Annotated in this window: 52 protein-coding genes and 3 pseudogenes (1 of these 55 cut by a window edge); 22 read left to right on the forward strand and 33 right to left on the reverse strand. The window is 73.2% G+C overall.

Translation table 11 applies throughout. The features are described from left to right. The 5 genes and pseudogenes from ACFPIH_RS46140 to ACFPIH_RS46160 form a co-directional block, all read left to right on the forward strand. A pseudogene (locus tag ACFPIH_RS46140) lies at positions 1-464 on the forward strand (2-oxoacid:ferredoxin oxidoreductase subunit beta); the annotation flags it as partial. Between the two features lie 31 nt (positions 465-495). After that, a complete protein-coding gene (fdxA, locus tag ACFPIH_RS46145) occupies positions 496-816 on the forward strand; it encodes a ferredoxin (protein ID WP_381170690.1) in 321 nt (106 codons plus the stop codon). Between the two features lie 159 nt (positions 817-975). Next, the gene (locus ACFPIH_RS46150; RefSeq protein WP_381170688.1) at positions 976-1,923 is read left to right on the forward strand and encodes an AfsA-related hotdog domain-containing protein; all 948 of its coding nucleotides are present in this window, start codon (positions 976-978) and stop codon (positions 1,921-1,923) included. Positions 1,924-1,971: 48 nt separating this feature from the next. Then, on the forward strand, positions 1,972-4,662 hold the full coding sequence (locus ACFPIH_RS46155; RefSeq protein ID WP_381170686.1) for an AfsR/SARP family transcriptional regulator: 2,691 nt from the start codon (positions 1,972-1,974) through the stop codon (positions 4,660-4,662). 33 nt (positions 4,663-4,695) lie between these two features. Then, positions 4,696-4,941: pseudogene (locus tag ACFPIH_RS46160) on the forward strand (DNA glycosylase AlkZ-like family protein); the annotation flags it as partial. Here ACFPIH_RS46160 and ACFPIH_RS46165 read toward each other — a convergent pair. From ACFPIH_RS46165 to ACFPIH_RS46240, 16 genes and pseudogenes are all read right to left on the reverse strand, one after another. Then, a pseudogene (locus ACFPIH_RS46165) lies at positions 4,920-5,276 on the reverse strand (alpha/beta fold hydrolase); the annotation flags it as partial. The pseudogenes ACFPIH_RS46160 and ACFPIH_RS46165 sit on opposite strands and share 22 nt — an antisense overlap. 2 nt (positions 5,277-5,278) lie before the next feature. Further along, complete coding sequence (locus ACFPIH_RS46170) at positions 5,279-5,542, reverse strand: hypothetical protein (RefSeq protein WP_381170684.1); 264 nt, start codon at positions 5,540-5,542, stop codon at positions 5,279-5,281. 98 nt (positions 5,543-5,640) lie between these two features. Then, on the reverse strand, positions 5,641-6,720 hold the full coding sequence (locus ACFPIH_RS46175) for an alpha/beta fold hydrolase (RefSeq protein WP_381170682.1): 1,080 nt from the start codon (positions 6,718-6,720) through the stop codon (positions 5,641-5,643). Between the two features lie 362 nt (positions 6,721-7,082). Continuing rightward, entirely contained in the window at positions 7,083-7,964 is an 882-nt protein-coding gene (locus tag ACFPIH_RS46180) for a 4'-phosphopantetheinyl transferase family protein (protein ID WP_381170680.1), read from the reverse strand. Continuing rightward, positions 7,897-8,733, reverse strand: a complete 837-nt coding sequence (locus ACFPIH_RS46185) for a 2-oxo acid dehydrogenase subunit E2 (protein ID WP_381170678.1) — start codon at positions 8,731-8,733, stop codon at positions 7,897-7,899. The genes ACFPIH_RS46180 and ACFPIH_RS46185 overlap by 68 nt, the downstream gene beginning before the upstream one ends. Beyond that, positions 8,730-8,957, reverse strand: coding sequence for an acyl carrier protein (locus ACFPIH_RS46190; protein WP_381170676.1), 228 nt, complete (start codon positions 8,955-8,957; stop codon positions 8,730-8,732). Before ACFPIH_RS46190 ends, ACFPIH_RS46185 begins: the two co-directional genes overlap by 4 nt. A 15-nt stretch (positions 8,958-8,972) precedes the next feature. Beyond that, positions 8,973-9,995, reverse strand: a complete 1,023-nt coding sequence (locus tag ACFPIH_RS46195) for a 3-oxoacyl-ACP synthase III family protein (protein WP_381170674.1) — start codon at positions 9,993-9,995, stop codon at positions 8,973-8,975. Positions 9,996-10,007: 12 nt separating this feature from the next. Next, positions 10,008-13,007, reverse strand: a complete 3,000-nt coding sequence (locus ACFPIH_RS46200; protein ID WP_381170672.1) for a type I polyketide synthase — start codon at positions 13,005-13,007, stop codon at positions 10,008-10,010. Beyond that, positions 13,004-13,312 carry an acyl carrier protein gene (locus ACFPIH_RS46205; RefSeq protein WP_381170670.1) on the reverse strand — a complete coding sequence of 103 codons (309 nt, stop codon included), beginning with the start codon at positions 13,310-13,312 and terminating at the stop codon, positions 13,004-13,006. The genes ACFPIH_RS46200 and ACFPIH_RS46205 overlap by 4 nt, the downstream gene beginning before the upstream one ends. Before the next feature lie 25 nt (positions 13,313-13,337). Then, positions 13,338-15,104: an acyl-CoA dehydrogenase gene (locus ACFPIH_RS46210; RefSeq protein ID WP_381170668.1), complete on the reverse strand. Its 1,767-nt coding sequence runs from the start codon at positions 15,102-15,104 to the stop codon at positions 13,338-13,340. After that, positions 15,098-16,861 (reverse strand): acyl-CoA dehydrogenase family protein, encoded by a 1,764-nt coding sequence (locus tag ACFPIH_RS46215; RefSeq protein WP_381170666.1) that lies wholly within the window; start codon positions 16,859-16,861, stop codon positions 15,098-15,100. The genes ACFPIH_RS46210 and ACFPIH_RS46215 overlap by 7 nt, the downstream gene beginning before the upstream one ends. A gap of 3 nt (positions 16,862-16,864) precedes the next feature. Next, positions 16,865-18,634: a fatty acyl-AMP ligase gene (locus tag ACFPIH_RS46220; protein WP_381170664.1), complete on the reverse strand. Its 1,770-nt coding sequence runs from the start codon at positions 18,632-18,634 to the stop codon at positions 16,865-16,867. Positions 18,635-18,714: 80 nt separating this feature from the next. Then, positions 18,715-19,017, reverse strand: coding sequence for a DUF6059 family protein (locus ACFPIH_RS46225; protein WP_381170662.1), 303 nt, complete (start codon positions 19,015-19,017; stop codon positions 18,715-18,717). Then, positions 19,014-20,945 carry an HAD-IIIC family phosphatase gene (locus ACFPIH_RS46230; protein ID WP_381170745.1) on the reverse strand — a complete coding sequence of 644 codons (1,932 nt, stop codon included), beginning with the start codon at positions 20,943-20,945 and terminating at the stop codon, positions 19,014-19,016. Before ACFPIH_RS46230 ends, ACFPIH_RS46225 begins: the two co-directional genes overlap by 4 nt. A gap of 81 nt (positions 20,946-21,026) precedes the next feature. Continuing rightward, positions 21,027-22,100, reverse strand: coding sequence for a 4'-phosphopantetheinyl transferase superfamily protein (locus ACFPIH_RS46235; RefSeq protein WP_381170660.1), 1,074 nt, complete (start codon positions 22,098-22,100; stop codon positions 21,027-21,029). A gap of 29 nt (positions 22,101-22,129) precedes the next feature. Beyond that, positions 22,130-22,510 carry an S-adenosylmethionine decarboxylase family protein gene (locus ACFPIH_RS46240; RefSeq protein WP_352343553.1) on the reverse strand — a complete coding sequence of 127 codons (381 nt, stop codon included), beginning with the start codon at positions 22,508-22,510 and terminating at the stop codon, positions 22,130-22,132. 387 nt (positions 22,511-22,897) lie between these two features. Between ACFPIH_RS46240 and ACFPIH_RS46245 the strand changes: the two genes are divergently transcribed. From ACFPIH_RS46245 to ACFPIH_RS46260, 4 genes are all read left to right on the forward strand, one after another. Next, a complete protein-coding gene (locus tag ACFPIH_RS46245; RefSeq protein ID WP_381170657.1) occupies positions 22,898-24,736 on the forward strand; it encodes a GNAT family N-acetyltransferase in 1,839 nt (612 codons plus the stop codon). Next, positions 24,733-25,794, forward strand: a complete 1,062-nt coding sequence (locus ACFPIH_RS46250) for an HAD-IIIC family phosphatase (RefSeq protein ID WP_381170655.1) — start codon at positions 24,733-24,735, stop codon at positions 25,792-25,794. Before ACFPIH_RS46245 ends, ACFPIH_RS46250 begins: the two co-directional genes overlap by 4 nt. Continuing rightward, positions 25,791-26,069 (forward strand): acyl carrier protein, encoded by a 279-nt coding sequence (locus ACFPIH_RS46255; protein ID WP_381170653.1) that lies wholly within the window; start codon positions 25,791-25,793, stop codon positions 26,067-26,069. The genes ACFPIH_RS46250 and ACFPIH_RS46255 overlap by 4 nt, the downstream gene beginning before the upstream one ends. Before the next feature lie 116 nt (positions 26,070-26,185). Then, positions 26,186-26,506, forward strand: a complete 321-nt coding sequence (locus ACFPIH_RS46260; protein ID WP_381170651.1) for a chaplin — start codon at positions 26,186-26,188, stop codon at positions 26,504-26,506. 149 nt (positions 26,507-26,655) lie between these two features. Here the strand turns inward: ACFPIH_RS46260 and ACFPIH_RS46265 are convergent, their stop codons facing one another. The 8 genes from ACFPIH_RS46265 to ACFPIH_RS46300 all read right to left on the reverse strand — a co-directional run bounded on the left by ACFPIH_RS46265 (position 26,656) and on the right by ACFPIH_RS46300 (position 31,234). Then, complete coding sequence (locus ACFPIH_RS46265) at positions 26,656-27,522, reverse strand: tyrosinase family protein (RefSeq protein ID WP_381170649.1); 867 nt, start codon at positions 27,520-27,522, stop codon at positions 26,656-26,658. Then, a complete protein-coding gene (locus ACFPIH_RS46270; RefSeq protein ID WP_381170647.1) occupies positions 27,506-28,000 on the reverse strand; it encodes a tyrosinase family oxidase copper chaperone in 495 nt (164 codons plus the stop codon). The genes ACFPIH_RS46265 and ACFPIH_RS46270 overlap by 17 nt, the downstream gene beginning before the upstream one ends. 126 nt (positions 28,001-28,126) lie before the next feature. After that, positions 28,127-28,645 carry a hypothetical protein gene (locus ACFPIH_RS46275; RefSeq protein ID WP_381170645.1) on the reverse strand — a complete coding sequence of 173 codons (519 nt, stop codon included), beginning with the start codon at positions 28,643-28,645 and terminating at the stop codon, positions 28,127-28,129. A 119-nt stretch (positions 28,646-28,764) separates the two neighbouring features. Further along, positions 28,765-29,349: a vitamin K epoxide reductase family protein gene (locus tag ACFPIH_RS46280; RefSeq protein ID WP_381170643.1), complete on the reverse strand. Its 585-nt coding sequence runs from the start codon at positions 29,347-29,349 to the stop codon at positions 28,765-28,767. Between the two features lie 5 nt (positions 29,350-29,354). Beyond that, positions 29,355-29,858: a DUF5949 family protein gene (locus tag ACFPIH_RS46285; protein ID WP_381170641.1), complete on the reverse strand. Its 504-nt coding sequence runs from the start codon at positions 29,856-29,858 to the stop codon at positions 29,355-29,357. A gap of 154 nt (positions 29,859-30,012) precedes the next feature. Then, positions 30,013-30,303, reverse strand: a complete 291-nt coding sequence (locus ACFPIH_RS46290) for a hypothetical protein (protein WP_381170639.1) — start codon at positions 30,301-30,303, stop codon at positions 30,013-30,015. 75 nt (positions 30,304-30,378) lie between these two features. Then, positions 30,379-30,846 carry a hypothetical protein gene (locus ACFPIH_RS46295; RefSeq protein WP_381170637.1) on the reverse strand — a complete coding sequence of 156 codons (468 nt, stop codon included), beginning with the start codon at positions 30,844-30,846 and terminating at the stop codon, positions 30,379-30,381. Positions 30,847-30,994: 148 nt separating this feature from the next. Next, positions 30,995-31,234 (reverse strand): chaplin, encoded by a 240-nt coding sequence (locus tag ACFPIH_RS46300; RefSeq protein ID WP_381170635.1) that lies wholly within the window; start codon positions 31,232-31,234, stop codon positions 30,995-30,997. 258 nt (positions 31,235-31,492) lie between these two features. Between ACFPIH_RS46300 and ACFPIH_RS46305 the strand changes: the two genes are divergently transcribed. From ACFPIH_RS46305 to ACFPIH_RS46345, 9 genes are all read left to right on the forward strand, one after another. Next, entirely contained in the window at positions 31,493-32,638 is a 1,146-nt protein-coding gene (locus tag ACFPIH_RS46305; RefSeq protein WP_381170633.1) for a DUF3344 domain-containing protein, read from the forward strand. A gap of 52 nt (positions 32,639-32,690) precedes the next feature. After that, positions 32,691-33,860, forward strand: coding sequence for a glycosyltransferase (locus ACFPIH_RS46310; RefSeq protein WP_381170631.1), 1,170 nt, complete (start codon positions 32,691-32,693; stop codon positions 33,858-33,860). Continuing rightward, the gene (locus ACFPIH_RS46315) at positions 33,857-35,272 is read left to right on the forward strand and encodes an exopolysaccharide biosynthesis polyprenyl glycosylphosphotransferase (protein WP_381170629.1); all 1,416 of its coding nucleotides are present in this window, start codon (positions 33,857-33,859) and stop codon (positions 35,270-35,272) included. The genes ACFPIH_RS46310 and ACFPIH_RS46315 overlap by 4 nt, the downstream gene beginning before the upstream one ends. An 8-nt stretch (positions 35,273-35,280) precedes the next feature. Further along, entirely contained in the window at positions 35,281-36,597 is a 1,317-nt protein-coding gene (locus ACFPIH_RS46320; protein ID WP_381170627.1) for an O-antigen ligase family protein, read from the forward strand. A 122-nt stretch (positions 36,598-36,719) separates the two neighbouring features. Next, the gene (gene murJ / locus ACFPIH_RS46325) at positions 36,720-38,357 is read left to right on the forward strand and encodes a murein biosynthesis integral membrane protein MurJ (RefSeq protein ID WP_381170625.1); all 1,638 of its coding nucleotides are present in this window, start codon (positions 36,720-36,722) and stop codon (positions 38,355-38,357) included. Further along, a complete protein-coding gene (locus ACFPIH_RS46330) occupies positions 38,344-39,084 on the forward strand; it encodes a polysaccharide deacetylase family protein (RefSeq protein WP_381170623.1) in 741 nt (246 codons plus the stop codon). The genes murJ and ACFPIH_RS46330 overlap by 14 nt, the downstream gene beginning before the upstream one ends. Then, entirely contained in the window at positions 39,081-40,226 is a 1,146-nt protein-coding gene (locus ACFPIH_RS46335; RefSeq protein ID WP_381170621.1) for a glycosyltransferase, read from the forward strand. Before ACFPIH_RS46330 ends, ACFPIH_RS46335 begins: the two co-directional genes overlap by 4 nt. Beyond that, a complete protein-coding gene (locus ACFPIH_RS46340) occupies positions 40,223-40,876 on the forward strand; it encodes a YveK family protein (protein ID WP_381170619.1) in 654 nt (217 codons plus the stop codon). Before ACFPIH_RS46335 ends, ACFPIH_RS46340 begins: the two co-directional genes overlap by 4 nt. Next, positions 40,873-41,988 carry a GNAT family N-acetyltransferase gene (locus tag ACFPIH_RS46345; RefSeq protein ID WP_381170617.1) on the forward strand — a complete coding sequence of 372 codons (1,116 nt, stop codon included), beginning with the start codon at positions 40,873-40,875 and terminating at the stop codon, positions 41,986-41,988. The genes ACFPIH_RS46340 and ACFPIH_RS46345 overlap by 4 nt, the downstream gene beginning before the upstream one ends. Before the next feature lie 28 nt (positions 41,989-42,016). Here ACFPIH_RS46345 and ACFPIH_RS46350 read toward each other — a convergent pair whose 3' ends face one another. Continuing rightward, the gene (locus ACFPIH_RS46350; protein WP_381170615.1) at positions 42,017-43,147 is read right to left on the reverse strand and encodes a glycoside hydrolase family 26 protein; all 1,131 of its coding nucleotides are present in this window, start codon (positions 43,145-43,147) and stop codon (positions 42,017-42,019) included. A 133-nt stretch (positions 43,148-43,280) separates the two neighbouring features. Between ACFPIH_RS46350 and ACFPIH_RS46355 the strand changes: the two genes are divergently transcribed. Together ACFPIH_RS46355 and ACFPIH_RS46360 are read left to right on the forward strand one after the other, a co-directional pair. After that, positions 43,281-44,543, forward strand: a complete 1,263-nt coding sequence (locus ACFPIH_RS46355) for a carboxylate--amine ligase (RefSeq protein ID WP_381170613.1) — start codon at positions 43,281-43,283, stop codon at positions 44,541-44,543. Beyond that, the gene (locus ACFPIH_RS46360; protein ID WP_381170611.1) at positions 44,543-45,790 is read left to right on the forward strand and encodes an NAD(P)-binding domain-containing protein; all 1,248 of its coding nucleotides are present in this window, start codon (positions 44,543-44,545) and stop codon (positions 45,788-45,790) included. Before ACFPIH_RS46355 ends, ACFPIH_RS46360 begins: the two co-directional genes overlap by 1 nt. Before the next feature lie 100 nt (positions 45,791-45,890). Here the strand turns inward: ACFPIH_RS46360 and ACFPIH_RS46365 are convergent, their stop codons facing one another. The 3 genes from ACFPIH_RS46365 to ACFPIH_RS46375 form a co-directional block, all read right to left on the reverse strand. Next, complete coding sequence (locus tag ACFPIH_RS46365; protein WP_381170743.1) at positions 45,891-46,880, reverse strand: chaplin; 990 nt, start codon at positions 46,878-46,880, stop codon at positions 45,891-45,893. A 138-nt stretch (positions 46,881-47,018) separates the two neighbouring features. Then, the gene (locus ACFPIH_RS46370; RefSeq protein ID WP_381170609.1) at positions 47,019-47,246 is read right to left on the reverse strand and encodes a chaplin; all 228 of its coding nucleotides are present in this window, start codon (positions 47,244-47,246) and stop codon (positions 47,019-47,021) included. Positions 47,247-47,497: 251 nt separating this feature from the next. Continuing rightward, positions 47,498-47,911, reverse strand: a complete 414-nt coding sequence (locus tag ACFPIH_RS46375) for a rodlin (protein WP_381170607.1) — start codon at positions 47,909-47,911, stop codon at positions 47,498-47,500. Between the two features lie 230 nt (positions 47,912-48,141). Between ACFPIH_RS46375 and ACFPIH_RS46380 the strand changes: the two genes are divergently transcribed. Next, entirely contained in the window at positions 48,142-48,552 is a 411-nt protein-coding gene (locus tag ACFPIH_RS46380; protein ID WP_381170605.1) for a rodlin, read from the forward strand. Positions 48,553-48,731: 179 nt separating this feature from the next. After that, positions 48,732-49,139, forward strand: coding sequence for a rodlin (locus tag ACFPIH_RS46385; protein WP_381170603.1), 408 nt, complete (start codon positions 48,732-48,734; stop codon positions 49,137-49,139). A gap of 27 nt (positions 49,140-49,166) precedes the next feature. Here the strand turns inward: ACFPIH_RS46385 and ACFPIH_RS46390 are convergent, their stop codons facing one another. The 5 genes from ACFPIH_RS46390 to iolD form a co-directional block, all read right to left on the reverse strand. Further along, positions 49,167-49,334: a hypothetical protein gene (locus tag ACFPIH_RS46390; protein WP_381170747.1), complete on the reverse strand. Its 168-nt coding sequence runs from the start codon at positions 49,332-49,334 to the stop codon at positions 49,167-49,169. Positions 49,335-49,382: 48 nt separating this feature from the next. Continuing rightward, positions 49,383-50,237, reverse strand: coding sequence for an ABC transporter permease (locus ACFPIH_RS46395; RefSeq protein WP_381170601.1), 855 nt, complete (start codon positions 50,235-50,237; stop codon positions 49,383-49,385). After that, positions 50,234-52,891, reverse strand: coding sequence for an alpha/beta fold hydrolase (locus ACFPIH_RS46400; protein ID WP_381170599.1), 2,658 nt, complete (start codon positions 52,889-52,891; stop codon positions 50,234-50,236). Before ACFPIH_RS46400 ends, ACFPIH_RS46395 begins: the two co-directional genes overlap by 4 nt. A 297-nt stretch (positions 52,892-53,188) precedes the next feature. Continuing rightward, a complete protein-coding gene (gene mmsA, locus ACFPIH_RS46405) occupies positions 53,189-54,691 on the reverse strand; it encodes a CoA-acylating methylmalonate-semialdehyde dehydrogenase (protein ID WP_381170597.1) in 1,503 nt (500 codons plus the stop codon). A 14-nt stretch (positions 54,692-54,705) separates the two neighbouring features. Further along, positions 54,706-55,366, reverse strand: partial view of a 3D-(3,5/4)-trihydroxycyclohexane-1,2-dione acylhydrolase (decyclizing) gene (iolD, locus tag ACFPIH_RS46410; RefSeq protein ID WP_381170595.1) — the end only. 1,211 nt of this gene lie beyond the right edge of the window; the window shows 661 of its 1,872 coding nt (coding positions 1,212-1,872); its start codon lies off the right edge, out of view — the gene reads right to left on this strand; it ends in the stop codon at positions 54,706-54,708.

The following is a 55,366-nucleotide window of genomic DNA, read 5'->3' on the forward strand; positions in this document are numbered from 1 at the left end:
TCCTCCGCCAGGCCGCCGCCCACCCCGGCACCGCACTCGTCGAGATCTACCAGAACTGCAACATCTTCAACGACGGCGCCTTCGACACCCTCAAAAACCGCGAAACCGCCGAAGAAGCAGTCATCCGGCTGGAGCACGGGCAGCCCATCCGCTTCGGCGCCGACAGCGCGAAAGGCGTCGCACGCGATCCCGCCACCGGCGACCTACGGATCGTCCCCGGCGACGACCCCGACATCCTGGTCCACGACGCGCACACCCCCTCCCCCACCACCGCCTTCGCACTCTCCCGGCTCGCCGACCCCGGCACCCTCACCCACACGCCCATCGGCGTCTTCCGCGACGTACGACGGCCCGTCTACGACGCGCAGATGGCCGAGCAGCTCGACACGGCCGTGGAACAGCACGGCAAGGGGGACCTGGCCGCGCTGCTCGCCGGCGGGGACACCTGGACCGTCGTCGGCTGACCCGCCGCTCCCTACCTCCGGAAGGAACGCCATGGCGTACGTGATCGCTCAGCCCTGTGTGGACGTCAAGGACCGGGCGTGTCTCGACGAGTGCCCGGTCGACTGCATCTACGAGGGCCCGCGCAAGCTCTACATCCAGCCCGACGAATGCGTCGACTGCGGTGCCTGCGAACCCGTCTGCCCGACGGAGGCGATCTTCTTCGAGGACGACCTCCCGGCCGAGTGGGGCGACTACCGGAAGGCGGACACCGAGGTGTTCGCGGAGCTCGGTTCGCCGGGCGGGGCGAGCGCGACGGGGCCGCTCGCGGCCGACCACCCCGTGGTCTCGGCGCAGACCGCCCAACTCGCGTAGAGCGTCGCGCGCGGCCGAATGCCGTCGTGGTCCTGCCGTGGTCCAGTCCCGTTCCAGGGCAAGTACAGAGCGGATTCAGGCCGATACCAGTGGTAAGGGACACCGTGGAGGCGGTGGCGGAATCCTTTCGCCGCCGCCCTGTGGCGTTAAGGAGTTCTGATGGACATCGCACCGCTCCACCTGCTGCACAGACCCGCCACCCCGGAGGGTTTTCTGCTGGACGCCACCGCGCCGGTGGAGCAGCACTTCGCGCTCTCGGCCGAACTGCCCGCCGGTCACGGCACGTTCAACGACGGGCCGGGCACCTTCCACGATCTGCTCTTCGTGGCGGAGACCCTGCGCCAGGCCACGCACTTCGTCGCCCACCAGTACTTCCGGGTGCCCGTCGAGCGCCCCGCGGTCTTCGTCTCCAGCGGGCTCGAGGTGCTCGACCCCGCCCCGTGGCGGCGCGGCGCCCGTACCGCGCACATCACGCTGGACGTCACGCTGACACCGCTGGACGTGGTCGCCGGGATCCCCCGTGGCCTCGACTGCCGGGGCGGGGTGGCGATCGACGGTGTGAGCTGCGGGAGCGCCGCCGCGCGGCTGCAGTTCCTGATGCCGGGGGTGTACCGGTCGCACCGCGAACGCGGCCGTCAGGAGAGCCTGCGCGGCACCGTGCCGGCCGGGGAGCCGGAGCTGCGGAGTGCGGTGGCGCCCGAGTCGGTCGGGCGCGGCAGTGCCCGCAACGTCGTCGTGGGGGCCCCGTTGCGGGCGCCGCACGGGGAGTTCGTGCTGCCCGTGGAGTGCGCGCCCGGCCATGAGGTGTTCGCGGCGGGTCCCGCCGACCATGTGCCGGGCCCGGTGTTCGTGGAGGCGTCCCGGCAGGCTTCGCTGCTCGTCGCGGCGGAGCTGCACGGGCTGCGGCCCTCGCACGCCGTGCTGACCCGGTGGTGGGGCTCCTTCCGTGGCTTCGGGGACGCCGACCTTCCGCTGACCTGCACGGTCACCGCGCAGGACCCGGTCCGTGACGGCGCGGGCCGCCCCAGTGTCCGCACCCGGCTCGCCTTCAGCCAGGGCAGCCGGGTGCTGTGCACCGCCTCGGCGACCCTGCTCCAGGACTGCTGAATCCCGCCTCACTCCGCACTCCGCACTGCCGTCATTAGGGAGCCTGTCATGCGTTTCCGGGTACTGGGGCCGGTCGGTCTGTCGCCCCTCACGCCGTCCGCGGCGAAGCCGCGCGCGCTGCTCGCCACCCTGCTGGTGCAGGCGGGCGAGGTGGTCCCGGTGCACAGCCTGATCGACGAGCTGTGGGGGACGCAGCCGCCGCGCACCGCCACCACCACGCTCCAGGTGTACGTGTCCCAGCTGCGCAAGATACTCGCGGGGCCCTCCGGTGAGCTGCTGACCCGGGCGCCGGGGTATCTCATCCAGGTGCCGGAACGGGAGTTCGACCTGCCGTGCTTCGAGCGGCTGCGGGCCGAGGGCCGGACGGCGTTCCAGGAGAAGGACTTCACCGGCGCGTCGGCGCTGCTGCACGAGGCGCTCGCGCTGTGGAGCGGGCCGGCCCTGGCGGGCATCCCGCACGGCGTACGGCTGGAGTCGGCCGCGATCCGGCTCGACGAGCTGCGGATGGAGGTCCTGGAGCAGCGGATCGTCGCCGACCTGCGGCTCGGCCGGCACCAGGAACTCGCCGGTGAACTGCTGGCCCTGGCCAACGAGCACCCGCTGCGGGAGACCCTGCACGGGCATCTCATGGTGGCCCTGTACCGGACGGGCCGCGGCTCCGACGCCCTGCGCGCGTACGGCAGGCTGCGCCACTCCCTGGTGGAGGAACTCGGCGTCGAGCCGGGCCCTGGCCTGGCCCGGCTGCACGAACGCGTTCTGCGCCGGGATCCGGCCCTGGACTGGCGTGACTCGCGGGCCGCGGCCGGTACGCCGACGACGGCTGCGGCGCGGATCGCCCGGGAGCCGGCCCCCGCCACCGCCGGCGCACGGCCGCCGGCGCTGCCCGCGGCGCCCCCCGCCTTCGTCGGCCGGCACGAGGAACTGGCGTACGGGGAACGGGTGTTGCGCACGACATCCGGTGGGCGGTCGATGCGGGTGCTGGCCGTGTCCGGCCCCGCCGGGGTCGGGAAGACGGCGCTGGCCCTGCACCTCGCGCACCGGACGGCCGGGTCGTTCCCGGACGGGCAGCTGCTCATCTCCCTGCGCGGGCCGCACGGCCGTCCGCTGGCCGCCGCCCAGGCCGGGGCGGTGCTGCTCCAGCGGCTCACCGACGATCCGCCCGGCGGCTCCCCGCTCACCGACCCGGCCGAGCTGACGGACCGGCTGCGGCGGGCCCTGCACGGGCGCCGGCTGCTGCTGGTGCTGGACGACGCGGCCTCGGAGGAACAGATACGGCCGCTGCTGCAGTGCGGCGCGGAGGGCGCGGTGATCCTGACCTCCCGGCGCAGCCCGGCCGCCCTGGAGGGCGCGGAGCATCTGAAGCTGGAGGCGGTACGGCCGGAGGAGGCCGTGGAGCTGCTGTTCGCGGCGGGTGGCGAGCGTATGGCCGAGGACCCGGTGGCGGCGGCCGAGATCGCCCGGCTGTGCGGCTGCTTCCCGCTGGCCCTGCGGGTGGCCGCGGCGGCGCTGACGGCTCGGCCGCACACCACTCCGGCCGCGCTCGCGGGGCGGCTGCGCGACGAACGCACCCGGCTGGGCGTCCTGCGCGAGGGCGACCTCGACCTCCGCGCCACCCTCCTGACCGGCTACCAGGAGGCCGCACCGTCGTTGCGACAAGCCTTCCGGGCGCTGTCGCTGGTCCAGGCGCCCGACTTCGCGGGGTGGACCGCGGCGGCCCTGCTGGACACCGGGGCCTCGGCGGCGGAGGAGACGGCCGAGGAACTGGTCCGCGCGCAGCTGCTGGAGGCCCGCTCCGGCAACGGGCACACGGTCCGCTACGGCTTCCACTCCCTCCTGCGGGTACTGGCCACGGAACTGCGGTCCTCCGACGAGGTGGACGGGGTACCGGACAGCGCGCGCACGCAGCGCGCGGCCGTCGAGCGGCTGGGCCGGGCCTACGCGGCCCTGGCCCGGTACGCCGACCGCCGGCTCGCCCCGGGCCGTGACTGGACCCCGGACGACTCCCCCGCCGGGCCGCTCGTGCCGGATGCCGCCGCGATCGTGGGGACGAGCCCGCTGCGCTGGTTCCGCGAGGAGGCGACGGGCCTGGTGGAGACCGTGCGCCAGACGCACGCGGCGGGACTGTGGCCGCTGGTGTGGCGGCTCGCGAGAAGCGCGGCCGGTTACTTCCAGGCCTGTGCGGCCTGGGACGACTGGCAGGAAACCCACGACCTGGCGCTGGACGCCGCCCGCCGGGCCGGGAACACCGAGGCGGAGGCGGCGGTCCTCTCCTCCCTGGGCGACCTGGCCTGGCAGCGCCGCGAGGCCGACCGGGCGGTACGGCACCACACGGCGGCGATGCACGCGTTCGACGCGGCCGGCGACCGGGTGGGGGCGGCACGCTGCCGGATCGGGGTGGCCGACATCCTCCTCGGCCAGAACCACCTGGGCGCCGCGGCCCGCCGCTACGGCCGCGCCCTGGCGGTCTGCACCCCCGAGGGCGACGTACGGGGCGAGGTGGCCGCCCTCAACGGCCTCGCCCTCGTCAGCCTGAGACGCGGCCGGCCCCAGGCGGCCCTGCGTCACCTCACCCAGTGCCACCGCGCCGCCGAACGCCTCGGCGACCGCCGCTGGACGGAATACGTCCGCCGCACCACGGCCCGCCTCACCCCGGACACCCCCACCACCAACGCGGTCGAGATCCGCCCCGGCATGTGGCTCATCGGCACACCGGCCCCGACCCCGACTCGGGCGGCGTAACGCCCCGGGCCGGGTGCGGCAGAATCCCGTGCCGTGAAGATCACCGAGCGCGAACTCAACCGGGCCACCCTCAGCCGGCAACTGCTTTTGGCGCGGGAGCCGTTGACCGTCGTGGACGGAGTGCGGCGGGTGGTGGCCCTTCAGGCGCAGCACCCGGCCTCACCGTATCTCGCGCTGTGGAACAGGCTCGCCGGCTTCGATCCGGCCGGGCTGGACGCCGCGTTCGCCGAGCGGTCCGTGGTGAAGGCGACCCTGATGCGGATGATGCCGAGGGCGCTGAGCAGGTCCCGCAGGCCGTTGGCGTAGGCGCCGGGCGAGTAGTCGCCGCGGGGCTTCGCCGACGCGCCGTGGCCGAGCAGGTCGGGGGCGACGACCCGGTACCGGGCGGCCAGGCCGGGGATGACGTCGGCCCAGGTCGCGGAGGAGTCCCCGATGCCGTGGATCAGTACGACGGCGGCCTCGCCCTTGCCCGCCATCCGGTAGGCGAAGCGGTAGCCGTGCAGCTCACGGGTGCGGACGCGGACCTCGCTCCGGCCCACCGCGCGGGGCCGGGGGCGGCCGGGCTGCCAGCTGGGGGTGAAGGGCGAGCGGGCGGTGAAGGGCGTGTCGGCCACGGTCAGGCCTCCTGCGGCGTGGGGCGGGGGTCGGAGAGGGGGCGGTGCGGCACCGGGGCGGACTCGACGACGCCGTACGGGACCGGCGGGGCGGGCGGGGCCTCCACGGGGGCGGGGTCCGGCTCCGGGTCGAGGCCCAGCGACATGTGCGAGCGCCATGCCGGCACCCGCGCGGAGGTCCTGGCGCGCCACGGGGCGAACACCTGGACCGGGGAAGGGGCGGGGGAAGGGGAGGGCGAAGGGGTGAGGGTGTTCGCGGAGGGCATGGCAGCCACCTCTGGGTCGGCGTGCGGGGATACGCGCGGTGCGCGGCCCGGGCGCGGCGGGGCGAAGGGGGGTCCCACGACCGCGCCCGGGCCGGTTCTCATTCGGCGGTGGTCACATACGGCCGGTGCGGAGCGCTGTCGGCACCGCCCCGCACCCGGTTCGTCAGCCGCGCCCGCAGCAGCGAGCCGATCAGCCACTTGCGCATCGCGCCCAGGTGGGCCGGGGAGCCGTGGACGTCGTCGAACTCCTTGAACCGCACCCGGGGCAGCAGGCACCCGAGGAGCTGCCGCTCGGTGGGCGGGATGATCTCGTCCCGGGAGCTGACGACGTATCCGACCGGGATGTCGACGGCGCGCAGGAGCTCCGGGCCGAGCGCGAAGTCCGCCAGCAGGGAGCGGAGTTCATGAACATCCCGTGTACCCGTGAGCCGGCCGAGCGTGTCGGCCGTGATGCCGGGGACCCGCGGCCACCACACGGGGTCGGTGAAGAACCCCGCGACCGGCGCGCCGACGGTGTGGACGGACCGGATCCGCCGGTCCTCGGCCGCCGCGCGCAGCGCCAGGTGGCCGCTGAAGCTGAGGCCGAGGACCGAGGTGTCGGCCACCCGGGCGCGGTCGGCCAGTTCGTCCATCAGGAAGGGCAGCAGGCGCCAGGAGTCGGCCCGGTAGCGCAGCGTGTTCTCGCCGACGCCCGGCATCTCCGTGGCCACCGCCGCCCAGCCCAGCCGGGCGAGCTTCGGCAGCAGCGGTGCCCACTGCTCCTTGACGCTGACGATGCCGCCCATGATCAGCAGCAGCGGGCGCCGGCGGCGGGGGTCGAGTCCGCTCGCCCAGGCGGCGACCGTGCCGCCGGCGGGGTGGTCGAGGACCAGCCGTTCGACGCCCCGCCTGCGACGCCAGTCGTCGAAGGTCCGTACGCAGTTGGCCTGGGCGCGCCGGCGGTCGTCGTCGCCGTGGTACGGGAAGCGGGCGAGGGCGTAGCGGCGGCAGGCCTCGAGCGGGCGGCCCGCGACGGCCTGCCGCTGGGCCTCGGCGGTCCACACCCGGGCCCAGGAGGCGGGGTGGCCCGGCTCGTCGTTGGTGATCCGGGGCAGTACGGCGGCGACCTGGCGTTCGCTGATGCCCTGGCCGCGGGCGTGCAGCCGCGCGAACTCCTTGAGCTCTGCTAGGTGGTCCATGGCTGTTCGGCGTCTCCTCCGGGAGGGCTGCACTGCGATGGCGGGCGGGCCCCCGGGCCGGGGAGCGGGGGACGATGTCCCCGCCCGGGCGGCCCGCCCTGCGGACGATGCTGACCGCCCCTCCTTAAGCCCCGCTGTACACCCACCGGACCCACCCGCACACCGACGGCACCGGCCCGCACACCGACGGACCCCGCCCTCGGGCACGGCGGGATCCGCCCGCACAACGGCGGACCCCCCACGCACGCCGACACGCCTCGCCCGCACACCGACAGGCCCCGGCCGCGGGCACGGCGGTGCGCCGGTCCGAGCCGGGTCTCCCCGCTCGGGCCGGCGCACCGCCGCACGGCTCCCTCAGTCCCTCACCAGTCCAGCGCCGCCGCTTCCTCCCCCAGGTCCTCGTCCTCGCCCAGCGCCTCCGCCACCGCCGCGACCAGGTGCGGGTCGAGCATCGTGCCGGCCGCCGTGTCCCGGGTGTCGCCGAAGCCGGCGTCGCTGACCGCGACGCTGACGACGTAGCCGCCGCCCACGGAGAAGGTGCGGAACTGCCACTCGACGCCCGTGCCCGGGGCGCCGTCGGGGGCGAGGACCCGGGCCGGACGGCCGTCGCCGCTGAAGCCGAAGTCGGTGAAGCGGAACCGCAGTCCCTGCCCGATCGCCTTGCTGTAGGCCTCCTTCAGGGTCCACATGCGCACCAGAGCGGCGCCCCGCCGCTGTGGCGGGAGCCGCTCCAGGACGGTCAGTTCGTGCGGGGTGCAGACATGGCGGTGCAGCCCGCGCGTGTAGAGGGGGCGGTCGGCGCGTTCGGCGTCCACGCCGATCAGGCCCTTGGTGGTGAGCCCGATGAGCAGCAGGTCCTCGGTGTGGCTGAGGCTGATGTCGACGGCGTCGTAGCCGCGCAGGTAGGGGCGGCCGGTGGGGCCGTACCCGAGTTCGACGGCCTGCGGGGGCACCCGCAGCGCCACCGCGGCGGCGAACTTCAGCAGCACCCGGGACGCGGCGAACCGGGTCCGCACGTCCGGGTGGGTCATCTCCAGATAGCGGTCCCAGTCCCGGCCGAGGAGGGCGCGCAGCCGGGGGCCGCCCGCCCGGTCAGGGCGCCAGTCGGCGAGCCGGGCGTGCAGGACCGCGACCGCGTGCTCCTCCAGGTCCGCGCGCACCCGGTCCCAGGCTCCGTCACGGCCGGAGATCCGGACCGGCTCCCCGATGGAGGAGCTGGTTGCCGTCCTCCTTCGCACCGTCATCGAAGCCCTCCAATTCGTGCTTGAGATCACCGAGTACGTCGGCGGCGGTCGCGCCGTCGACGACCCGGTGGTCGAAGGTGAGTCCCAGCCGCATGACCGGGGCGACGGCGACCTGCCCGTCCCGGACGACCGGCCGGTCCACGACGCGCCCCGCGCACAGGGTGACGGCGGTGCCGCCGTGGGAGTGGAAGCCGTCGACCGGGCGGTGGCCCAGCGAGCTGACGGCCACGGTGCCGAACACGCCCGGGCGGGCGGCCGGGTCCCGCAGGGCGGCGGCGAAGGCCAGCCGCCCGAGCGGAACCGGCAGCCGGCCCAGGAGACGGACCCCCCGGAACTCGGGCAGCCGCTCCGTGTCCGGCCCCCGGTAGCGCTCGATCCGCTGCTGGATGTCTTCCAGCGACGCCCGCTCCAGGCCGGGCAGCAGCGCGGAGAGCACGGTCCGCTCCCCCTCCACCGTCCGGTCCAGCGCCAGCTTGGCGGTGACCTCGGGGAAGCGGAGGGTGCGGGGGCCGCGCAGGCCGAAGGGCCATCCGGGGGCCAGTACCGCGTTGGCCTCCGGATGGCGGTGCAGCACCCGGCCGGTGGCGTGCAGGAGGTAGCTGACCACCGAGTAGCGCCGGCCGGCCTCCCGGGCGGCGCCCCGGTGCGCCTCGATCCTGGTCATGTCGATGTCGGTGTCGAGGTGCACGGGGCGCTGCCGGGTGGCGTGCTCCAGGAAGTAGAGGGTGTGCCGGCGCCGCCGCTCCGGGTGGACGCGGACAGCGGTCACGTTCCCGCCGCCAGCCGGTAGATCTCGTCGAGACTGCGCGCCTCAAGGAGTCTGCCCACCGGCAGCGGGCGGCCCGTCGCCCCCTCCAGGGCGGTGACCAGTTTCAGCAGGTACAGCGAGTCCCATTCGGGGAGCTGGTCCAGGTCGGAGGTGACCTGGTACTCCTCCAGGGGCATGCCCAGCTCGTCCCTGACGAGCCGGACGAAGTCGTCGATGGTGTCCATTGATCCTCAGACCTCTCAGACCTTTTCGAGCGCGAAACCGGACTTGATCCACTTGCTGGACTCGACGGCGACCGCGAGCGCCCGCTGGCCGTGTCCGATCTTGCCCAGCAGCGCCTCCAGCTGGAGGAAGGGCAGGGCGTTGCCGTTGTTGCCGGTGTCGGCGACCACGGAGACCTCGACGGCGTCGGGCAGTCCGAGACCGTCGGCGATCTTCCGGGTCATCCGGCCGGACAGCTGCGGCGGCAGCAGGAAGTCGACCTGCTCCGGCGCCCAGTCGAGGTCCTCCAGGAGTTCCCAGAGGATCTCCACGGCCATGACCGGCACGGACTCCTCGATCGCCTTGTAGTCCTCGCGGACCGCCTGCCGGTCCTCGTGCCGGTCGGCGAGCCCGAACCAGTCGATGACCTGGCCGGGTTCGCGGCCCAGGCCGGTGAAGCGGTTGAGCACCCCGCGCAGCGCGAGCCGTTCGCCGCGCGGCTCGGCGGTCACCACGGCGGCCCCCGCCCCGTCGCCGAACAGCACGTAGTTGACGAGGTCGCTGGGTGCGGCGGAGGACAGGTCCCGGGCGAGGTCGAGGTGCTTGCTGCACACGTCCCCGCCGATGACGAGACCGGCCCGGTGCCCGGCACCGGTCACCAGCGTCTGGCCCATCTGGAGGGCCTGTACGGCGCCCGCGCAGCCGGACTGGAGCTGGTAGGTCGGGATCTGGTCCAGGCCGAGCCGGTCGGCGACGTGGTTGACGGTGGCCGGCATCAGATGGTCCGGGGTGGCGGTGCCCATGACCACGAAGTCGATCTCGTCCGGGGCGAGTCCGGACGCGGTGAGCGCCTGCTCGGCGGCCCGGGCGCACAGGTCGGCGAGCGAGAAACGCACCTCACCGGTCTCCAGGTCCCGGGCGAAGTGCCGGGTCCTGGTGCCGATGAACACGTCGATCCACTCTTCGTTGACGCCGAGCGTGCGGGCCAGTGCCGCGTTGTCGACGGGGTCGCCGGGCAGCGCGGTGCCGATCCCGGCGAGATGGGCGACGGATGTCTGCATGTCGTGTCCTTCCTAGGCGACGGCGGTGCCCACTCGGTCCTGGAGGTAGTCGGCGAGGTCGCCGACGGAGGAGAGACGGGGCAGGAGGTCCTGGACGCTCATCGCCTCCAGGCCGTCCAGGCGCTCCTGGAGACGGTCCTTCAACTCCATGATCATCACGGAGTCGAAGCCGAGGTCCTCGTAGAGCAGGGACTGCCGGGAGACCTCGTCCGGCGCGTATCCGCCGACCTCCGCGACGGCCTCGATCACCGCGCGGGCCACCGGGTCGCCCGCCGGATCCTCGGCAACGGAGGGCAGTACGGCCGTGAGCACCACGTGCGGCTCCGCGGCCTCCGGGTGGTGATCCGGTACGACGCCCAGACCGGCCGCCCCCTGCGCCCGCGCCGGAGTCTCGCGGGCCCAGAAGCGGTGGGCGGCGGAGAAGGCGTACGGCGCGAGCCGCTGGGGCACGCGCTCCTCCTCCGGGTAGACGGCGTCCCAGCGCGGGTCGAGCCCGCTGCGGAACAGCTCGGCGACGGCCTCGGCGAACTCCCGCCCGCCGGCCTCCTCCCCCGGCACCGGTGCCACCGAGTGCACCCCGGGCCCGGCGGCGGAGCGCAGGGCGCGTGCCATGCCGGTGAGCACGGGACGCGGGCCGATCTCGACGAGGTGGGTCGGTCCGGCCTCCAGGAGGCGGGCCGTCGCGTCGCCGAACAGCACGGGCGCGGCGATGTGCTCGGTCCAGTACTTGGCGTCCATCGGCTCGGCCTCGAGCAGCCGCCCGCGCACGGTGGAGTACACCGGCACCTTGGGGACGCCGCCGCCGATCTCGTCGGCGAGCGCCGCGAACCGGTCAAGGATCGGCTCCATCAGGGGTGAGTGGAACGCGTGCGAGACCTCCAGGCGCCGGGTCCTGACGCCCCATCGGCCGAGCTTGTCCTCGATCCGGCCGAGGGCGGTCGAGTCACCGGACAGCACGGTCGCCTTGGGTCCGTTGACCGCGCCGATCCCGACCAGGGGTTCGGCGTCGACGAGTTCGACGAGGTCCGTGACCGGGGCCCGTACGGCGAGCATCCCGCCGCCCTCCGGCAGTCGCTGCATCAGCGCGCCCCGGGCGGCGATCAGCCGGGCCGCCTGTTCCAGCGGCAGGACCTCCGCGAGGACCGCCGCCGCGTACTCGCCGACGCTGTGCCCGAGCAACAGGGCGGGCGGGACGCCGAGTTCGGACAGCGAGGCGGCGAGGGCGTAGCCGACGGCGAACAGGGCGGGCTGGGTCCAGCCGGTGCGGTGCACGGCCGGGTCGCCGGTGAGCAGCAGTTCGCGCACCGAGCCCCCGGTGTGCGGGGCGAGGGCCGCGTCCGCCTCGTTCAGGTACCGCCGGTAGAGGGGCGACTCCTGGTAGAGCCGGGCGGTCATGCCCGGGTACTGCGAGCCCTGCCCGGTGAACAGCAGCGCCACCTGCGGCTTGCCCGCGGGGTGGGCGGCGAGCCGGGCCAGCAGGTCGTCGTCGGCCGCGGCCGACCTCAGCCCCGCGACAAGCTCGTCGGTGTCCTGGGCGGGCAGCGCGAACCGGTAGCGGTGGCCCGTCTTGGCGCGGTTGCTGCTCCAGGACAACGGCCCGACGGGCACCCTGCGCCGCTGTACGGCGTCGGCCTGGACAAGGAGGTTGCGGCGCAAAGCATCCAGCGAGGGGGCGGTGAGGGTGAAGACGCCGGTACCGAGGCCGGTGGCTCCGCCCGCTGACCGTTCCGGGCGTACGGCGTGCGGGGGCGCGGACTCCAGGACTGCGTGGGCGTTGGTGCCGCCCATGCCGAAGCTGCTCAGACCGCCGATCGCCGGCCCCGACCGCAGCCGCAGCGGGGCCTTCAGCAACCGCAGCCCCTGCCGGGCGAGTTTCAGGGCGGGGTTCTCCCGGGCGGCGAACCGGCTCGCGGGGACCACCCGGTGGTGCAGGGACAGGGCGACCTTGATGAGCCCGGCGATACCGGCCGCGCCCTCGGTGTGCCCGATGTTGCCCTTGACCGAGCCGACCGCCAGCGGGCGCCCGGAGCGGCCGGCGTGCAGATGGCCGAGGGCCTTGGCCTCGATCATGTCGCCGAGGACGGTGCCGGTGCCGTGCGCCTCCATGAAGGTGACGTCGGACGGCTCGACGCCGGCCCGGCGGTAGGCGGCGGCCAGCACGTCCTGCTGGGACCAGCGGTTGGGCGCGGTGATGCCGTTGCTGCGGCCGTCCTGGTTGACGGCCGTGCCCCGGATCACCGCGTAGACGGGCTGCCCGTCGGCGACCGCGTCCTCGAGGCGGCGCAGCACCACGGCCCCGACTCCCTCCCCCCGTCCGATGCCGTCGGCGTCGGCGCTGAAGGGCTTGCAGCGGCCGTCGGGGGCGGACAGCCCGGCCTGGGTGTAGAAGATGCCGAGGGCCGGGGTGAGCGCCACGTTGACGCCGGCGGCGATGGCGGTGTCGCACTCCCCCGCCAGCAGGGCGTTGCAGGCGAGGTGGACCGCGACCAGCGACGACGAGCAGGCGGTGTCCACCGCGAGGCTCGGGCCCTTGAGGTCGAGGTGGTAGGAGACCCGGTTGGCGGTCATGCAGTAGCCGTTGCCGGAGCCGACCTGGGCGGTGACCCGCGCGTAGTCGGTCATGTGCAGCTGCGCCCACTCGTTGCCCATGATGCCGACGAACACCCCGGTGGAGGTGCCCGCCAGGCGCTGCGGGGCGATCCCGGCGTCCTCGAAGGCCCGCCAGGCGCACTGGAGCAGCAGCCGCTGCTGCGGGTCCATGGCCGCCGCCTCGCGCGGGGAGACGGTGAAGAACTCGTTGTCGAAGGCGTCCGGGTCGGAGATGAAGCCGCCCTCGGTGGTGTTGGAGTGTCCTTCGGCCCCGGCGGGCGAGTGGAACTCACGGGCGTCCCAGCGCTGGCCGGGCACCTTGTCCACCCCGTCGCCGGAGCGCATCAGCATGTCCCAGTAGGCGGCGCTGTCGGGCGCCCCCGGGAACCGGCAGTCGATGCCGACTATGGCGACGGGCCTCATCGATTGTCGCCCTCCATGGCGCGCAGTTCCTCCACGAGGTGCTCGGCCAGCGCCTCGATCGTCGGGTAGTCCCAGGCCACGGTGGGTTCGAGGACGAGGTCGAAGTCCTCCTCGATGTCACCGCACAGGCTCAGCGCGGCCACCGAGTCCAGTCCGTACTCGGCCAGCGGCACGGTGGGCACGATCTCGGTGGGGGTCCGCTTGAGGTACAGGGCGATCCGGTCGGCGAGCCAGCTGCTCAGCGACTCGACGGTGTGGCGTGCGTTCAGGGTGTCGGCGGTGCGGTCGGTCGCGGGAACAGACACGGGAGACTCCTAGGTGAGACGGCCGTCAGCCGGCCAGCGGGGTGTCGTAGAGGTCGTAGCTGCGGCGTTCGTGGAAGCGCCGGAGCACTTCCTCGTGCACCCGGCCCTCGCAGCCGGGCGGCAGGTCCGCCGGGCGCTGTCCGAGGCGCAGGGCGAGCCGGTGCAGTGCGGCGGCCACCCAGGCCGGGTCCGCGAGGAAGGGGTCGTCGCCTCCCTGCGCGCCGCGCCAGACGCCGAGGACGGAGGCCGCCGCGAGGAACACGGCGTAGCGGTCGGCAAGCGCGAAGCTGGCGGGGCTGGCGAGGGCGGTGCGGTCCTGCGGGGAGAGGTGCAGGCTGTCCTCCTGGAGCTGCCTGAGCTGGTCGATCATCCGCATCACCAGGGCCTGTACGGCGAGTTCCTCGGGGGAGCCGCTGGGCAGGGAGTCGGCGGCGGCGACCAGCGACGCGCTGAGGCTGTCCCGTCCGCTGGCCAGGGCGAGGTCCCCGAAGGGCAGACCGGGCAGCCCCTCACGGGGGCGGAACAGGCTCGCCGGGGCCTCGTCGCCGGAGAACCAGGCGCGCCGGGCGAGCCGGGACAGCTGCGGGATGATCGTGGCCTGGCAGGCCGCCGATCCTGCGTGCCCGAGGCTGAGCACGGGCAGGTCGCGCACATGCTTCTGGAAGAGGCCGAACTCGCCCTCACGGACGTAGAACCGCGCCCCGAGCACGATCGACAGGTCGTACATGGTGTCGGTGAGCATCTTGGGCACCAGGTACTTCACGGCCGCCGCGTACACGCTGGTCTCGTCGGGCAGCAGATGCACCGCGCGGGTGCCGACGGTGGCGAGGCTGTCGCAGATCAGCAGGTCGAGGAAGGCGCCGGAGAGGGTGGCGGAGGCGTGCGGGATCTCCATCACCGAGCCGCGGTACAGCTTGCGTCCCAGTGCGAACCGCACCACCGTACGGAGGCTGGTGTCCAGCGCGCCCACCGCCATGCCCGGCACCGCGCTGCGGGTGATCTGGAAGGAGCGCAGGGCGAGTTCGACGCCCTGTCCGCGCGCGCCGACGAGGGTGGACTCCGGTACCGGGCAGTCGGTGAAGTCGAGCCCGGAGAGCCGGCAGCCGCGTACCCCCACGGCCGGGTAGCGGGGCAGTACGGCGAACCGCTCCCGGTCGAGCTGGTCGCGCTCGACGAACAGCACGGAGTGGCTGCGGCTGCCGGGGCTGTCGTCGGTGCGGCTGAACAGGGCGTAGGCGGCGGCCCGGTCGGCGTTGTTGATGACCTCCTTGCGGCCGTTGAGGCGGAACCCGCCGTCGGCCGGGTCGGCCCGGAACTCGTTGCGCACGAAGTCGTTGCCGTGCGCCAGCTCGTGGTAGGCGACGGACACCTTGGAGCCGGACAGCAGCAGGCCGGCGAGCCTGCGCCGCTGCTCCTCGCTGCCGGCCGTCCACACGTTGGCGGCGGCCATGAAGGACGTGATGCCGTAGCCGAGGCCGAGCGCCACATCGCGCCGGAACACCTGCCGCATCACGCGGACGAGGGTGTCCAGGCGGTCGAGCCGTCCGCCGAACTCCTCCGGCACGAACTCGGCGTTGAGCACCAGGTCGTCCAGCAGCCGTTCCCCGGCGGCGGGCAGCTCCCCTGCCTCGTCGGCGGCGAGCAGTGCGGTGGAGCCGAGCGGGTTGGCGGGGTCGTCCGGATCACCGAACCGCCTCTCCAGTTCGGCGATCCGCGCCTGGACGGCGGTCTCGGTGCGGTGGGCGGGGTCTGCCGTGCCGTGCGGCCCCCGGACCTCGGGATCACTCAGCATGACGTCCCCTCGGGTGTGGCTCCGCCCAGTCGCAGCGGGAGCAGTGAGAACAGTTCTCCGGTCTCCCGGGCGGCCCGCAGCCGCTCCAGGAGGGCCGGATAGGCGTCGGGATCCCCGGCGGCCGGTTCCCCGAGCCGTACGAGGAGCCGGTCGAGGACGGGCCACAGCCAGACCCCTTCGCGCCACAGGGCCCCGGTCCGCCCCTCGCCCGCGGCCCGCTGGTTGTGGGCCCACAGGCCGAGGCAGGCGGCGCCGGCCAGGCAGAGGCTGTAGCGGCGGGCGACGTCGAACGCGGCGGGCGGGACGTCGGAGACGACGGTGCGGTAGGCGTCCATCGCCTCGTGGACCCGGCCGGTGACCGCGAGCAGCCGCTCGGCCGGGCCCAGCGCGGACTTGAGCTCCGGGCGCCGGGTGGCCTCGGCGCGCAGGGCGGCCACCGAGGCGGGCAGCGTGGCCATGATGCCGCTGCCGCGCCGGGCGACCAGGGACAGCCGGGCCGGGTCCAGCGGCGGCAGCGGGGCGGCCAGGTCGAAGGCGCGGGTGGCGCCGTCGGTGTCGCCGGTGCCGCGCTGCCAGCCCCGGGCCAGCGAACGGAACTGGTTGACCAGGGAGTTGAGGTTGACCAGGGTGTTGCCGTCGAACAGGCCGACGATGCGGTGGTCGCGGTCGACCTTCTGGAACATGCCCCGCGCGTGTACGTCCTTGAGGAAGGCGCGTGCCCCGAGCAGCCGGGTCAGTTCGGCGATGACCGTCTCCGTCCCGGTCGGCACCAGGTACTTGGTGACCGCCGCCGCGATGCTCAGCTCCTCGGTGACGGTGTGCACCGACCGGGCGGCGACCGTGGCGAGCGCCTCCCCGGCCAGCACGTCCGCCGCCGCGCAGGCCAGCGTGTGCCGGGCCTGCGGCAGGTCCACCAGATGCCGTCCGAACAGCTCGCGCCGCTCGGCGAAGTCCAGGGCGAGGGACAGCGCGTGGTCGGCGGCGCCCAGGGACAGCGAGGCGCACATGGTGCGGGTGAGCTGGAGTGCCTTGAGGACGGTCTCCACGCCACCGCCCTCGCCGCCGACCGCCGCGTCCGCGGGCACCGGGGCGCCGTCGAAGGCGATGCCGCTGATGTCGGCGCCCCGGATGCCATGGGTGCGGATCTTGTCCAGGTGACGGTAGTGGTCGCCGGCGGCGAGCCGCCGCTTGTCGACCAGGAGCACGGTGAAGCCGCGCGGCCCGCCGTCCTCGCCGGTCCGGGCCAGGACGGACAGCAGACTGCCCCGGGTGGCGTTGTTGATCAGCCACTTCTCCCCGGTGATCCGCCAGCCGCCCGACCCGTCCGGCTCCCCGCTCACCTCCCCGGCGAGCAGGTCGCTGCCGTGGGCGCGCTCGGTGAGCGCCAGCGAGACGGGGAGACCCGCCCGGATGTCGTCGGCGAGGCCGCGGGCCTGCTCGGGGGTGCCGGCGATCCAGACGCACACCCCGCCCAGGTAGGTCTTGCCGTGCCCCACGGCGACGGTCAGATCGCGCCGGGCCACCACCCGCATGACCTGCATGATCGTCTCGTAGTCGGTGAGCCGGCCGCCGTGCTCGACGGGGACGTAGTACTCCTGGAGCCCCCATCGCTCCAGCACCCGGCAGAGGTCGGCCGGGAACTCCTCGCCCTCGTCCAGCTCCAGGCAGCGGGCGCGGGAGAAGGCGGTACCGGGGTCCTCGGGGTCGCCGAGCAGCAGCTCCAGCTCCTGCGCGGCGAGATACGGAGGATGTTCCATGGCTCAGCCCACCGGAACCGGAGCGGGCTCGACCATCGAGCGCACCGACGGGTCCAGCACCGAGTGCAGCGCGGTGACGGCACCCTCCAGGAACAGTTTGCGCATCAGCGTCCGCTGGATCTTGCCGCTGGTGGTGCGCCGCACGGTGCCCGGCCGCACCAGCAGCACATTGCCGGCCGGCACGGCGAACTCGAGACCGATGTGCCGCTGGATCTCCGTCGCGATGCTCTTCAGGTCCGCGCCCGCCGCGGCGGCCCGGATCTCGTGGATCACCACCAGGTGCTCCTGGCCGCCGGAGTCGACCGCGAACACGGCGCCCGCCCCGATCGCGGGGTTCAGCGCGCGTACGGCGCTCTCCACGTCGTAGGGGTAGATGTTGCGGCCGTTGATCAGGACCATCTCCTTGAGGCGGCCGGTGACGAACAGTTCGCCGTCGCCGTCCAGGACGCCCATGTCGCCGGTGCGCAGCCAGTCGCCGAGCTGCTCCTGGCCCTCGATGCGGGCGCCGAAGATCTCCGCGTTCACCTCGGGGCGCTCCCAGTAGCCGGAGGCCACGCTGGCGCCGCGCACCCAGATCTCGCCGACCCGGCCCGCGGGCCGCTCGACGCGGGTGTCCGGGTCGACGACCCGCACCTCGAAGTCCTCGGCGAGGGCCACCCCGCTGCTGACCAGGGACCGGCGCGAGGCCCCCAGGTACGGTCCCTCCAGCGAGCCCTGCTCGAGGCCCGCCGCGTCCACCTCGCGCAGCAGCGCGCCGCGGGTCTTGGGGGTGCCGGTGACCAGGAGCGTCGTCTCGGCCATGCCGTAGCAGGGGAACATCGTCTCCGCCCGGAAGCCGTAAGGACCGAAGCGCTCGGTGAACGCCTTCAGGGTCTCGGCCCGCACCGGCTCGGCGCCGTTGCAGGCGGTACGCCAGGTCGACAGGTCGATGCCCTCCAGCTGGGCGTCGGTGATCCGGCGGACGCACAGCTCGTAGGCGAAGTTGGGGCCGCCGCTGGCGTTGACGCCGTACTCGCTGACCAGCTCCATCCAGCGGACCGGCTTGCGCAGGAAGGACACCGGCGGGATCAGCACACTGGTGGTGCCCAGCCACAGCGGCTGGAGGATGTGCCCGATCAGACCCATGTCGTGGTAGAAGGGCAGCCAGCCGCCGATCACCGTGTCGGGGGTGTTGCCGGTGGAGCGGGCGATGGCCGCCTCGTTGGCGAGCAGGTTGCCGTGCGAGACCATCACGCCCTTGGGCGCGCTGGTGGAGCCGGAGGTGTACTGGAGGAACGCCAGGTGCTCGGGCCCGAGTTGCGGCTCCCGCCAAGCCCCCACATCACCCACCGGTCCCTGGTCCGTCGGCAGACAGGCCACGTCCGAGAAGCCCTCCGCCGCCAGCCACGCCTCGACCTCCGGGGCGTGCTCGCCGAGCGTCAGCACCGCGCCGACCCGGGCGTCGCGGACGATCCCGGAGACCCGCCGGAAGTGCTGGCCCTGCTCGGAGGGCAGCGGCGCCGGCACCGCGACGGCGCCCGCGTAGAGGCAGCCCACGAACGCCTTCACGAAGTCGAGCCCGGACGGGTACAGCAGCAGCACCTGGTGTCCCGCCAGGCCGCGTTCCTGGAGCCAGGACGCGATGTCCTTGGCCGCGCGGTCCAGGTCCAGGTACGGCAGCCGCTCGGCCTCCTTGCCCCGCACCCCGTCCGCGAGGAACACGAACGCGTCCGCGTCGCCCCGCTGGTCCGACCGCGCAAGCACGAGCTCCGCGAATGAACCGAATTCCGCCACCGTCTCTCTCCCTCGCCTCGCCTGTTGTCGTCCGGTCTGTTCGTCCGGTCCGTGGTCCGTGCCGATCGTCGGAGCAGCCTCTAAAGGCCGTCTTGCGGCTCCTCCTGAAGCCCTCTGAGCTGCGCCCACAGCTCCCGCTCGTCCGGCGAGAGCGGCACATGGGCGGCCAGCCGTTCGGGATGGGCGGGCGGGGGTGCGTCGAGCGGCACCGGGGTCACCGGGGTCTTCCGGTCGTCGTCCCGCAGCCACCAGTCCTTCGCCTGGTCCACCGTCGCCGGCGGGACCATGCCGAAGATGACGGCGAGCGCGCCGAACCCGTCCACGAAGAACGTGACGACGCCCCGCCAGACCCGCCGCGCCAGCCGCCGCACGGCCTTGCTCACCCCAGGTCCGCCGTCAGCCGGACGTGCGCCGGCCGCTCCGGCAGCCGCTCCGCGGCCAGGTCGTGCCGGAACGACACCGTGCCGTCGGCGTCCTCGCCGGTCTCCGCGAACCCCACGGACGGGTACAGCCCGCGCACCTTGTGGTTCTTGGCGGTGGGCCGGTAGCGGGCGGTCACGGCGGGCGCCCCGGCGTCGTGCGCCGCGCCCAACACGGCGGCGAGACAGGCCTGTTCGATGCCCCGGGCGAAGACCCGGCAGCTGAGCAGCATGTTGTCGATGTGCCAGCTCCCGCCCGTACCGCTGATGATGACGGCCCCGACCAGCCCGTTGTCCCCGAACCGGTCGGCGGAGCGGATCGCGAGCACCGCACCCTCGGCGGAGTCCCTGCGCTCCCGGACGTCGGCCTGCTGGAGCCGCTCGGTGGTGAGGTTGAACTGGTTGGTCCGCAGGGTGACCTGGGAAACCCGCGCGATCTCGTGATCCCGAACGGACGAGAGGCTGACCTCGACGCCCAGCTCCGCGAGGTACTCCTCCATCGAGCCCGCGCTCTCCATGAGGTCCTGGCGGGCCGCGTCGGTGCGGTACTGGGTGGCGCGGGCGCGGTCCTCGGCGGTCAGCTCCCGGACGTCGAACCAGCCGTCGGCGAGCAGCCGTTCGATGTGCAGCGCGGGCTCCTCGTCGAGCCGGACCACGGCCACCCCGGGCAGGTTGCGGGCCACCAGACCGCACTCGAACGGCGAGTCGTCGGCGAACACGAAGCTGTCCACGCCGAGGTTGAGCCGCCGCGCGATCTCCGCCAGATTGCGGTCCTTGGGCTCCCAGTTGGCGACGACCTGCACGAAGTCGCCCTCGCGCAACGCCATGTCCGGATGCTCGCGCAACACTGACCGCACCGGCTCGAGGTCGTTCTTGCTGCATACGGCGAGCAGGACGCCCTGTGCCCCGATCTGGCCGACGGCCTTCTGGAACCGTCCGAACGCCTCGCCCCGGTAGGTCGTGGCGGCGGCGATGCCCTCGGGGCCGTCGTCGCCGAGGATGCCGTCCCACAGGGTGTTGTCCAGGTCGACGACCAGCACCTTCTTGGTCCGGCCACGCAGGGAGCGGGCCAGATGCCCGGCCTCCCGCGCGTAACAGGCGAGAAGTTCCTCCCCCAGCCGGGCCTTGGCGTAGGCGGCGAGCCGGGGCTCGTTGACCGGCCCGCAGGAGGCGACCAGCGGATCGAGGTCCACGACATGCACCCGATCGTGCTCGGCGGCCAGCTCGAGCAGCCCCGCGTTGAACTCCCGCCACACGACCCCGAGCCGGGCCCGCGACCGGGCGTCGACCAGCCGCCGCGCCTGACTCCGCAGCAGGGGCACGGTGTTGAGTACGAGCGTCCCGGCGCCGTGCGCCACATACCGCTCGGCGAGGGACCGCACGAGCGCCAGCTTGCCCTCGGCGACCCGCTCCACGTCCTCCACCAGCCAGGGATGCGGCAGCTCGTCGAACACGATGTCCGCGTCCAGCACGCACAGCACGGCGTCGGCGCCCGAGGTGTACACCTCGCTGCCGGTGTCCTGGAGGTCGCGCCGCCAGGAGTCGTAGTCGCCCTCGTGCAGCCTCAACAGCAGCCCGTGCCTGGCGAGTTGGGCGGTCAGCGGGGCGGTGAGCGCGTTCAGGACGGAGTGTCCGGTGACCGCGACGGTGAACGTCTCGGTACCGGGGTACGCGCGCAGCACCTCCTGCGGGTCGAGGCGGGCGAGAAGCTGCCCGGCCCGGCTCAGATCCGCCGCGGGCGGCCCGGCGGGGTCACCCGTCCCCGCGATCTCGGACAGCAGCCCTGGCACCTCGTCGTACGCGCCGGCGAGGCGTCCTTCGGCATGGAGGGCGCGCAGCCGGTCCAGCGGTCCGGTCCGCTCGCCCACGGCGGTGCTGACAACCGTGGCCATCATGTCTCCATTCGCTGAAGTCGCCGATCCGGACCGAGACTGCGGGCCGGGACTTAAGGCGCCCTTGAGCGAGCTGGAAATTTACTGAAGTAGCCGCGAGCCGCTCCGCTCCACGACCCGCACACCCCCCGCCCCCATCACAGCCACCGCCCCGGGATGCACCCCGCCGACGGCGAGATCGGCGATGCCCAACCTGGGCCCGGAGGACCCCGCCGACCCAGACCCGGAAGGCCCCGCCGACGCCGGCCCGGAGGCGGGCCGCCCGGCCCCGGAGGGCGCCGCCGACACGGGCGGGGAAGGTACAGCCGGCACGGGCCGGGAAGGCACCGCCGACGCGGGCCCGGAGGAAGCGGCCCGGCCTGGCCTGGAGGACCCCGCCGACCCAGACTCGGAAGGCCCCGCCGACACCGGCCCGGAGGACCCCGCCTGCCCGGACCCGGAAGGCGCCGCCGACACCGGCCCCGAAGGCCCCGCCGACGCCGGCCCGGAGGCGGGTTGCCCGGCCCCGGAGGGCTCCGCCGGCACGGGCCGGGAAGGCACCGCCAGCCCAGGCCGGGAAGGCACCGCCGGCCCAGGCCGTGGGGCGAGTTGGTCCGGCCAGGACACGACCGCCGGGGGCTGGTCGGGTGGGGCGAGTTCCAGTTCACGCAACGGCACCCGCAGGCCCACGCCCAGTGCCTTGAGTACCGCTTCCTTCCGGGTCCAGGTACGCAGGAACGCCGCCCGGCGCTCGGCGGGCGGGCGGCTGTGCAGGGCGGCGAGTTCGGCGGCGGAGAGGGCGGTGCGGGCGGCGGCCTCCACATCGAGGGGCGCGTCGGCGTCCTCCACGTCGAGGCCGACCTCGGCGCCCTCGCAGAGCGCGACGCCGATCAGCTCACCGCTGTGGGTGACGGAGAAGCCGTAGGGGGAGGGCACGGCCAGGCGCGGCTTGCCGTGCGGGCCGCCGCAGTGCGGGCACACGCGCCGCAGCGGTACGCCGGCCGGGGGTACGCCGAGCCGCTCGGCGAGGAGCACTCGGCTGAGGGCGACACCGACGAGGAAACGACCCCGCTCGGCCGGGGAGACGGTCGCGTCGTGGCGGGCGCGTTCGACGGGGTCCAGGAGATTCAGCAGACGGTCGTGGGCGTCGCCGAGGCGCGCCCACGAGATCTCCACGGAATACACTGCGCCGCTTTCCGAGATGACTAGTGCACGGCGCGCAGCATACGAGTGACGTTGATCTTCGTCGGGGAAAGGCCGAGTTCCACGCTCTGCATCATCCGCTCGCCGTTCAGCCGCCCGTAGGCGAGCAGGTCGACGTTGGCCAGGCTGAATTCCGGCCAGGTGTGAATGCTGAGGTGCGAGGCGGAAAGCAGCAGAATGGCGGTGACGGCACCATTCGGGAATACGTGCGACGCCTCACCGAGAACCGTGGCGTTTCCCTTTTCGGCGGCCGTGCGCAGCACCTGGAGGAGGCGCTCCTCGTCGGTCAGGATGCTGTGATCGCTCACCCACACGTCGACGGCATAAGAGCACAGATCGTCGACGTTTATACCCTCGGTGGCGAGGCTGGCGGAGTTGGTCATGGGGAACCGGGGGTCACGAAAGTTGCCCCCGTCTCCTTTCACATAGATCTGCGCTGGTCCGCGCGGCCGAAGTGGAAGGCCGAGGCCGTTAACCGGCGCTCGGTGCGGCCCAGCGTATCATCCGGGCTGCTCCGGGGCTCGCCGGCTCTCCCCGGAATGACCTGCCGAGAACAGCGCCGAAATCCGCTGTGCGCATCGAATTCACCCTCTCGACTTTCCCCGTCTTTCCCACTCCATTCCCCACTCCCTTTCCCACTCCCTTTCCCACTCCCTTTCCCACTCCCTTTCCCCTTCTCTTTCTCCCTCTCCGTACCGAGTCCAACGAAGCCCCCGCAGCCCGTATACTCGATAGGCCCTAATCAATCAGCCCTTGCCTGGAGCAGCATTGTGACCAACGAGCGCCCCTCCGCCGATCACGTACTCACGGAAGTCGCGGACGCCGTCAGGCTCCAGGAGGGCCCGCCCGGAGTACGGTCCGTCCTGCGCGCCCTGCGCCGTCTCGCGCCCGCGTCCACGAAGGATCTCAGCCGCGCCACCGGTCTGCCCGTCCCGATCGTGGCCGCGCTGGGCAACGAGCTGCGGCGACGGGGACTGGTCACCAAGGAGCGCCCGTCCCGGCTGACGGAAGCGGGCCTGGACGTCGTCGCACAGCTCGGCATGGATCTCAGCCTCGACGCGACCTGCGGCACCTGCGAGGGCCGCGAGCTGGTGATCCCCGACGTGCTGGACGAGGCCGTACGCCGGCTGCGGGCCCTGATGGAGTCGGGGCCCGCCGCCGACATGTCCATCGACCAGTCGCACTGCACGGCGGAGACCAAGGTGCGCCGGGTGCTCGCGCTGCTGGCGGCGGGCGCGCTGCCGGGCGGCTCGCTGCTGCTGATCGGCGACGACGACCTCGTGTCCCTCGCCGTGGCCGTGGTGGGCGACGTACTCGGCGGGCCGATCGTCGAGCGGGTGACGGTCGTGGACATCTCCGACGAGATCCTCGCCTACGTCCAGAAGGTGGCGGGCGGCCTCGGCACACGCGTCGAGACGGTCCGGCACGACCTGCGCCAGCCGCTCCCCGCCCACCTCCACGGCACGCACGACGTGGCGATGACCGACCCGCCGTACACCGCCGAGGGCGCGCGGCTGTTCCTCTCCCGCGCGGTGGAGGGGCTGCGGACCGGTCCCGCGCACAGCGTCTTCTTCTCCTTCGGCGGCAAGAGCCCGGACGAGATGCTGGAGGTCCAGCGCGAGATCATGGCCCTCGGCCTGGTCACCAACGGCTACGTCCGCAACTTCAACGAGTACGAGGGCAGCGGCATCCTCGGCGGGGTCGGCTTCTTCCAGCACCTCCTCACCACCACCTCGACGGCCTCCGCACAGGGCGACTACAGCGGCCCCCTCTACACCGGCGACAAGCGCACCCGGCAGCGCGAGTACACCTGCGTGGCCTGCGAGGCGAAGCTCCGGGTGGGCCCCGGCGCCCGCTGGCCCTCGGTCGCCGCCCTGCGCACCGACGGCTGCCCCCACTGCGGCAAGGGCCCCTTCCGCCCGGGCCGCCTGGTCGCAGCGGAGGACCAGCCGACCCACCAGCAGAACCACCCGGTGGTCACCGGACAGACCCCTCCGGCCCAGGCCACCGAGCCCGCCGCGGCGCCCACGTCCGCAGCCGCACCGCCCGCCACCCCCTCGGCCCCCCTCACTCCTCGCGCCGTCGGCTGGCACGCTCCCGCCCCCGAGGAGCGTGCCGCGCTCGAACAGCGCGCCCGTCCCTACCTCACCCGGCAGGCGGACGAGCGTGACCTCCCCGCCATCGGGGCGTTCGAGGCCGAGATCGCCAGGGTGTCGTTCGGTGAGGACGCCATCGACGATCCGGCCCGCTGGGCGGCACGCCTCGGCAAGGCCATGGAGAAGTCGAAGGAGGGCATGATCGTCGCCCACGGCCCGGGCGAGGACCCCGTCGGCTGGTGCTGGGTCAGCATCAACCAGAACGCGATGACCGGCGACCGCTACGCCAACTTCCGCTCCCTGGCCGTCGCCCCCCTGGACAACCGCGGCGACGTCGCCGAACTCCTCCTCACCGCGGGCCTGGAGTTCTGCCTGGCGAACGGCATCACCGAGGTCGTCGGCCGGGTCCACGTCGGCAACGTCCCGATGCGCACGGTCTACCGCAAGTTCGGCTTCGATCCCACCAGCCTGTCGATGAAGCTGTTCCTGCCGGAGAGCGGCGGTACCCGATGAACCGCTTCGACGGCGTCAAGTGCGTCGTCTGGGACCTCGACGGCACCCTCTGGGACGACATCGCCGTGGAGACCCTCACCGACGAACTCCCCGTCCCCCGCCCGGAGATGCTCGCCGCGATCGACGCGCTGGCGGCGCGCGGCGTGCTCAGCAGCGTCGCGAGCCGCAGCGCGCCCGCCGTCCTGGACCGGCTGGCCTCCGGGCGCCCGGAGGTGCGGACACGCTTCCTCGCGCCGCAGGTGTCCTGGCAGGACAAGAGCGAGTCGCTGCGCCGGATCGCGAAGGACCTCGGCATCGCCGTGGAGGCGCTGGTCCTGGTCGACGACTCGCCCTACGAGCGCGCCGAGGTCGAGGCCCTGCTGCCCGGCGTCCGCACCCTCGCCCCCGAGGACGTACCGGAGCTGCTGGCCGCGTTCGAGGGCCGCGAGGTCACCCCGGAGTCGCGCGAGCGGGTGAGCCGCTACCGCACGGAGGAGACCCGCCGCGCCGAGGGCGAACGCTTCCAGGGCACCCGCGAGGAGTTCCTGACCTGGTGCGACATGCGGCTCGTCATCGGCGCGGCGACACCCGACGAACTCCCCCGCGCCCTGGAGCTCGCCGCCCGCACCCACCGCCTCAACTCCTCCGGCCTCACCCCCGGCCGGCTGCGCGAACTGGCCGCCTCGGACGGGCACGAGGTGTACACCGCCCGGATGACCGACCGGTTCGGCGCGTACGGCGTCATCGGCGCCGCCCTCGTCGACCGCACCGCCCCGGCCGTCTGGTCGGTGCCGCTGCTCGCGCTGTCCTGCCGGGTGGCCGGCCGGGGCGCGGCGGCGGCGTTCCTGTTCCGGCTGATGGCGCGGGCCCGGCAGGCCGGCGCCGAGGAGTTCCGGGTGACCCTGCGCCCCACGGACGCCAACCTGGAGATGCGGATCCTGCTCCGCCAGGCGGGTCTGCGCCGTACGGAGGAAGGCCCGGCCGCCCACTCGGCCGTACTCGCCCGCCCGCTCTCCGGCGACCTCCCCCAGCCGCCCCCCTATCTGCACGTATCCGAACGAGAGGACGCCCAGGCGTGACGGACACCCAGGACCGGGCCGCGGTGGAGCGGGGGGTCCGCGCGATGCTCGCCGAGGCCGCCCGCCTCGACCCGGCCGTGGTCGCCGAACTCCCCGCCGACACCGACCTGTTCGGCCCGCGCATCGCGCTGACGTCGCTCGCCGGCGTGACCCTCCTTGGCACGATCCACGAGCGGTACGGCGTCGACGTCGCCGCCCTGGACCTGAGCCTGGACAGCCTCCAGTCCATCGCCACCCTCTCCGACTTCGTCACCGCCCACGTCCAGGCGCCGTAGTTCAAAAAGGGTGATCCGTACGGACGTGCCGTGACCGGCCCGGGGTGGCCGCGTTGAACGGGGAGCGCGACGGCACTCCCTGCCGCGCGCGAACCGAATCCCTTAAGGAGAACGTGATGTCTCGCATCGCGAAGGTGGCCGCTGTCGCCGTCGGCGCCGGCGCCGTGATGGTCGGCGGGGCCGGCCTGGCCATGGCGGACTCGGGTGCGCAGGGTGCGGCCGTGGGCTCGCCGGGCGTCCTGTCCGGCAACGTCGTCCAGGTCCCGGTCCACATCCCGGTCAACGTCTGCGGCAACACCATCGACGTGATCGGCCTGCTGAACCCGGCCTTCGGCAACACCTGCGCCAACGTCAGCGACGACGGTGTCGACAAGCACGGTGACAAGCACGGCGACGAGCACGGTGACAAGCACGGCGACAACGGCTACGGCGGCTGACGCCAGCCAGTCGAGTCAAGGCAGTTCGAGAGCCCCGGCACCTCCGAGCGCCGGGGCTCTCCCCTGTCCGAAACCCTGCCCGGAACCTTGTCCGGAGCCTTGTCCGGAACCTTGTCCGGAACCTTGTCCGGAAACGCGTCCGCGACCGGTTACGCGTACCGATAGATCCGCGAAGCGTCCTCCAGCTGGTCCGGCGTCACATCCCACGGCGGCAGCTTCTCGTGCCGGGCGACGACCCTGCGGTACTGCCGGCTGCCCGGCTTCGGCGGTTCGGCCGGCTGGTAGCGGTGGTCGCGGTGGCGGGCCTGCCAGCGGGTCCACACCAGGTCGATGAAGGCGTGGTGCAGCCAGAACACGGGGTCGTTGACGGAGGCGCCGCCGAGCATCTCACCGCCCACCCACCGGTGCACCAGGTTGTGGTTGCGCCAGGCGACGCTGCCCCGGCCGGTCCCCCACCCCTCCAGCTTGTTGCGGAAGCCCTGGGTGACCGTCGAGTCCCAGGGCGAGGCGTCGTAGACGGGGTCCTGGAGGGCCCAGTCCAGTTCGCTCTTGGTGGGCAGGGCGATCGGGTTGGCGGCGCGGCCGAGGTCCCGGGTGAGGAACTCGCCGTCCGTGACGTTCTCCTTGAGGGTCCAGTTCCCGGTGGCGTAGGCGAACGGCCCGGTCGTCACCTGGCGGTCGGAGCGCCGTCCGTTGCCGCCGAGGAGGTCCTTCGTCCAGGGCACGGCGGTCGCGCTGCGGTCGCGCGTCCAGTCCCAGTACGGCACGGTCACCGAGGAGTCGACCCGGCGCAGCGCGGTCTCCAGATCCAGCAGGAACCGGCGGTGCCAGGCCAGGAAGGAGGGCGCCATGTGGGCCGTGCGCACACCGCCCTCGCCGTCGGAGACGTAGTAGTCGATGTGTGTCCGCACGAACTCGTCGTACTCGCCGCGCCGTTTGACTGCGAGGAACGCGTTCACGAGTCGCCGCCGCTCGGCGACGGTCAGGGTGCTGACGTCCTTACGCGTATAGACCATGCCGTCCCCCCGTGTGCGTGTGGCCGCCGTGCCCCGGGCGCGGCTCGCGCAGCTGCTCCCCCGGGCCGAGCTCGTCGACCGCGGCGCGGGCCGCCTCCAGCGGGGTGTCGTACGAGCGGTAGTGGTCGACCATGCTCAGCCAGGTGCCGTCGGCGCGGCGCATCAGGTGCAGCGGGCGGCCGTCGACCGTGACCTGCCACTGGGCGGTGCCGTCGGTGGCGACACGGCCGCCCGGGGCGACGGCCCCCTGGATGTGCCGGCCCCGGTACACCTCGTCGAAACCGGAGTCCACCGGGCCGTTCTGACCGTCCTGGCCGTCCTGGCCGTCGTCCGGTGGCCAGGAGGCGGCGACGACCGGGACGAGCACGAGACCGGCGGCGGCGCCGAACAGTCCGCGCAGCGTGTCCCGTCGGCTACTGGCTCTCGCGGTTTCGGCCGGTGCTGCGGGTACGGGTACTCCGTCGGCGTCGGCGATCATGGTGTGCTCCTCGTCCGGGTGCGGTTGTCCGTAGCGGTAACCGCCCGACGGCCCGCCGGGTCACTTCGAAGCACACGGACGGGCCCGGACAGATCACCGTCCGGGCCCGTACCACGTGTTGTCCGCCTACAGCCCCTGTCCGAGGCCGAGGCCGGCGCCCGGCACGGTCTGGAGCACCGGGGTGAGCACACCCGCCTGCGGCAGCTTCGGGTCCGGCAGACCGAAGTTCTCGGGGTTGGGGGCGGTGAGGGGGGCGTCCAGGGCCACGCCGGGGCCGAGGGTGCGCAGGTCGGAGGCGGGGGCGTCGAGGCCGACGTGGTTGAAGCCGTTTCCGAGGATCTCCGGGACCGGCGCGCGCACGTCGGCGCCCGGCAGTCCGGCGCCGACCGGCAGCTGCGGGATGACCCGCTCGGGGATCAGCCGGCCCTCGACATAGCGCGGCCCTTCGGGAGCGCCCGGCATCGGCAGCGGGATCTGGCCGCCGATCTCGGGGAGTTCCACGTTGAGGGACTTCTCGACGCCGTTCAGCGGGACGGGGACGGGGACCGTGGCGATGGCGGCGGCGGGGGTCGCGGCGGCGGCACCGGCCGCAGCGGCCACACACGTCAGCACTGCGGCGAGGGTTCCTCGGGTGGTCGACTTCATCTCGGGTACGGGACCTTTCGACGGGGTTCGGGGCGATGCGTCCGTACCGGGTAACGAGCCGGAAAACGGCTTCAGTTCACAATTCCCCCGGCTGCCGCAGTAGTGCTACCGAGGCATTGTCAGCTCGTCCAGAAATCCCACCATCGGGTCAGGATCAGCATGCCGACGATTCCGATGTGCAGCGCCGGCACCAGCCAGGTGAACTCCGCGAGGAAGGTCCGCAGCGCGGCCGGCGCCGGCAGGAACCCCCGGCGTACGTCGAACGCGACGACGTACCAGAACAGCGGGATCGTGGCGGCCCAGGCCAGACAGCACCACAGGCACAGCGCGTCGATCCGGTACAGGGACTCGAACTGCAGCCAGGACACGAACCCGACGCCGAACAGACAGCCGGCGGTGAAGGTGAGCCAGTACCAGCGGGGGAAGGCGGCGCCGGCCAGCAGGCTCACGCCGACGCAGACGACGACGCCGTAGGCCACCAGGCCCAGCATCGGGTTGGGGAACCCGAACGCCGAGGCCTGGTCGCTCTTCATGACGGAGCCGCAGGACACCACCGGGTTCAGACTGCATCCCGGGACGAATCCGGGGTCCTGAAGCAGCTTGAACTTGTCGAGGGTGATGACCCAGGAGGCCAGCAGCCCGGCCGCGCCGGTGAGGACGAGCAGCAGGGCGAAGGGGCGCCCGGCGCCCGCTGCCCCGGTCATGTGCGTCAGCTGCGCAGGCTGCGGGCGGGCAGGACGATGTGCGCCGCCGCGTCGAGGGTGTCGGCGGCGCCCGCGAAAGCGGTCAGCGCATCGGCCTCGACGGGCTTGCCGGGGACGGCCTCGGGCCACGGGCGGGTGGTGAAGACCAGGTAGGCGTAGCCGCGCTCGGCGACGGCGGCGAGCCACTCCTTCGGGGGCACGCACTGGGCGTTGAGGCCCGGCATGTTCAGCACGGCCGCGCCGGACTGGACGAGCAGGGTGAAGGGCAGGCTGGGCCGTTCGGTGCCGTCCACGACGTTGCCGCCGACCGGCATGCCGTTGTCGCCGAGGAGGTGCTCGATGGCGGCGGCCGTGGTCTCGGCACCGCCGTCGGGGGCGTCTCCGAGGGAGTAGGCGAGCAGGTAGGGCATGTCGCCGCCGTCGGCGGCCTCACCGCTCCAGGGCATCACGACGAGGGTGCCCAGGTCGGCCACGCTGAACGGGCGGGTTGCGCTTGGGGTTGAGGTCACCGCGCGACCCTACCGGCGCGGTACCGGCCGCCCGGCCGTGTTCTCACCCGACCGGAGGACCCCACGGCGTTGCTCCACACGAACGAGGGACCCGGGCGGCACCGAGGGCCGGTCCCGTGCGGTACGGGGCCGGCCCTTCGGGAGGGAGCGCGTGTCAGCCCTGCAGGGGCAGACCGCCGAGAAGCGGGTTGTGGGTGTTGAGCGCGCCGGCCGCGCCCTTGACGGTGCTGAGCACGGAGCCCTTGTTCTCGGTGTCGAGCGCGTTGGACTGGTGCTGCAACGGCATCGCGTCCTTCACCGTGAGGCCGCCCCGGGTGATCGAGTCCACGGCGCCGTTGAGGCTGGTGGGCGTGAGGTCGGCGGGGGTGTGGGCGAACGCGGGCGCGGCGACGCCGGCGAGGGCCAGGGATCCGGCGACGACAGCGGCGGCCTTCAGGGACTTCATCGGGTTCCTTCCAAGGAAACGATTTCGACGCCGTGTACAACGATCTCCGTCGAAAAAGTTTCTGCGTCCCGGGCCTCAGGACCCCGTCGGAAGAGTCACGGCCGACGGGTCGACCGGCAGAAGGGGCGGCTCCAACAGGTCCGGCAGGCTCACGCCGAGGCTCGCCAGCAGTCCGTCGACGACCACGAGCAGGCCGCTCACCAGTCCGGTGACCGTCGGGAGGATCTGGTCGCCGACACCGGAGGCGACCGTGTCGAGCAGCTCGTCCAGCTGCGTCTGCAGGGCGGCGAGGGCGTCGTCCAGGGGGTCGGCCGCCGCGGCCTTGGCGGGCTTCGCCGCCCGGACCTTGGCGACGGCGTCGTCGACGGCGGTGGACAGCTGCGTCGCCCGCTCCGGCGTCAGCCGGCCGTGGTCGGCCTCGCGGGCGGTGCGCTGGCGGGCCGGGTCACCGTCGGCCGCCATGGCGGCGGGCGCGGCGATGCCGAGGACGAGGGAGGCGCAGAGTGCGGTGGAGGCGATACGCCGTACGGACGGACCACGCATGAGGGTTCCTTCGAGGTGAGTGGGGTGAGTCGGGTCTCGGGCCCACTCTGGAATTCACCGTCACGTTCCGCAACAGGAGTATTACCCGTCGTGACGTGGAACGGCCGCCCTCCTGGCGGGAGGGCGGCCGGTGTTCGGCGTCGGAACGTCAGTCGTTGACGCAGGTGTTGCCGAAGGCGGGGTTCAGCAGACCGACCACGTTGACGGTGTTGCCGCAGATGTTGATCGGCACGTGGACGGGAACCTGGATGGCGTTGCCCGACACCACGCCCGGGGAGTGCTCGGCGACGCCGTTCGCGCCACTGTCGGCGGCGGCGATGCCGGAGGCGCCGGCGACGGCCGCGGCGGCAACGGAGGTCAGGACCAGGCCCTTCGCGATACGCGACATGGAGAGGTGCTCCTTGGGGGTTTTGACGGGGGTTTGAAACAAACAATCCGGGCGGGGACGCCCGGCGCAGTGTCAACGCGCGGCAGGGCCGGGGGTTGTGCCGCCAATGGAGTGATGTCCCGCCGGGCGCGCCTTCACCGTTCCGCCACTATTGTGGTGTTTTCGAGGGATTAGTCCGGACAGCGACTAGAGTTACCGCCCGTCCGACGCACCCCTATTGCCAGCAAATCGCACCATTCCGAAAGGGCACCGCTGGTCATGCGCCACTCCCGTTTCCCGGCTCCCCCGGCCCTCCGCGGCCCCCTGCTGCGCAGCGCGACGGTCGGCGTCCTCGCTCTCGTCTCCGTCTGGGCGCCGGGCGCCCACGCGGCCGGCGGGCCGCCCGCCGGCGAGGCGCGGCGGCTGCCCTTCGCCCAGCGCCACCACGCCGTCCAGCACGGCGGGTTCGTCCGCGCGGCCAACTCGGTCATCAGCTGCCGCACCCCGCCCACCGCCCGGGCCGTCCCCGCCTGCGCGTCCGTCCGCGAGAGCGCTCCCCCGGTCAGCAACGCGGTCAACAACGACTTCGACATGTTCTACGTCGACGTCGACGACGACCCCAACACCTACAACTCCTCGCAGGCCGAGGTCCGTCTCCCGCAGGGCGGCCGGGTGACGTACGCCCGGCTGTACTGGGGCGGGAACCTGCGCGTCGGCGAGCAGAAGCCGCCCGAGGACAACGGGCGGGTGCTGATCGCCGAGCCGGGCGGCCGGTACAAGGCGGTGCTCGCCGACACCCTGGTCGGCCATCAGGTGGCGGCCGGCGCCGACGCCTTCCAGGCCTCCGCGGACGTCACGGACCTGGTGCGCTCCAGCGGCCGGGGCCTGTACACGGTCGCCCAGGTCAACGTGGCCATGGGCAGGTCGGCACCGGGCGCCTGGGGCGGCTGGACGCTCGTGGTGGCGTACGAGAACCCGGCGGAGCCGCTGCGGGACCTCTCCCTGTGGGACGGCTTCGACGCGCTCGGCCCGGGCGGGCGGGAGATCCGGCTGAGCGGACTGGCCGTGCCCGCGGGCGCAAAGGGTACTGCGGGCCTCGTCGCCTACGACGGAGACCGGGGCCGTTCGGGTGACTCGCTCACCTACTCGACTGACACCCCGGAGGGTTCGAGGACCGTTTCCGCCCTCTCCGACCCGGTCAATCCATCTGACGATCTGTTGAACTCAACGATCAGCGAGCCGGGGGCGGCTCCGGCGGCGCGCGTCCCGGCGTACGCCAACACCCTCGGCTACGACTCCGACGTGTTCGATCTCGGCGCGGGTTTGCTCCGGGGCGGTGACCGCTTGCGGTTCCGGCTCGTTTCCTCCCGGGACGCGACATGGGCCGGAGTGCTCTTCGTCGCCGTCGACACAAGCACGAGGTAGTCGGCGCGTTCCCGCCCGTCCCGAGCGCCACCGTGAGCGAGGAAAACGCGCGATGCACCAGCCAGAACCCGATGTCGGAACCCGGGTCCTGCACCTCACCCAGCCCGTGGACGGAGGGGTCCCCCGGGTCGTCACCGACCTGGCGCGGGCCCAGCTCGCGGCGGGGTTCCAGGTCACCGTGGCCTGTCCCGACAGCGCCCTCGCCGGCGAACTGCGCTCCCTGGGCGCGGAGGTACGGCGATGGGAGGCGACCCGGTCCCCCGGGCCCTCGCTGCCCGGCGAGGTACGGCGCCTCGCACGCCTGCTCGACGAGGTAAGGCCCGCACTGGTGCACGCCCACAGCGCCAAGGCCGGACTCGCCGGGAGGCTCGCGGTGCGCGGGCGGATCCCGACCGTGTTCCAGCCGCACGCCTGGTCCTTCGAGGCGGTCGGCGGGACCACCGCCGCGCTCGCCCTGAGGTGGGAGCGGTTCGGGGCGCGCTGGACCGCGCGCACGGTGTGCGTGAGCGAGGCCGAGCGCGCCACCGGGGAGCGCGCCGGGATCTCCGGCCGGTGGAGCGTCGTACCCAACGGCATCGACACCGAGCGGTTCTCTCCCGGAACCGCGAACAACGCCGACAGCGCGGATGTCCCCGAGGCCGCGGGGCCGCTGGTGGTGTGCGTGGGGCGGCTGTGCCGGCAGAAGGGGCAGGACGTGCTGCTGCGGGCCTGGCCCGACGTCGTACGGCAGGTCCCCGGGGCGCGGCTCGCGCTGGTCGGCGACGGGCCGGACGGCGAACGGCTGCGCGCCGGGGCGCCGGAGTCGGTGGCCTTCGTGGGTGCCGTCGCCGACTCCGTCCCCTGGTACCGGGCCGCCGACCTGGTGGTGCTGCCCTCGCGCTGGGAGGGCATGGCGCTGGCCCCGCTGGAGGCGCTGGCCTGCGGACGGCCCGTGGTGGTGACCGACGTGGACGGCGCCCGGGAGAGCCTGCCGGACGCCCTCGTACCGCACTGTCTGGTGCCCTCGGAGAACCCGGCGGCACTGGCCGGGGCCGTCACCGGACTGCTGTCCGACACCGCGCTGCGCACGTCGCTCGGTGACCAGGGGCGCCGTTACGTCCAGTCCACGCACGACGTGCGGCACATGGCGGAGGCGGTCGCGGACGTGTACCGCGAACTGCTCGGCCCCACGCCGAAACCGCCGGTCGTGCCCACCGAGTGCAGGGAGTCCATCCACTCGTGACTGCGGAAAGCACTGTCCCCTCGCCCGGCGCACAGCCCGGGTTCTCGCATCTCTCGGTCATCACCCGGGGCGACACCGGCGTCGGCCTCCGGTTCCCCGCCCGGCGTCCCGTCGCACAGCCCGCCCCGCCACTGCCCCTGCTGCTCGCCGACACCGTCGCCGCGCTCGCCGGCGCGGCGGCGCTGGTGACCGCCGGTCACCGCTGGCCGCTGACGGTCCTGCTGATGGCGGCGACCATAGTGGTGCGCCCCCGGCGCGGGCGGCCGGTCACGGGCGTGCTGGACGAACTGCCCGCCGTCTGCGGCCGGATCGCGGTGGCCTGGCTGGCGCTCGGCGCGCTCGCCGCCGCCTGGGACCCGGGGCACGCGCTGCCGGCCCGCACCCTGCTGACCGGCTTCGTCGCGCAGACCACGGCCGGCTGCGCGGGCCGGGCGCTCGCCCATCTGCGCCGCCGCCGGGCCCTGGCCCGGTATCCGCGCGCCGCGCTCGTCATCGGCCCGGCCCCGACCGCGCAGCGCGTCGCCGCCGCCTTACTGCGCCACCCGCGCTGCGGGGTGGAGCCGGTGGGCGTGGTCGCCGAGCGGCCCGACGGCAAGGGAGATCTGCCGGTACTGACCACCGGTCAGGAGGTCCAGCGGGCCCTCGTCCAGAACGGCGTCCTGGACGTCCTGTGCGTCCATCCCGCCGTCCGCGCCAAGCAGGGTCCGCTGCTGCGGGCGCTCGCCGCGTCGGGCTGCGCGGTGTGGGAGGTCGACGCCGACACCCCCTCCTACGCGAGCCGGGAACAGCTCGCCGGGTTCGCCTGCCGGCGCCTGGACCTCGGGCTCCCGCACCGGGGCAGCCTCGCCAAGCGGCTGCTGGACATCACGGTGTCGGGAACCCTGCTGCTGCTGATCAGCCCGCTGCTGCTGGTGTGCGCGGTCGTCCTGCGGCTGACCGACGGACCCGGGGTGGTCTTCCGGCAGGAGCGCATCGGCAGGGACGGACGCTCCTTCACCCTGCTGAAGTTCCGCACCCACCGCCCGGTCGACGCGCACGAGTCCGCGACCCGCTGGAGCGTGGCGAGCGAGGTGCGGATGACCCCCTTCTGCCGCTTCCTGCGGCGGACCTCCCTCGACGAGCTGCTCCAGCTGTGGAACGTCCTGCGCGGCGATATGAGCCTGGTCGGGCCGCGCCCCGAACGCCCCTTCTTCGTCGGCCAGTTCAGCCAGACCTACCCCGGCTACGCGGCCCGCCACCGGATGCGCACCGGGATCACCGGGCTCGCCCAGGTGCAGGGGCTGCGCGGCGACACCTCGATCGAGGACCGGGCCCGCTTCGACAACGCGTACATCGACAACTGGTCGCTGTGGCAGGACGTGTGCATCCTGCTGCGCACCGCGGCCGCCCTCGTGCGACCGACCGGGAGCTGAACCCACCGATGACCCTCGCCCTGTCCCCCTCCCCCTCCCCGTCCCTGCCCCGTACGCGGTCGCTGTCCCCGGTGCTGCCGATGGCCGCCGTGATCGCCCTGCTCGCGCTGCCCGTCCCGCCGGGCGGGGAGGGCGGGGCGGGACCGGCCGACGCGCTCTCCGCGCTCGTCGTGCTGCTGTGCGTGGTCCGGGAACTGCGCCACCCGAGACGCCGGCTGTCACCCTCGGCGGCGGTGGTCCTGGGCCTGCCGGTGGTCGGGCTCACGCTCGCCGCGCTGCACGCCGCCTCGCCGGGCGCCGGGCTCACCGGCCTCGGCCGCTACCTCCAGGTGTTCGTGCTGGTCCCGGCGGCCGTGCTGCTGCTGATCCGGGACCGGTCCGACTTCCGGGTGCTGGTCTGGTCGTTCGTGGGGCTCGCGGGCTGGCAGGGCGCGGTCGGCGTGCACCAGTTCGTCACCGGGACCGGTGCCTCGTACCAGGGCGAGACCATCCGGGCGGTCGGCACCTTCGGGCCGCAGGACGTGATGGGCATGGCGACGGTCGTCTCCCTCGGACTGGTCTGCGCGGTGGGCCTGGCCCTGGGCGGGGCCTCGGCGCGGCAGCGCACGATCGCCGCGGCCTGCGCGCTCGCCCTGGTCGTCCCGCTCGCCCTGTCCTTCAGCCGGGGCGCCTGGATCGCCACCGCGGCCACCCTCTCGGTCCAGCTCGCGCTGGCCGGGCTGCGGCGGGCGCTGAAGGTGGCCGCGGTCGCGGTCGCCGCGGGCATCGTCCTCGTCGGCGGCTTCGGCGTCGGCTCGGACATGCTCCAGCAGCGCATCAGCAGCATCACGCAGGTCACGGACGCGCCCGACCAGTCGGTCACCGACCGGTACACGCTGTGGGCGGCGGCGGTCGGCATGTGGCGCGAACAGCCGCTGACCGGCGTCGGCCTGAAGGGCTTCCCCGAACACCGCGACGCGCACGCCTCCCTCGCCCTGTCCGCCGCCAGCGACACCGACGGCGCGGGCTCCGGCTTCGTCCGCCAGCCGCTGCTCTCCCCGCACAACATGTACCTCCTGGTCCTCAGCGAACAGGGCCTGATCGGCCTGCTCGCCCTCGCGGGCGGCTGGCTGGCCCTGCTGGCCGGCGGGCTGCGCCGGCTCTTCCTCGTCCGCCGCTCCGGCCCCGGCCTGGACTGCGCCCTGGTCGCCTGCGGCCTCCTCGTCTGGCAGCTCACCGACTTCGCCTACGCCGACATCGGCGGCCCCTCCACCGTCCTGACCGCGGTCGTTCTGGGCCTCGCGGCCTGGTGGTCCCTGGCCGACGGGGAGGCCCGCACCCCATGAGGCCGAGGCCTTCCCGAACACGAGGAACACGGGGAACACGCGGGACACGCGGAACACCCAAGACCGACGGCCCCCCGCTCCTGCCGTCGGCACGGGCGGCAACGCCGGTCGCCGTGCCCCCCATGACCGTCACGGACGACGAACTCCCCCCGGCCTCCGGTGGTTTCCTCGCCAGGGCCGCCTTCGTCACCGCCGCGCTCTCCGTCGCGGGGGCGCTGCTCGGGCTGGTGCGGGACCAGGCGCTGGCGCGGCTGTTCGGGGCGGGGAGCGACACCGACGCGTTTCTCGTGGCGTGGACCGTGCCCGAGTTCGCGGCGACCCTGCTCATCGAGGACGGGCTGGCGTTCGCGCTGATCCCGGCCTTCAGCATGGCGCTGGCCCGCCGCGCGCAGGGGGCTCCGGGGGATCCCGTACGGGCCCTGGTCGCCGGCACCCTGCCCCGGCTGGCGTTCGCCTTCACCGCCGTCGGCGCGCTGGCCGCGGCCCTCGCCCCGCAGCTGGTCGCGGTGCTCGCCCCCGGACTGCCCGACCCGGCACTCGCCGTCGACTGCACCCGGCTCACCGCGACCTGCGTGCTGAGCTTCGGACTCGCCGGATACTGCAGCGCCGCCCTGCGCGCGCACCGCCGGTTCACCGCGCCAGCGGCGATCTACGTGGCGTACAACATCGGCATCGTCACCGGGATGGTCGCGCTCGGCGGGGCCTGGGGGGTGCGGGCGGCGGCGGCCGGGGTCGCGGCCGGCGGCTGCCTCATGGTTCTCGTACAACTGCCGTCGCTGCTCGGGCAGTTGAGGAAGCGGACCGTTGCCGGGGAGGCGCCGGGGGAGGAGGCCCGGCCGCTCGACACCGCGCTGCTCGCGACCGTGCTGCTGTTCGCGCTGTGCCGGCAGTCGCAGGTCCTGGTCGAGCGGTTCCTCGCGTCCAATCTGCCCGCCGGGGCGATCTCGCACCTCAACTACGCGCAGAAGGTCGCGCAGATGCCGATGATCCTGTCGGTGATGGTGTGCACGGTCACCTTCCCGGTGGTCGCGCGGGCGCTCGCCGAGGGGGACACCGAGACGGCCAGGGCGCGGGTGGAGCGGGACCTCTCGCTGGCCGCGTGCATCGTGCTCCTCGGCACCGCCGTCGTCGTCGCCTGCGCCCCCCAGATCATCGAGATCCTCTTCCAGCGCGGCGCGTTCGGCCCGAGGGACACCGCGGCGACGGCCGGAGTGATGCGGGTGTACGCGCTCGGACTGCTCGGCCAGACCCTGACCGGTGTCCTCGCCCGCTCCTACTTCTCGGCCGGCCGCGCCCGCTGGTACCCGGTGGGCGCGATGGCCACCGGGATCGTCGTGACCTCCTGGGCCGGCGCGCTGAGCGTCGGCGCCTGGGGCGTGTACGGGATCGCCGCCGCCAACGCGGCCGGCATCACCGTCACCGCCCTGGTCCTGCTGGCCGGTACGGCGAGTGAGCCGCAACCGGCTGAGGCGCCCCGGAGGCGAACCGCTCATCAGCACAGCCCGCGCAGTGTGCCGATCCGCACCCGGGGCGTGCTGCTCGAACTGAGCCGGCCGGTACGGGCGGCCCTGGTGGCCGGGCTGGCCGGCGCCCTCGTCGCCGCCCGCTGCCCCGGCACCCTGACCGCGCTCACCGCCGGCGGTCTCACCGTGACCGTCGTCTTCGTCGTGCTCGGCCGGGCCCTGGGCGCCCAGGGCGTGGTCGACGCACTCCACTCCGTACGTTCCGCGACCCGGAGGCTCTCCCATGGACGCTCCTGACACCAACAGACCGAGATCCGTGCCCTGGGTGGCGATGTACCACTCGGTGGCCGAGGACCGCACCGACGCCACCGACCCGTACCGCATCACCGTCACGCCCGAGTGCCTCGACCGGCAGCTGACCTGGCTGGGGAAGAGGGGCCTCAAAGGGGTCTCCATGGCCGAACTCCTTGCCGCGCCCGACCGCCGCCGGCTCGTCGGCCTCACCTTCGACGACGGCTACGCCGACTTCCTCACCGGCGCCCTGCCCGTACTGCGCCGCCACGGCTGTACGGCCACCCTGTTCGCGCTGCCCGGCCGGCTCGGCGGCGACAACGCCTGGGACCCGCTCGGCCCGCGCAAACCGCTGCTCACCGCCGACGGCATCCGGCGGGCGGCCGACGAGGGCGTCGAGATCGGCTCGCACGGCCTCACCCATGTCGACCTCACCAAGGCCGACGACCTCACCCTCAAGGCGGAGACCGTGGACAGCCGCACCGCGCTCGCCGCCCTCACCGGCACCCCGCCCACCGGCTTCTGCTACCCCTACGGCACGCTCGACCAACGGGCCCTGGACGCCGTACGGAACGCCGGATACGGCTACGCCTGCGCGATCGACCCCGGCCCGCTGAACGGCCCGCACGCGTTCCCGCGCGTGCACGTCGGGCAGAACGACAACTCCCTGCGGCTGTCGCTGAAATACCGGCTGCACCGGTTGCGCCGGCGTCCCGTCGAGGGGCTGCGGTGAGGGTCCTGCACATCATCACCGGGCTCGGCGTGGGCGGCGCGGAGCAGCAACTGCGGCTGTTGCTGCGGCACTTGCCCGTCGAGTGCGAGGTGGTGACGCTGACCAACCCGGGCGCGGTGGCGGCCGGGCTCACCGAGGACGGGGTGCGGGTCGTCGACCTCGGCATGGCCGGCAACCGTGATCTCGGGGCACTCCCCCGGCTGGTCCGGATCGTCCGCTCCGGCGGCTACGACCTCGTCCACACCCATCTCTACCGCGCCTGTCTGTACGGCCGTGTCGCCGCCCGCCTTGCCGGGGTCCGGGCGATCGTCGCCACCGAACACTCCCTCGGCGACTCGCAGTTGGAGGGGCGCCGGCTGTCCGCCGGGGTGCGGGCGCTGTACCTCGCCGGGGAGCGGCTCGGCCGGGCCACGGTCGCCGTCTCGCCCGCGGTCGCCGGGCGGCTGCGCGCGTGGGGCGTCCCGGCGCCCCGGATCGAGGTCGTGCCCAACGGCATCGACCTGGCCCGCTTCCGCTTCGACCCGGCCGCCCGCCGGCGCACCCGGCAGCACCTCGGGCTGCCGCAGAACGCGTACGTCGTCGGCGGCATCGGACGCCTCGCGGCGGGCAAACGCTTCGACGTCGCCGTCCGGGCGCTGGCCCAACTCCCCTCGGAATGCCGGCTGTTGCTGGTCGGTGGCGGCCCCGAGGAGAGCGTGCTGCGGCGCATCGCGCACGAGGTGGGGGTCGCCGACCGGGTCCTGTTCGCGGGCGAGCGCCCCGCCGTGCCCGACGGCACCCCGGGACCCGATCTGCCCTCGCTCGCCGCCGCCATGGACGTGTTCGTCTCCCCGTCCCCGGAGGAGACCTTCGGCCTGGCCGTGGTGGAGGCGCTGGCCTGCGGACTGCCCGTGCTGTACGCGTCCTGCCCCGCGCTGGAGGACCTCTCCGCTCCCGGCGCCCGCCATGTCACCGGCGGCGCCCGGGAGTTCGCCCGCGCGCTGGCCGAGACGCGCGCCGCGGGTCCCGCTCCGCGCACCGCGCCGGACGCCGTCCGGCACTACGACATCACCCGCAGCGCCACCCGCCTGATGGGCGTGTACACAGCCACCGTTTCTTCTTCTGCTGCTTCTTCATCACCCAAGGGAGTCAGTTCCCCATGACCGAGTACTCTCGCCGTCCCGCTGCCCTGCGCCGTGCCAGGGCGCTCCCGCCGTGGTCCCTGCTCGTGGCGGGCGCCGTCGCGGGCGGTCTCCTGGGCGGCGCCTACGGCGTCCTGAAGCCGCCGGTGTACACGGCGACCGCCTATGTCGTCGCCGTACCGAACGAGAAGTCCGACCCGGCGTCCGCGCTGGGCTTCGCGCAGGCCTACGGCCGGGTCGCCACCCAGCTCGCGGTGCTGGGCGACGCGCAGGTGTGGGCGGGCGTGTCGGCGAGGACGCTCCGGCGCGGGGTGCAGACGGCGACCTCGCCGGACGCCCCGATGGTGGCGATCACGGCGACCGCCGAACGCCCCGACCTGGCCGCCGACATGGCCAACGCGGTCTCCCGGTCGCTCACGCAGCACGCGAAGGACACCGAGAAGACCACCAACGTCGAGCTCCAGCAGTTCGCCCGCGCGGTCCGGCCCACCGACCCGTCCTCGGCGTCCCCGGTGCTGACCGGCCTGGTCGGCACGAGCGCGGGCGGGCTGCTCGGCGGGCTGGCGCTGTTGGTACGGCCGAGGCGGGAGCGGGAGCCGGAGGCGCGGGCCGGTGCCCCGACGTCCATGCCCTCGCCGGCCTTCGCCACGGATGTGCACGGCGCGCTGTGAACCCGGCGTACACCACGGAAGTCGTCACCGACGAGCGGGACTTCGCCGCCCTCGCCCCCGCCTGGGGCCGGCTGTACGGGCGGTGCGCGACGGCCACCCCGTTCCAGAGCCACGCCTGGCTGCACTCGTGGTGGCTGTCCTACGGCAGGCGCGGCCGGCTGCGTCTGCTGGTGGTCCGCGACGGCGAGGAGCTGGTGGCGGTGGCGCCGCTGACGGCCGTACGGCGGCCGGTGCCCGCGCTGGTGCCGCTGGGCGGGGCGATCTCCGACTACGCGGACGTCCTGGTCGACGACGAGCACGGCGAGCGGGCCGTCACCGCGCTCACCGAGGGCCTCGCGAGGGCCGCCCGCACCGCGCTGATCGACTTCCGCGAGGTGCGGCCGGGCGGCGCGGTGGAGCGGGTCTACGAGCACTGGAGCGGGCCGCGCCGGCGGGTGGACGACTCGGTGTGCCTGGAGCTGCCGGCCGCGCCGATGGACGAGCTGCTCGCCCGGCTGCCGTCGGCGAAGGCCCAGCGGGTGCGCGCCAAGCTGCGCAAGCTGACGGCGCTGGGGGTCGAGCGGGAGGCCGTACACCCCGACGACGTGGACGGGGCGCTGCACCGGCTCCTCGACCTGCACCGGTTGCAGTGGCAGGGGCGGAAGGTCACCGGCGAGCATCTGCGGCCGAGGTTCTGCGAGCACCTGGTGCGCTCGGTCGGGCCGATGGTGCGCTCCGGAAACGCGGTGGTCACCGAGTTCCGGCTGGACGACGACGTGGTGGCCGTCGACCTGACCCTGCTGTCCCGGCGCCTCGCGGGCGGCTATCTGTACGGCGCCCATCCCCGGCTGCGGGAGCGCAAGGCGGACGTGGCGGTGATGCTCCTCGACGCGTGTGCCGAGCACACCCGCGACGGGGGGCACGGCACGCTGAGCCTGCTGCGCGGCAACGAGCCGTACAAGCACCACTGGCGGCCCGAACCGGTCGTCAACCAGCGGCTGTTGCTGGCCCGGCGGCGCACCGCGCCGCTGCTGTCGGCGGCGCTGTGCGACGTGGCGGCGCGGCGGCACGGCAAGGAGGCGCTGCTGCGCTGGCAGCGGCGGAAGGAGCGTGACGGTGGCGGCGGTTCCTGAGGCGCACCCACCGCCACCGCGTCTCGGCTCACCGGCCGCGCGACCACCAGTCCAGACGCACGCACAGCCTGCCGCCGATCCAGTGCTCGACCCACTCGCCGAGGTTCAGCGGCGTGCAGTTCGACGGGGGCACGGGCGTCGTGGGCTCGGTGGGCGTCGGCTCCTCGCCGCGGCCGGTCAGGATCGAGCGGTAGACCTCGGACGCCCGCGGGTTCTGCCGGCACTGCCAGACGCCGTGCGGGCAGTAGTCGGTCAGGGTGTTGTAGAGCGGCTTGTGCTCGTCCATCCAGGCGAGCATGCGGCGCATGTACTCCGGGTTGTCGCCGTTGCGGAACAGCCCCCACTCCGGGTAGGAGACGGGCTTGCCGTGGGCCTTCGCGAAGTCCACGTGGGCCTGGAGGCCGAGGGGTTCCTTCACCTGTTCGTCGAAGGTGAGACCGGTCGGCTGGTCGTAGGAGTCCATGCCGACGACGTCGACGGTGTCGTCGCCCGGGTAGCACTCGGTCCACGGGACGGCGTCCTTGCCCCTGGTCGGGGTGAAGTCGAACCTGAACCGCTGGCCCGGCACCGCGCGCATGGTGGTGACGATCCGGTTCCAGTACGCCTTCCACGCCTCCGGGTCCGGCCCGCAGCGGTGGGTGTACGTGATTCCGTTCATCTCCCAGCCGAGCACGATCACCGAGTCCGGCACCTGGAGCTTCACCAGCCGCTCGGCGAGGGCCCGGAAGTGGTGGTCGAACTCCCCTGCCGCGCCGCGCTGGAGGAGCGCGCGCACCTCGTCGTCGGGCACGCCCTCCTCGTTGCGCTCCAGCATGGGGACGTTGAGGACGAGCATCCGGTCGTCCTTCTCGCGCCGCCAGTCCGCCCACACGTCGAGGAAGCCGGGCGCGCCCTCGATGTTGCTCCACCGGTCGCCCGGCAGATAGGTGTGCCCGACCCGCAGCTCCGCCCCGCCCAGCCACTCGCTGAGCCGGGCGATCCGGGCGACGCCCCGGGGGCCGTAGTCGAGGTAGGCGCCGAAGGCGGGGTCCGCGGGTGTCGGTTCCGGGGGCTGTGCCACGGCCGGTCCGCTTCCGGACACCAGCGCGGCCGACGCCAGGACCGCCGCCAGGACGGCGACCGGCCGACGGGACCGGGCGCGTCGCTTCTGTGGAGCCATGCCTGCTCCTCTCTTCGCTCTCACGGTGTCACGGAGGGATCCGTACGCATTACTGACACTTAGTCATATGAAAGTCACACAAAAAGGAACGGCGCCACCACAGTTAGCCCGACCTGATGAGACTGGAGAGAAAATGGCCTCCTCCCCCCTCGACAGCCGCGTCCCCGCCGTACTGCTGCGGATCGACCGGAACCCCTTCCACCACGGCACGCTGGGCGCCGTACGCTCGCTCGGCCGCGCCGGAGTCGATGTGCACGTGGTCGCCGACTCGGCCGGGAGCCCCGTCCGAAGCTCGCGCTACGTACGCCAGTTGCATCCCCCGCCGCCGCCCGGCGCCGCGCCCGCCGACATCGCCGCCGTACTGCTGAGGGTCGCCGCGCGCATCCAACGGCCCGCCGTGCTGATCCCGATGGACGACGCGGGCGCGCTCGCGGTGAGCAGACTGCGGGAGGAGCTCGCGCCCGCCTATCTGCTGCCGCAGCAGCCGGGCGCGGTGCCCGAACGCGTCGCCGACAAGGCGGAACTCGCCGGACTGTGCGCGGCGGCCGGTGTGCCGCACCCCGACACCGTTGTCCCCGACAGCGCCGCCCAGGCCGCCTCCGCCGCCCTGCGGCTCGGGCTGCCGGTGGTGGCCAAGTGGAGCAGGCCCTGGCTGCTGCCGACGGACAGCGGACTGCGCAGCACCCTGGTCCTGCGCTCCGCGCACGAGGCGCGCGAGCTGTACCTGCGTACCGAGGAGGCCGGCAGCCCCCTGCTCCTCCAGGCCTTCCTCCCCGCGGGCCCCGACCGCGACTGGTTCTTCCACGGCTACGCCGACCGCTCCGGCACCCTGCGGGCCGGCGGTCCCGGCCGCAAGCTGTCCGCCTGGCCGCGCCGCGCAGGGCTCACGGCGGTGGGCGAATGGACCGATAACCCCCAGGTGCGCACCCTCGCCGAACGGCTCACCCGGAACCTCGGCTACCGGGGCATCCTCGACCTCGACTTCCGCCGCTGCGGCACCACCGGCGACTACCACCTCCTCGACTTCAACCCACGGCCCGGCGCCCAGTTCCGGCTCTTCGCCGACGCCGGCGGCCTGGACGTCGTACGCGCGCAGCACCTGGACCTGACACACCGTCCGCTGCCGCCCCGGGCGCCGCAGCCGGGGCGGTCGTTCGTGGTGGAGAACTACGCGCCGCTCGCCGCCCTGCGCCGCGCCCCCCGCGGCCGTGAACTCGCCTGGTACGCCCCCGACGACCCCGTCCCCGGCCGCGCGCTGTGGGCCCTGTGGGGCGCACACGTCGGCCGCCGCCTGCGGGCCCGCCTGCCCGGGATCCCGCCGGCCTCCCCCGCTGCCTCCACCCCTGTGACCGATCCGAGCGATCCGAGCGACGACGAGAAAGCGAGAAGTTGCTGATGTACGACCTGCTGGTGGTGGGCGCCGGCCCGTACGGCCTGTCCATCGCCTCCCACGCCGCGTCCGCCGGGCTGAGTCTGCGTGTCTTCGGGCGGCCGATGGCCTCCTGGCGCGACCACATGCCCGGCGGCATGTTCCTCAAGTCCGAGCCATGGGCCTCCAACCTCTCCGACCCGGCGGCCCGCTGGCGGCTCGACACGTACTGCGCGACGCGGGGTGTGGCGGCCCGGCACGGGGAGCCGATCCCCGTCGAGATGTTCGCCGAGTACGGACTGTGGTTCGCCCGCAACGCCGTCCCCGAGGTGGACGAGCGCACGGTGACCCGGATCGCGGCCCGCCCCGGCGGCGGCTTCGAGGCGGTCACCGAGGACGGCGAGACGGTGTACGCCCGCACGGTCGCGCTGGCGGTCGGCGTCATGCCGTTCGTCGAGATCCCCGCCGCCCTGCGCGGCCTCCCCTCCGGCCTGGTCACCCACAGCAGCCACCACAGCGACCTCGACCGCTTCCGCGGCCGGGACGTCACGGTGATCGGCGGCGGCCAGGCCGCCCTGGAGACGGCGGCCCTGCTCGCCGAACAGGGCACCCGGGTGCGGGTGCTGGCCCGCGCGGACCGGCTCGTCTGGAACGACGTGCCGCCGCCCTGGGAACGCCCCTGGTGGCAGTCCGTCCGCTCACCGCACAGCGGGCTCGGCCCCGGCTGGCGCAACTGGTTCTACGCGGAGCGGCCCGGGCTCTACCGCCGGCTGCCCGAGCCGAAGCGGGCCCGGATCGCGGCGACGGCACTCGGCCCGGCCGGCGCGTGGTGGGTACGGGACCGGGTGGACGGCGCGGTGGAGGTGCTCCTCGACCACGAGGTGACGGCGGCGCGGCCGATGGAGGGCGGGGTGCGGCTGGAGTCTGAGGGGACGCCGCCCATCCACACCTCCCACGTGATCGCGGCGACCGGCTTCCGGGCCACCCGCGACCGGCTCGGCCTCCTCGCCCCCGAACTCCGCGACACGCTCACCGCGGTCGCCGACGGCTCCCCCGAGGTGGGCCGGGACTTCGAGTCCTCCCACCCCGGCCTCTTCCTGGCCGGCCTGGTGACGGCGGCCGGCTTCGGCCCGTCGATGCGCTTCGTCCACGGCGCGACCTTCACGGCGGGCACGCTGGTCCGCGGCGTACACCGCCATCTGCGCACGTCGGCGCCGCAACTCACGATCCCGACCCCTGGACGGCGTGGGGCCGCCCAGACGGTACGGGGCTGAGCACTCCGGGGAGGCGGTTGGGCTCGGGAGGGCAAGCAGCGCGGGTGCCGGGTGTGTGGGGGGCCGGCACCCGCGCGGTCGGGGTGGGGGGTCCGTGGCGTCAGCGGCGGGACGCGGCGCGGCCCCGGCGGTACAGGATGGCGCCGCCCGCGATCAGCAGGACACTGACACCCGAGGCGGCCAGCATGGCCCCACTGCCGGTGTGCGGCAGCTGCGGTGGCCGGTGAGGTGACTCGTGATGTGAGTGGTGGGGCGGCTGGTGGGGCGGTGTTGCGTGCGGCGGGTGCGCCGGCGGAGTGGTGTGCGGCGGATGCGTGGGAGGGTGCGCCGGGGGATGCGACGGGTGGTGCGGCGGCGGCCCGGTGGGCGGCTTCATCGGCCCGCTCGGCGTGCCCGCCGGGGGCTTCGTCGGCGGTTTCGTGGGCGGCTTGGCGGGCGGTGTCGTCGGAGGCTTGGCCGGCGGCTTCGTGGGCGGCGTCACCGGCGGGTGTGTCGGAGGCTTGGTCGGGGGATGTGTCGGAGGATGCGCCGGGGGTGCCGTGGGGGGCTTCGTCGGCGGGTGGGTCGGGGGATGCGTGGGCGGATGTGTGGGCGGATGCGTCGGGGGCTCGGTCGGCGGGGTGGGACCGCCGCCTCCGGTGCCGTGGTCGGAGTCGCCGTAGCCGGAGTCGCCGTAGCCGGATTCCTCCTGACCCGAATCGCCGTACCCCGAGTCGCCGTCGCCGTAGCCGTGGTTGCCGTCGTGCGAGTCGCCGTGGGAGTCGTCGTTGGTGTCCGGCGTGGCGCCGTGCGGGTGGTCCTTGGTCGGGTGGTCCTGATCGTGGACCTTGTCGTGGTCCTTGGGGGGCGCCGGGTGCGTCCGGGGTGGGGACGGCTGGTGGGCGCAGGACGTGCCGAAGGCCGGGTTGAGCGCGGCGGCCACGTCGACCGTGTTGCCGCAGACGTTCACCGGTACGTTCACCGGGGCCTGGACGGAGTTGCCCGACAGCGCTCCGGGCGAGCCCCGGCCCGTCCCGTCCGTCTGCGAGTCCGCGAGAGCGGCTCCGCCGCACAGGGACAGGATGCTCGTCGTGGCAGCCGCCACGACCATTCCCCTGCTCAGGGTCTGTCGCAACTTCGTTGTCTTCCTGCTTGAAGTGCTGAAAGAAGTGGGAAGGCCGGCCTCGGAACGCGTGGAAGCTGTCCAAGGCCGGCCTCGCCCCAGCCGCACGGCTGGAGTGACGTGTCGTCAGTCGTTGACGCAGGCGTTGCCGATTGCCGGGTTCAGCAACCCGATGACGCTGATCGAGTTGCCGCACGCGTTGATCGCCGCGTGCACGGGGATCTGGACCACGTTGCCGGACAGAAGACCCGGAGAACCGATGGCGGCACCGTTGGCACCCGTGTCGGCGAAGGCCGGAGCGGCACCGCCCAGGGCCAGGACAAGACCCGCGACGACAGCAGCACTCTTCTTCATGGTTTTCCCTTCTCTGCGGCCATGCCTCGTTAGCGGTCGAAACCGAGCGAGCACAATCGGATCGGCTCGCACCATGACCCGCAAGCTTCAAACGAGAGATAGACAGCGAGGGAAACCAATGAACGCGCGCCGCCGGTGAATTCACTCGAACGCCTTCACGTAATTCACGCGTATCGCCCACAAGCGGGCCGGAGAAAAGCAGTCCGGGCGACCCGCTCATGAGGAGCGGACCGCCCGGACAGTGACCCGCGTCAGCCGTTCTGCGCGCCGTTGCCGGAGAGCGCGGAGATGTCGTCCAGGATGTGCGACAGCGGCTCGCTGCCCTTGCCCTGGGTGCTGTTGTCCGCGCACTGCTGGTTCTGCGGGGCAGACAGGACCGGGAGGTCCTGGACGCCGACGTTGGCGACGACGGCGACCAGGGACTGCACGTCGGCCTTCACCGGCAGGCCGACACAGAGCTTGTTGGCGGTGCCTTCGACCAGGCTGGCCTGCGGGCTCAGGTCGCCCTTGGTCACCCGGTTGCCGAACGCGTCGTGCGCGCCGTTGCCGCTGGCGGACGTGGTGCCGCTGTCGTCCCCGATGGCAAGCGCCTGAGGCGCGGCCGCCGCCGAGACACCCATGACGGAAGCGGCGACCGCCGCCACGGCCATTGCCTTCTTCAGCATTTCGCTATTCCTTTCCCTGTCCTGGCCTCGAGCCAGAACCACGTGCCTGCCACCGACTCAACCCGGCGTTCCGGGATTGGTTCCTGCACTTCACCCGATCGGTTTTCCGACACCCCGGACGGCCCCGCACCAATGGGCCATCGGAGTGAACCGGAGGAACCAAACCGCACGGCGGCAGTTGATCAGACCGCTCCGGTGGACGGGGTTTCTCACGAAAGGGACTCAATCAAGTGATCAAGAAGGTACTGGCCACCGCTGCGGTCGCCGCTTCCGTCGTCGGCGCCACCGCGGTCGCCGCCGCCCCGGCGCTCGCCATCGGCAACGACAGCGGCACCACGTCCGCCAGCGGCAACGGCGCCAGCCAGTCGTTCGGCAACTCCGCCACGTTCGGCAACATGAGCCCGCAGATGGCGCTCATCCAGGGTTCCCTCAACAAGCCCTGCATCGGCCTGCCCGCGAAGCTCAACCTGCAGTCGCTCGTCGGCGCGGCCAACATCGGCGTCCAGGACGTCCCGATCCTGTCGGCCCCGCAGAACCAGCAGTGTGTCGAGAACAGCACCCAGGCCAAGGGCGACGAGCCGCTGTCGCACATCCTGGACGACATCTCGGCCCTCTCGGGCAACGGCGCGGCCAACAACTGAGCCCATGTCGCGGCGGGCCGCCGGTCTTCGGACCAGCGGTTCGCCGCTTTTGTGTGCTTTCATCACATTTAGTCGGATCAGGGAGAAGTTAGTGAAAAGTCCGCAACCTTCCCTCCCTGTCATCCGTTGACGATCACGCAGCTCCTCCCCCGGAGTCCGCCTTTTCGAAGGGAACGAACATGAAGAAGCTGTGGGCAACCGCGGCCATCGCCGCTTCGGTCGCAGGCCTGACGGCGGTGGCCGCACCGCAGGCCCTCGCCATCGGTGACGACAGCGGCACCACGTCGGCCAGCGGCAACGGCGCGTCGCAGGAGTTCGGCAACTCGGCCACGTTCGGTGACATGAGCCCGCAGCTGTCGCTGGTCCAGGGTTCGCTGAACAAGCCCTGCATCGGCCTCCCGGCGAAGCTCAACCTGCAGTCGCTCGTCGGCGCGGCCAACATCGGCGTCCAGGACATCCCGATCCTGTCGGCCCCGCAGAACCAGCAGTGCGTCGAGAACAGCACCCAGGCCAAGGGCGACGAGCCGCTGTCGCACATCCTGGACGACATCTCGGTCCTCGCCGGCAACGGCGCGGGCAACGGCTGATCATCCGCACCGCCGTGACAGGGCGGGTCACCGGTTCTCCGGTGGCCCGCCCTTTCGTATGTCTCCCTTTCGCGTGTCTCCCTTGGAGGGCGTGAGCAGTCCGTTGGCCTCGGTGAACTCGCCCTCGACCAGGGTGAAGGCGCGGATCGACTCGGCCCGGGAGACGGCCTCGTCGGCGTAGTCGACGGCCCGCACCTACCGACGCGTAACGGGATTTCGACGGGTTCGGCGGACTCCGCCGTCCTACGACACCACGTCCTTGCGGGCGAACCCCCGGAAGGCCAGGGCGAACAGGACGAGCGCGTAGGTGAGGGAGACGGACGCGCCCTGGAGCATGCCGGACCACTCGGGGGTGGGCTGGACGGCGTCGGCCCAGGCGAACTGCCAGTGCGCGGGCAGGAAGTGGCGCCAGTCGCCGAGGGCGGTGACGGCGTCCAGGACGTTGCCGATGATGGTGAGGCCGACCGCGCCGCCGACCGCGCCGAGGGCGGCGTCGGTCTTCGTCGAGAGCCAGAACGCGAGCCCCGCGGTGACCAGTTGGGAGACGAAGATGTACGCCACCACGATCACCAGGCGCCCGGCCGCCGTGCCCGTGGCGAGTACGCCGCCGGTGGGGAGTTCGAGTGGTCCCCAGCCGTAGGCCGCGCTGCCGACGGCGAGGGCGACGAGCGGCAGCAGGACCATCGCGCCCAGGCTGAGGCCGAGCCCGACGACGAGCTTGGACCACAGCAGCCGGGCGCGGGGCACGGGCGCCGCGAGCAGATAGCGCAGGGAGGACCAGCCGGCCTCCGAGGCCACGGTGTCCCCGCAGAACAGGGCGACCGGGATGACCAGCAGGAAGCCCGCCGACACGAACAGGTTGACCGCGGCGAAGTTGGCGCCGGACGCGGTCGCCGTGTCCATCAGGGTGACCTGGCCGTTGCGACCGCCCGGGGTGCCGCCGATGGCGAAGGCGATGAGCAGCACGAACGGCAGGGCGGCGAGGATGCCGCCCATGACCATGGTGCGGCGGCGCTTGAGCTGGCGGACCAGTTCGACGCGCAGGGGCAGGGTGCGGCCCGCCTGGTAGCCGGAGGCCACCTCGGTGAGCGTGCTCATGCGGAACCTCCGATCAGGGTGAGGAAGGCGTCCTCCAGGCGGCGGTGCGGTCCGACGGACTGCACCGGCACGTCGAGCCGGACGAGTTCGGCGACCAGGCGCTGGGCGGTGCCGTCGGCGTCGAGCCGTACGAGGAGGCCGTCGTCGGTGAGCACGGCGGACGCGATGCCGGGCAGCGCGGCGACCTTCTCGACGACCGGCTCCTCCACGGGGGAGGCGGTGCCGACGAGGAGGGTGTCGCCGGAGCCGACGATCGCGGCGACCGGGCCCGCCTGGACCAGCTTTCCGCGGTCCATGACCACGAGGTGGGTGCAGGTCTGCTCGACCTCCGCCAGCAGATGGCTGGAGACGATCACCGTCCGGCCCTCGGCGGCGTACCGGATCATCACCTCGCGCATCTCACGGATCTGCGGCGGGTCGAGTCCGTTGGTGGGTTCGTCGAGGATGAGCAGGTCGGGCAGGCCGAGCATGGCCTGGGCGATGGCGAGGCGCTGGCGCATGCCCTGGGAGTAGGTGCGTACCGCGCGGGCGAGGGCGTCGCCGAGGCCGGCGATCTCCAGGGCCTCCGCGAGGTGGGCGTCCTCGGCCGGGCGGCCGGTGGCCTGCCAGTACAGCTCCAGGTTCTCCCGCCCGGAGAGGTGCGGGAGGAATCCGGCGCCCTCGACGAAGGAGCCGACGCGGGAGAGGACGGGGGCGCCCGGGCGGATGGCGTGCCCGAAGACGCGGATCTCGCCGCCGTCGGGCCTGATCAGGCCCATCAGCATGCGGAGTGTGGTCGTCTTGCCGGCGCCGTTGGGTCCGAGGAGCCCGAGCACCTGCCCCTTCTCCACGGTGAAGGAGAGATCCCGGACGCTGTAACGGTCGCCGCCCGCGTACTTCTTGCTCAGGTCGGTGATCTGGAGCGGGACCTCGGCGAGCGCCGGGTCGGGGGCGGGCATGGCGGTACGGCGGCGGCCGGTCAGCAGCAGGAGCAGGCCGAGCCCGGCGCCCGCGAGGGGCAGCCACCAGACCCAGGAGGGCAGCGCCGCCGCGGCGGTGGTGACGGCGGGGGCGGTCGGGACCTTCAGGCCGTCGCCCTTGAGGGAGACCGTGTACGTCGCCGGGGTCACCGGGGAGGCGTAGCCCAGGTCGGTGGAGGCGAGGACCAGTCGGAGCCGGTGGCCCTCGTCGACGTCGTGGTCGATCGCCGGGAGCGTGATCGTCACGTCCTTGCCGGCCTTGGCGCCCTCGACGCGGACCGGGGAGACCAGCTGGGAGGGGAGTTCCTGGCTGCCGGCGCCGCTGACGTCGTACACCTTGGCGAAGAGGACGGCGTCGTCGGACGTGGACCTCACGTGCACGGTGACGGTCGGGGAGCCGGTGATCCGCAGGTCACCGCCGACCGGCGCCGACTCGAAGGACGCGAACTGCCCGGGGAAGTCGAGCGAGACGCCGACGCCGAACGCCGAGAGCGATGCGAGGCCGCCCGTGCCGCCGCCGAGGCCGGGCAGCGCCGAGAGGGCGGGCGGGCTGGCTCCGGCGGGGTTGTCGAAGCTCTGCTCGCGCCCGGTCAGCGCGATGGTCTTCTCGTCATTCCCCAGGCCGGGGTACGAGTTCCCGCTCGCGCCGCGCAGCGGGACGGTCCCGTCGGTGGAGTCGACGCCTCCGGTGCGGGTGACGCGGAAGGCGGGTCCGGTGTCGATGCCCTTGTCGCCCTTGAGGTAGCGGTCGAACCAGTTCGCCACCCGTGCCTGCACCCGGCTGGTCTCCAGGTTTCCGCCGTCGTGTCCGCCCGCGATCCAGTCGACGTCGACGGGGGCGCCGTTGGCGCGGATCGCCTTCTCGGCCGCGTCGGCCTGGGAGAGGGTGAAGAGGGAGTCGGCCTGGCCCTGGATGAGCAGGGTGGGCACCTTGATCCGGTCGCCGACGGCGGACGGCGAGCGCTCGTCGAGCAGTTCGCGCGCGGCGGCATCCGGAGTCCCGGACTCGGCGACCCGCTGGTACATCGAACACAGCGCGGGCTCGAACCTGTCGCAGCCGCCGCCGGTGTTGACGAAGATTCCGGCCCACAGCTTCTTGAACACACCGTCGGGGAACAGGGCGTCCGCGAGGTTCCAGTAGGTGATCGCGGGGGCGATGGCGTCGACCCGGTCGTCGTACCCGGCGGCGAGCAGCGAGATCGCGCCGCCGTAGGAGGCACCGGCGACGCCGACGCGCGGGTCGCCCTTCTTGTCCAGCTGGACCTGGGGCTGTTCGGCGAGCCAGTCGATGAGCTTCGACACGTCGGCGACCTCGGCGTCGGGGTCGTTGAGCCCGATCTTCCCGGTCGACTTCCCGAAGCCGCGCGCGGACCAGGTCAGCACGGCGTACCCGTCGCGGGCGAGGTCCTCGGCCTGCTGCCGTACGTCGTCCTTGCTTCCCCCGAACCCGTGTCCGAGCAGCACGGCGGGGCGCCTGCCCTGGGAGCCGGAGGTGAAGTACGAGGTGTCAAGCTTCACGCCGTCCACGGCCATCACCCGGTCGGTGCTGTGCACCGGGGGCGCGTCACCGTCGGAGGCGACGGCCGTCCACGTACCGGCACCGGCGAGCACGACGACGGCGGCCGCGGCGGCGACCAGCCGTCTCGGCCGCCGCGGCGCCCGTAGCACCCGCAAACCGGGCAGTCGAAGATCCATGCTTCAACGGTACGGGGTCAACCTGTCGCCGAGTTGTCGACCGGGGACTGAACTCGGGCCCCTCCCGGGGGCGTACGGGACGGCCGCCGTGTACCGCAGGCGCGGTATGCGGCGGGGGTGTGGGGCGCCGAGGACGGAGAAGCCTGGCGTGCGGTTTCAGTGGCTGCAACTGCCTGACCGCGCCCGGGACTCCTCTGAGACCGGGCACGCAATGCGTCCGTTCCGCGGCGGGCGCCCGGAGGCGGACACGGCGGTGCCCCGCCCGGAGGGGAGGGCGGGGCACCGGTGGTTGGGGGGTCAGTGGTTGCGCGGGAAGCCCAGGTCGACGCCGGAGGGGGCGTCGGCCGGGTCGGGCCAGCGGGTGGTGACGACCTTGCCCCGGGTGTAGAAGTGGGTGCCGTCGTTGCCGTAGATGTGGTGGTCGCCGAAGAGGGAGTCCTTCCAGCCGCCGAAGCTGTGGTAGCCGACGGGGACCGGGATCGGGACGTTCACGCCGACCATGCCGGCCTCGATCTCCAGCTGGAAGCGGCGCGCGGCGCCGCCGTCCCGGGTGAAGATCGCGGTGCCGTTGCCGAAGGGCGAGCTGTTGATCAGCGCCACGCCCTCGTCGTACGACTCGACGCGCAGGACGCACAGGACCGGGCCGAAGATCTCGTCCTGGTAGGCCTTGGCGGTGGTGGGCACCTTGTCCAGCAGGGAGATGCCGATCCAGTGGCCGTCCTCGAAGCCGTCGACCGTGTAGCCGGTGCCGTCCAGGACCACCTCGGCGCCCTCGGCCGCCGCGCCCGTGACGTAGGACGCCACCTTGTCGCGGTGGACCGCCGTGATCAGCGGGCCCATCTCGGAGGCCGGGTCGTTGCCGGGGCCGATCTTGATCTTCTCGGCTCGTTCGCGGATCTTCGCGACCAGTTCGTCGCCGATCGCGCCCACCGCGACGACCGCCGAGATCGCCATGCAGCGCTCGCCCGCCGAGCCGTAGGCCGCCGAGACCGCGGCGTCGGCCGCCGCGTCCAGGTCGGCGTCCGGCAGGACCAGCATGTGGTTCTTCGCGCCGCCGAGGGCCTGGACGCGCTTGTGGTTCGCCGAGGCCGTGGTGTGGATGTAGCGGGCGATCGGGGTCGAGCCGACGAAGGAGACGGCCTTGACGTCCGGGTGGTCCAGGAGGCGGTCGACGGCCACCTTGTCGCCGTGGACGACGTTGAAGACGCCGTCCGGGAGGCCGGCTTCCGCGAGGAGTTCGGCGATCTTCAGGGACGCCGACGGGTCCTTCTCGGACGGCTTCAGCACGAACGTGTTGCCGCACGCGATGGCCATCGGGAACATCCACATCGGGACCATCGCCGGGAAGTTGAACGGCGTGATGCCCGCGACGACGCCCAGCGGCTGGCGGATGGAGGAGACGTCCACGCGGCTGGCGACCTGCGTCGACAGCTCGCCCTTCAGCTGCACGTTGATACCGCAGGCGAGGTCCACGATCTCCAGACCGCGGGCCACCTCGCCCAGCGCGTCGCTGTGCACCTTGCCGTGCTCGGCGGTGATCAGCTCGGCGATGGCGTCGCGGTTGGCGTCCAGCAGCGCGCGGAAGCGGAACAGGATCTCCGTGCGCTTGGCGAGGGACGACTGGCCCCAGGTGACGTAGGCGTCCTTGGCGGCCGCTACCGCCGCGTCGACCTCGTCCACGGTCGCGAACGCGACCTTCGTGGTGACCGCGCCGGTCGCCGGGTCCGTGACCGGACCGAACGTGCCCGACGCGCCTTCGACGGTCTTGCCGCCGATCCAGTGGTTGACGATCTTCGTCATGACCGAGTACTCCTTCACAGATGGCGGCGTCGGGTGGAGACGTGCCGTTCGTACAGCTCACGTGCCTTCACCGCGGACGATCGGGTCGCGGTCTCGGCCACAGGTACATCCCACCAGGCCTGCGCCGGCGGCGGGCCCGACACAGTGTCGGCCGTTTCGGTCTCGACGTAGACACAAGTGGGAGTGTCGGCGGCGCGCGCCTCGGCGAGGGCCTCGCGCAGTTCGCCGACGGTCTTCGCGCGCAGCACGCGCATGCCCAGGCTCGCCACGTTGGCGGCCAGGTCGACGGGGAGCGGCGCGCCCGTGAAGGTGCCGTCCGCCGCGGTGAAGCGGTACGCGGTGCCGAACCGCTCGCCGCCCACCGACTCCGAGAGCCCGCCGATCGAGGCGTAGCCGTGGTTCTGCACGAGCAGGATCTTGATGGCGATCCCCTCCTGCACTGCCGTCACGATCTCCGTCGGCATCATGAGATACGTTCCGTCGCCGACCAGCGCCCAGACCGGACGGTCGGGGGCCGCCAGCTTCACTCCGATGGCCGCCGGGATCTCGTAGCCCATACAGGAGTAGCCGTACTCCAGGTGGTACTGGTCCTTCGACCGCGCCCGCCAGAGTTTGTGCAGGTCGCCGGGGAGGGAGCCGGCCGCGTTGATGATCACGTCCGACTCGTCGGCCAGG

The sequence above is a fragment of the Streptomyces vulcanius genome (assembly GCF_042653945.1).
Lineage (GTDB): Bacteria > Actinomycetota > Actinomycetes > Streptomycetales > Streptomycetaceae > Streptomyces > Streptomyces mangrovi.

Bases quoted from the DNA above. Each gene is read 5' to 3' on its own strand.
- ACFPIH_RS46240 (WP_352343553.1), bottom strand. From the start codon at position 22,510: ATGACCAACTCCGCCAGCCTCGCCACCGAGGGTATAAACGTCGACGAT.
- ACFPIH_RS46330 (WP_381170623.1), top strand. From the start codon at position 38,344: ATGGACGCTCCTGACACCAACAGACCGAGATCCGTGCCCTGGGTGGCG.
- ACFPIH_RS46385 (WP_381170603.1), top strand. From the start codon at position 48,732: ATGAAGAAGCTGTGGGCAACCGCGGCCATCGCCGCTTCGGTCGCAGGC.
- ACFPIH_RS46365 (WP_381170743.1), bottom strand. From the start codon at position 46,880: ATGGTCGTGGCGGCTGCCACGACGAGCATCCTGTCCCTGTGCGGCGGA.
- ACFPIH_RS46260 (WP_381170651.1), top strand. From the start codon at position 26,186: ATGTCTCGCATCGCGAAGGTGGCCGCTGTCGCCGTCGGCGCCGGCGCC.
- ACFPIH_RS46150 (WP_381170688.1), top strand. From the start codon at position 976: ATGGACATCGCACCGCTCCACCTGCTGCACAGACCCGCCACCCCGGAG.
- ACFPIH_RS46350 (WP_381170615.1), bottom strand. From the start codon at position 43,147: ATGGCTCCACAGAAGCGACGCGCCCGGTCCCGTCGGCCGGTCGCCGTC.
- ACFPIH_RS46395 (WP_381170601.1), bottom strand. From the start codon at position 50,237: ATGAGCACGCTCACCGAGGTGGCCTCCGGCTACCAGGCGGGCCGCACC.
- ACFPIH_RS46265 (WP_381170649.1), bottom strand. From the start codon at position 27,522: ATGGTCTATACGCGTAAGGACGTCAGCACCCTGACCGTCGCCGAGCGG.
- ACFPIH_RS46170 (WP_381170684.1), bottom strand. From the start codon at position 5,542: ATGCCCTCCGCGAACACCCTCACCCCTTCGCCCTCCCCTTCCCCCGCC.
- ACFPIH_RS46370 (WP_381170609.1), bottom strand. From the start codon at position 47,246: ATGAAGAAGAGTGCTGCTGTCGTCGCGGGTCTTGTCCTGGCCCTGGGC.
- ACFPIH_RS46250 (WP_381170655.1), top strand. From the start codon at position 24,733: ATGAACCGCTTCGACGGCGTCAAGTGCGTCGTCTGGGACCTCGACGGC.
- ACFPIH_RS46200 (WP_381170672.1), bottom strand. From the start codon at position 13,007: ATGAGGCCCGTCGCCATAGTCGGCATCGACTGCCGGTTCCCGGGGGCG.
- ACFPIH_RS46190 (WP_381170676.1), bottom strand. From the start codon at position 8,957: ATGGACACCATCGACGACTTCGTCCGGCTCGTCAGGGACGAGCTGGGC.
- ACFPIH_RS46280 (WP_381170643.1), bottom strand. From the start codon at position 29,349: ATGACCGGGGCAGCGGGCGCCGGGCGCCCCTTCGCCCTGCTGCTCGTC.
- fdxA (WP_381170690.1), top strand. From the start codon at position 496: ATGGCGTACGTGATCGCTCAGCCCTGTGTGGACGTCAAGGACCGGGCG.
- ACFPIH_RS46195 (WP_381170674.1), bottom strand. From the start codon at position 9,995: ATGCAGACATCCGTCGCCCATCTCGCCGGGATCGGCACCGCGCTGCCC.
- ACFPIH_RS46320 (WP_381170627.1), top strand. From the start codon at position 35,281: ATGACCCTCGCCCTGTCCCCCTCCCCCTCCCCGTCCCTGCCCCGTACG.
- ACFPIH_RS46375 (WP_381170607.1), bottom strand. From the start codon at position 47,911: ATGCTGAAGAAGGCAATGGCCGTGGCGGCGGTCGCCGCTTCCGTCATG.
- ACFPIH_RS46290 (WP_381170639.1), bottom strand. From the start codon at position 30,303: ATGAAGTCCCTGAAGGCCGCCGCTGTCGTCGCCGGATCCCTGGCCCTC.
- ACFPIH_RS46275 (WP_381170645.1), bottom strand. From the start codon at position 28,645: ATGAAGTCGACCACCCGAGGAACCCTCGCCGCAGTGCTGACGTGTGTG.
- ACFPIH_RS46215 (WP_381170666.1), bottom strand. From the start codon at position 16,861: ATGGAACATCCTCCGTATCTCGCCGCGCAGGAGCTGGAGCTGCTGCTC.
- ACFPIH_RS46270 (WP_381170647.1), bottom strand. From the start codon at position 28,000: ATGATCGCCGACGCCGACGGAGTACCCGTACCCGCAGCACCGGCCGAA.
- ACFPIH_RS46230 (WP_381170745.1), bottom strand. From the start codon at position 20,945: ATGGCCACGGTTGTCAGCACCGCCGTGGGCGAGCGGACCGGACCGCTG.
- ACFPIH_RS46310 (WP_381170631.1), top strand. From the start codon at position 32,691: ATGCACCAGCCAGAACCCGATGTCGGAACCCGGGTCCTGCACCTCACC.
- ACFPIH_RS46295 (WP_381170637.1), bottom strand. From the start codon at position 30,846: ATGCGTGGTCCGTCCGTACGGCGTATCGCCTCCACCGCACTCTGCGCC.
- murJ (WP_381170625.1), top strand. From the start codon at position 36,720: ATGACCGTCACGGACGACGAACTCCCCCCGGCCTCCGGTGGTTTCCTC.
- ACFPIH_RS46180 (WP_381170680.1), bottom strand. From the start codon at position 7,964: ATGACGGTGCGAAGGAGGACGGCAACCAGCTCCTCCATCGGGGAGCCG.
- ACFPIH_RS46155 (WP_381170686.1), top strand. From the start codon at position 1,972: ATGCGTTTCCGGGTACTGGGGCCGGTCGGTCTGTCGCCCCTCACGCCG.
- ACFPIH_RS46305 (WP_381170633.1), top strand. From the start codon at position 31,493: ATGCGCCACTCCCGTTTCCCGGCTCCCCCGGCCCTCCGCGGCCCCCTG.
- ACFPIH_RS46210 (WP_381170668.1), bottom strand. From the start codon at position 15,104: ATGCTGAGTGATCCCGAGGTCCGGGGGCCGCACGGCACGGCAGACCCC.
- ACFPIH_RS46340 (WP_381170619.1), top strand. From the start codon at position 40,223: ATGACCGAGTACTCTCGCCGTCCCGCTGCCCTGCGCCGTGCCAGGGCG.
- ACFPIH_RS46360 (WP_381170611.1), top strand. From the start codon at position 44,543: ATGTACGACCTGCTGGTGGTGGGCGCCGGCCCGTACGGCCTGTCCATC.
- mmsA (WP_381170597.1), bottom strand. From the start codon at position 54,691: ATGACGAAGATCGTCAACCACTGGATCGGCGGCAAGACCGTCGAAGGC.
- ACFPIH_RS46175 (WP_381170682.1), bottom strand. From the start codon at position 6,720: ATGGACCACCTAGCAGAGCTCAAGGAGTTCGCGCGGCTGCACGCCCGC.
- ACFPIH_RS46300 (WP_381170635.1), bottom strand. From the start codon at position 31,234: ATGTCGCGTATCGCGAAGGGCCTGGTCCTGACCTCCGTTGCCGCCGCG.
- ACFPIH_RS46400 (WP_381170599.1), bottom strand. From the start codon at position 52,891: ATGGATCTTCGACTGCCCGGTTTGCGGGTGCTACGGGCGCCGCGGCGG.
- ACFPIH_RS46355 (WP_381170613.1), top strand. From the start codon at position 43,281: ATGGCCTCCTCCCCCCTCGACAGCCGCGTCCCCGCCGTACTGCTGCGG.